Consider the following 41,555-nt stretch of genomic DNA (forward strand, 5'->3'; position numbering starts at 1 on the left):
TAAAGTATTATCGTCTCTGACGAGACACTAATACTTATAATGAAAATCTATTTTTGGAGCCATGTGATAACTCCATATTTTTAGAATTTTCAGGGTTGTTTCACTGTTCAATTATCAAGGTTCATTTGTTGTAATAATGCTCTTGTTTGCTGTGTTTCTCAACGTCAGCTTGACTATCTTATCATGCATCTTACACTTTGTCAACTACTTTTCTAATATTTATTTTTTACCATTTTTCTTGGTATCTAAATTTGAAAAGTAGAACGGAGAAAGAGGGATTTGAACCCTCGCGCCGCTATTAACGACCTACTCCCTTTCCAGGGGAGCCCCTTCAGCCTCTTGGGTATTTCTCCATAAGGATGATCTGTTTTCATGATCTATTCTATAATAGAAGTTATTTCGTTTCAATGAATTAGCTCTTAATTACTACTTCACTTAACCGAAACACTATAACCACCAAATAACAATGGTCTTTATAGAAAACGGAGAGAGTGGGATTCGAACCCACGGTTCCTTTCAGAATCACTGGTTTTCAAGACCAGCCCCTTAAGCCGCTCGGGCATCTCTCCAAACGTCGCTTAGCTAGTATATCATCCTAAATATCCTGTGTCAAGTGGTTTTCTTTTATTCATTCGGGAAATTGTTGGATTTTTTATTACAATTCGAAAGATTCAATCATTTCTTTAAACTTCTTAGCTGAATCTGTATTTTACAATTCGAACCTCCTTCTGTTTCCTATATATTATGAAGCAAAGTCTCTGCAATTATTAAATCTTCCGGGGTGGTAAGTTTTAGATTATGATAACTTCCCATAACCATTTTCACAGGTAGCTTCATATACTTTTCATAAACCATCGCGTCATCGGTGATTGCTTTCTTATTCATCTCTTCATCCGCATAAAACAAATCATATGCTTTTTTAATAGCTTCGTATGAAAATACCTGAGGGGTCTGGGCTGCCCATAATGTGTTTCTATCCGGAGTAGCGGTTATATAATCATCTTCATTAACTTGTTTTATTGTTTCCTTTACAGGAGTACCAAGGATACATGCCTTAAATTCTTTCACTTTTTCAATCAACATTTCTATTAGATTGGTTGCAATAAAAGGCCTAGCTCCATCATGAATTAATACGTAATCTGTCTGCTTAATATCCTTAAGTACATGATAAACGGATTCATATCGTTCCTTTCCGCCCTCAATTACTCGTGATACTTTATTTATTTGATACGGTTTAAGGATATGCTCCATACAATAATCTATCTGTTCTCTTCCTGTTACTAATATAATCTCATCAACGCTGCTTTCTTCAAAAGCCTTGAGCGAATAATAGATTACCGGCTTATTGTCCAGAGTTAAAAACTGTTTTGCAACCGAAGTTTCCATCCGTTTTCCCTGTCCTGCTGCCAGTACAATGGCTGTAACTCTGTTTTGTTTCATAAACTCTCCTATTCCTATCTTTCTCCAATTTTTAGATTCGGAACCGCATTCAAATCATAACCACTTCTTGTTCCTTTTCGATATTCATAATAGGCCGCCGTTCCTATCATAGCGGCGTTATCTGTACAATATACCGGAGAAGGGTAGTAAAATGATATCCCATTATCCCTGCATGCTGCTACCATCGCTTCCCTAAGGTGAGAGTTGGCAGCCACACCGCCGGCAATGGCTACTTGATTCATATGAAAATCCTTCGCTGCCATAATTGTCTTTGTAACAAGAACATCAACAACTGCCTCCTGAAACGAGGCTGCAATATCCGCTTTGTTCATTTGAACTTTTTTCATTTCACAGGAATTAATATAATTAAGTACTGCTGATTTTAGTCCGCTAAAGCTAAAGTCGTACGGTGCTCCCTCAATTTGCGCTCTGGGGAAATTAATTTCATCCTTATTACCTTCCCTAGACAGTTTGTCTATCTTAGGCCCTCCCGGATATCCAAGGCCAATTGCTCTGGCAACTTTATCAAAGGCCTCTCCGGCAGCATCATCCCTGGTTCGTCCAATTATTTCATACTCTCCATATTCTTTTACCAATACCAGATGCGTATGTCCGCCGGATACAATCAGACACAGAAATGGAGGCTCCAATTCTTTATTCTCAATATAGTTTGCTGAAACATGTCCTTCTATATGATGTACACCGACTAATGTTTTTTTTGTTGCAAAGCTTAAGGCTTTGGCATGGGCAACACCCACCAATAGGGCTCCTACTAAGCCGGGACCATAGGTAACACCAATCAGATCAATTTCCTCCAATGTTACCTTGGCGCTAGATAATGCCTCCTCTATTACCTGGTTAATCTTCTCTATGTGTTTTCTGGAGGCGATCTCCGGAACAACACCCCCATATAACTTATGCAGTTCTATTTGTGATGAAATAATGTTCGACAACACTTCTCTTCCATTTTTAACAACTGCTGCGCTCGTTTCATCACAAGATGTTTCTATTGCTAATACCAAAATATCTTTTGTCATCATAACCTCCATGTTGCCGCTTCCGATACAATAGCTGAATTTTCATTCACTTTACGCTTCTTTAGCATCTATTCTTTGCTTATTATTCCTTCTTCCATCCAAGTATTTTCCATTCCCCTTCATCGCTTCTTCTAAGAATAAACTTCCGGGTTTCGGATATCTTTCCTTTTTCCTGTATGGTATAGGAGACAGAAACGGTTGCATATTCCTTGCCGTCTTTAATGGTTTTCGCTTCTTCTTCCTTATTAATAAGATAATAATGCGATATTTTACGGTGAGCTTTCTTTGCTGAAGCTATCTCTGAGTATAAATTGTTTAAATATTCTTCCTTTGGATTTAACGCTAATAGCTCCTTATCATAGAGTTCCCTGATTTTAAGTGCCAGTGCTTCAGTTTCATCATCCTTAATGTCTGAATAAAGTTCCTTAAACATGGCACTGTAAAGCTTAACTACTTCCCTTGGGGTCTCCGGATAAAATAAGGTTAAATCTTTATTCAGTAATTTCTCTACCTCTGTAATTTCTTCAAAAGAGGCCTCTTTTAGCGGATCCGTTCTGTTAGACCAATAAAAATACACAAATACTATGATGCCGGCCACAATCGTCATTGTTATGATGGTGGTGGCAGTCCTTATCTTTGCCTTACCCATCCCGTATCCTCCTTTGCACTATAGCTATTCGTCTTTATCAAATTCCAGGGTTATACTTTTTCTGTCTTTTCCGACTTTTGAATTCGGAAATATTTTTCTTGCTTCATGAATGAAATCTTCCGGTCGGGTTAATGAAGGGCTGTAATGAGTTAACCACATTTCATTTACCTGAGCTGCCTTCGCAATCTTAGCTGCTTCTTGGAAGGTCATATGTTTATATTCCTTGGCCTTTTGGTCCTTGTCTGATTCACCATACATACCCTCACAGATAAAAAGATCCGACTCCAAAGCATGCTTTACAATCAATTTCGTTGGTCTGGTATCGGTACAATAGGTAAGTTTAATGCCTTTTCTCGGAGGACCTAAAACCATGTCAGGAGTAAATGCAACATCACCATCTGTGATAGTCTCTCCTTTTTGTAAACGATTCCAGAATTTTTGAGGTACTTGGTTTTCAAGGGCTCTTTCCGGATAAAATCTTCCGCCTCGTTTTATTAGAATGCTGTATCCATAACACATTACATTATGTTTTACCTGAAATGCATTGATTATATATCCGTTCACCTCTAATGTTTCTTCTGGTTTTGTAAGTTCGATAAAATTCAATTGAAACGGTAATTCAGGAGCAATAACGCGAAGTGCATTCACTACCCTTTCCAATCCTCTGGGGCCTATCAAAGTTACCGGTTGAGTACGGTCTGCATTACCCATTGATAAAAGAAGCCCCGGCAGACCACTGATATGATCTCCATGATAATGGGTAAAACAAATGGTATCAATGGAATGAAAACTCCATCCCTTTTCCTTTATCGTAATCTGAGTTCCTTCACCGCAATCTATTAATAAACTGCTCCCATTAAATCTGGTCATAAGGGCAGTCAGCCATCTTCCGGGCAACGGCATCATTCCACTCGTACCCAATAAACATACATCTAACATTTTTTATCCATGCCTTTCTTAATTGATTCAATATTAGTTTACCACAAATGATTGAATCTTAAAGTTAATTATTTATATTTTAACAGGATTTTCTATCGTTTGTCCAGAAATATGTTTCATACGACTTAGGGTAAAGGTTTAATAAGTTTGCCTTGGTAAACTCTCGCGTCTGGCGAGGTCGGTAAAACCGGCAAATCTCCTTACGTGCGAGCATCCTACCTGGAAGGCTTTTTATGTCATAGGAACTTCGTTGAAATTTCCTATGACATAAAAAAGAGCCGGCATGTGTGAACCAACTCTTTTCATCATAAAACTTTCAATTTTACTTCTTTACTCTATAAAGCTTCTAATTTCTTTCTAACTTCAACCGGAATTATAAAACTGCCAATCATTTTATCATAACATTCCTCACATAAATTAAAATGATGTATTTCCATATCCCTTTTTGAAAAATATCCCCATTCTTTAGTAGCTTCAAATGCATCCTCCTTCAGGATTCCATTTTCAACCTTAAGGCTTTTCCCACAAGAATTGCAACAAATTGGAATATCTCCACCTTTATTTAAATTACCTGCCTTTTTCATGACTTATCCCCTCCTGATAATGATGCACGTACGCTCTCTTAGTTTTATTATAAACGCTGACTATGATTTTTTACAGTGGGAATTACTGTATAGGTCCCAGCCACATAATAACCGCATCCTCTTTTGGCTTAGTATAGAAGTCTTTTCGGATTGCGGTTGCCTGAAAACCCAACCTCTCGTATAAACGTATCGCTGCCTCATTGGAACTACGAACCTCTAGCGTGAAGGAGGATATCCCCCCTTTGACTGCCTCTTTTATTAAATGTTCCAACAAATAAAATCCAATGCATTGCCTACGATATTCTTTTTTGACTGCCATATTATAGATATTACCTTCACCGGCAATCCCCCAGTATCCACAATAGCCAATGATTTCATCTCTAACCTCTGCCACAAGATAACCATTGTTTATATCCCTTAAAGCTTTACAAAAATCGTCTTTACTCCATGGCTCAGAGAAAGTCTCTTGCTCTATGACACATACCTCATCCAAATCTGCCTCCGTCATTTTTCGTATTAACATGTCATGCATCTCCCATAAGATCCGGCTTAATAATTCATTTTAATGTTACAATTTTTAATTATGCTCAACTTTATATTTAACGTTTAACTAAGCCTCTCATTCCGTTCCCGTTCCGCCTGGGACAGACGAAGATAAACAGGCTCATGCTCGGAAGCAGTCTCTAGTTTATTTTCTTTATAATAGATGAGGCCCAAGGCTCCCACAGCTCCCGCCCTTTGCCTATTCATATGGGGAGGTGCAAAAGTGAACTTAACCTTTGTTTTTTCCATTATCATCTCTTTATAAACAGAAACTCCGTCACCCAGAAAAATTACTTCCCTGCCGTAACCGTTTATTTCACGGATTATCTCTTCAACCGATACCGCCTTTTGTTCCGACAGGATATGAAATTGATTATCTCCGGTAAACTCATACAACCCGGTATATACCTGATTTCTTCTGGCATCCATCATGGGACAGATTATTTTATCTGTGCCATAAAGATTATAAGCAAGACTATCCACCGTAGGAACAGGAATAATGGGTTTTGATAGAGCCATTCCCAATCCCTTTACTGTGGCAGATCCGATTCGAAGCCCGGTAAAAGAGCCGGGCCCTGCAACAACAGCAATTCCATCTATCTCAGATAAGTCAAGTTCTATCATAGCAGTAATTTCATTTAACATGGGTAAAAGAGTCTGCGAATGGGTTTTCTTATAATTCACGGTGTATTCTGCCAGTAACGCCTCTTCTGTAATGACAGCTACAGAAGCTACCAGACCCGAGCTATCTACTGCTAATAATTTCATAAGACTTCATCCTCTCAATAATAAATTCTGCAAAAAGAACAATGCTATAACTCTATCTACATTTTTCCTTCCAGCATAGTAATTAATCTATGATAACTTTTCTATAGTCAAATCCCTTATCTAAATCTTTCTTGATTATAATGTTAATCCGTTCCTTAGGAAGTAGCTCTTCAATTAATTTAGCCCATTCAATCAGACATACTCCATCACCGTAAAAGTAATCCTCATATCCGATCTCTTCCATCTCCTCTACATCACTTATTCGATATACATCAAAATGATAAAACGGCAATCTGTTCCCCTGATACTCCTGAACAATTGTAAAGGTAGGACTGTTCACAACATCATCAATCCCCAGTCCTTTCGCAAAACCTTGAGTAAATACCGTCTTACCGACACCCAAATCACCATTTAAGCAATATATTTCACCTTTTTTAGCATTTTTCCCCAGAGTAAAACCCAGTTGAAATGTATCCTCTGCATGAAAGCTTTCTATTATCATTACGTACCTCTTACACTGTTACTATACCTATAAATAAGTTACTATTCGTACATCTTGTAATAATCGGCTTTATTATAGCAGATATTAATAAAAAAAGATAGAGCCTCTTTGAAGCTCTATCTTTTCTAAAATCTTATTCGTTAGTGATATCCTTTAATAATGAAACTAACCCTCTTATAGATTAGTATCGTAATAAGAGAAACTAATATACCCTTTAATAGGTTAAATGGTGTCACTGCATATAATACCATGGTTGTTACACTGGTGATATTAGGATTTATCGCTCTTCCCATATTAATGATGGTTTCCATCGGAATATATACCCTGGCATAAAAAGGAAGCAATAAAAATGCATTTAATAGACTTCCTACGATTACAAGCACTACGGTTCCGATACTTAAGCCAATAATAGCAGACTTTCTATTTTTTCCTTTATAATAAATAGCTGCTGCCGGTACAACCAATGCACAACCCAGTAAAAAGTTTGCCAGCTCGCCAACCAAAGCTGAATCGCTACCCTCTAGAAATAAATTAATAGCAATTTTTAAAAATTCAATAACTACACCCGCTACCGGACCTAAAGCAAATGCACCAATCAGTACTGGTACCTCACTAAAATCAATTTTATAAAAGCTGGGCGCAAACCATAGTGGTACTTCTAAAAACATAAGCAATACCGCAACTGTTGACAATAATGCAATTACCGTCATTCCTCTTACTGATAACAGACTTATTTTCTTGTTGTTTGTTCCATTGTTACTCATTCTTGTTAATGTACTCATTTATATCTCTCCTTTTTTATTCAAAGGAAAAATCCCGGTTGCAGCATCTACTATGATAACATATTATTTTTACGTTTATATGCTAGTGTGCTTAAGTGAAAAAACTTGTTTGATCACTTTGCTTTTTCGCAAAAAATAAAAGCCCTGATCTTAAATAAAATCAGGGCATATCCATTGCGTTCATAATACAGCTGCTCTTCTCTCATCCAGACTTTACTGTCGGTATTGGAATTTCACCAAATCAATCACAGAAATAAAATGTTAATCTATCTTCCATTCCTATGAGTCGCGGACTTTACCGCCGGTCGGGAATTTCACCCTGCCCCGAAGATTTACCTTTATTCTTTTTATATTAATTATATTACATTATCTTTTACATATTGTCAAGATATTCACAACTTCCATTTTATCTAATGCTCTCAAATTATTCATGTTTACCTTAATACTACCATTTTGAGGTACTTAATAACTTATTATAAAACCATCCGTATAGCTGCAAACTACTGTATCTCTCCGGCTTTCTTTAAAGCAATCTTTGTAATCACCGGTCCCGTTAGTTCGTATATTACAGTTGCACATAAAATAATGGTCTTTATCTTATTACCATACTCCGGAACAACATTCGTAGCGACTCCGGCTAAACCTATGGCAACTCCGGCTTGAGGAATCAAAGTAAATCCCAGGTACTTCCTTACAACGGGTTCCGCTTTCGATATCCTGGCTCCTGCAGCTGCTCCAAGTACTTTTCCCGCGATACGAAAAATTACATATAAAATACCAATTACACCTACGGCTGGTAATATGGTTATATCCAGCTCTGCTCCTGAAATAAAGAAAAACAACATAAAAATAGGCGGTGTCAATCGATCCACCTGTTCAAAAACCTTTTCACTGACATTTGAAAGATTAACAAATACAGCACTCATCGCCATACAGGCTAACAGTGGTGAAAATCCAACCATTTCAGATATTCCGACACATAATAGTATCATGGCGGTAGCGACAGATAATCGATTTCCCCGTCCGGTATACCAGGCCGCTGCAAATTTTAATACAATACCTAGCAATGCTCCAAAGATAAGTGCACCAAATATTTCAATTACAGGATCCAACAAGGTGGTAGACAACGAAACTGCCCCCTTGGAAATTATTGATTTTGCGATAGCAACGGATAAACCAAATGCCATTAAAGCAACTGCATCATCTATGGCAACAACCGGAAGCAAAGTATTTGTTACCGGTCCCTTTGATTTATATTGGCGTACCACCATTAATGTAGCTGCAGGCGCTGTGGCTGCTGCGATTGCACCAAGTATCAAAGAGAATGCAGTATCATTACCTGTGATGATCAGAATAAAATCCACAACCAGAACTGCACCAAAAGCTTCGGCAAAAGCAATTATGACAGGGGATTTCCCTACCATCTTTAGATAAGAAAGTTTAAACTCCGCACCTATGGAAAAAGCAATAAATCCCAATGCAATATCAGGTATAATTGAGAACTGTTCAACTACTTCAAAGGACAATAATTTAAAAACATACGGTCCCGCAAGCAAACCAAAAATCAGGTAACCGGTTACGTTCGGTAATTTTATAAGCTTTACCAGTTTTCCGGCTAATAAACTCAAAATAATAGCTATAGCAAGATCAGTATAAATAATATAATGTTCCACCCTTACTCACCAAGCCCTTCCACATAAGTAATGGGAATAGAGAACATAATACCTGTGTTTGGTATACTTAAATCACCAATAACCTTCTTGATGGCGCCTCTTGTTGTCATTACCTGATCGTCCTTTAGAACAAACATCATTAGTTTACAGGTTTCTTTGTCCTCGTCCGCAAGAATACGTCTCAGCATACCAAATACAGGCAAATCTTCCATGTTAATTAGTGCTTTTGCCATACCGGTGCCTTCTAAGATTGTACCACCCTTAACTCCGGACTCTGCCAGCTGTTTAATAATATCCTCCATTAATTCTACCTTTTTAAGAATTAATATTAAAAGCTGCATACTTATCACCCTTTCTTTTTTTGTTATACAAAATCCGTCCGGATCTGTACTCGGTATACAATAATATACCTCATGCAAATAATTGTCAAGTGAGTGATATCGGACAATATAAAAGTAAATTGCGTTTCTCCGTAACCTCCTAGTTTTCTTTAGTATGCCTTTATTACTATAAAATGACTATTGTATAATGGAGAAAGGGGCCTCTGCAAAACGAATCTTCAGGGATACGACTTATCGTACAATCCTAACAAACCCTTTTTACAGCAGCCCCACATCCATACTTCCTAATTCTTATAATTTCATTGTAAGCTGTATTCTCTTTTTCGCTAAATCTACACTTAAAACCTTTACTTCTACTATATCTCCTACACTGACTACATCCAGAGGATGTTTCACGAATTTCTTATCGGATAATTGAGAGATATGAACCAGACCGTCCTGATGCACGCCAATATCCACAAAGGCACCAAAATCGATAACATTACGGACAGTACCCTTTAGTATCATTCCTTCTGTCAGATCCTTCATTTCTAGTACATCCGTACGAAGGATTGGCTTGGGCATCTCATCTCTAGGATCTCTTCCCGGTTTCTCCAGTTCTTTGATGATATCCATGAGTGTGATCTCTCCAATACCCAGTTCCTCTGCCATTTTATTTTTATTGGTTATTTTCTTTCCTATAAAAGATGTGTCCGTAAAGTCTTTATTTGGCACAGTATCTTGTCTACTTTGATCTAATACAGTTTGTTCTGCCTGATCTTTCATCTCTGCTTCTATCCCTTGTCCGACTGCCGCCGCAAGAGCTTTTCCAAAAGTAGTAGTCTGACTTTTAACCGTTATTACCGGTTTTTTCTTTTCCTGTCTTTTTACCGGTTTGGATTCGGTCTTTACTTTTTCAGTTCCATTATTCTTCTGGGCTTTTGCCTGGATTTCTTTAATATCTTCCAGTGTTAAACCAAGACGAGATAAAAGTACTTTCGTTGCTTCATAGGATTCCGGATGAACTCCGGTTGCATCAAGAGGATTATCACCACCCTGAATACGCATAAATCCGGCACATTGTTCATATGCCTTCGGACCCAGCTTTGACACCTTCAGTAATTCCTCTCTACTATGAAAACGGCCGTTTGCTTCCCTATATGCTACGATGTTTTTCGCAATCACCTTGCTTACTCCGGAAACATGCTCCAGTAACGATACGGAAGCTGTATTTAGATCAACACCTACTTTATTCACACAATCCTCTACAACACCGGCAAGAACCTCACTTAACTTTTTCTGATTCATATCATGCTGGTATTGACCGACACCAATGGACTGAGGCTCAATTTTAACCAATTCAGCCAAGGGATCTTGTAACCTTCTGGCAATGGAAGCTGCGCTTCTCTGTCCCACATCAAAATTCGGGAACTCCTCTGTTGCCAGCTTACTAGCGGAATAAACCGATGCTCCTGCCTCATTTACTATGACATAAAAGATAGGTTTCTTAATCTCTTTCAACAAATCAACAATAACCATTTCTGATTCTCTGGAAGCAGTACCGTTACCCACAGATATTAATGTGATATTATACTTATCAATTAAATTTTTTAAAATACGTTTTGCTTCTTCAACCTTGTTCTGAGGAGGTGTTGGATAGATTACAACGGTATCCAGCACCTTGCCCGTACTATCAACGACTGCCAGCTTACATCCGGTACGAAATGCCGGATCCCATCCTAGTACAACTTGTCCGGTAATAGGCGGGGCCATAAGAAGTTGAACAAGATTTTTACCAAATACTTTTATCGCACCGTCTTCTGCCTTCTCTGTCAGTTCATTACGTATTTCACGCTCGATGGCAGGGGCTATAAGTCGTTTATAACTGTCCTCGATTGTTGCTTTCAATATACCATTGGTGTGTGCATTATCTTTTACAATAACCTTCGTTTCAAGATACCGTAAGATACGTTCCTCCGGTGCCAGCACTTTAACCGTAAGTACTTTTTCTTTCTCACCCCGGTTAATCGCTAATACTCTGTGTCCTGCCAATTTATCTATACTTTCTTCAAAGTTATAATACATCTCATAAACAGATTCTTGTTTTTCATCCTTAGCAACGGAAGTAATTTTACCTTCCTTTGTCGTTATATCCCTAATATAGCTTCGATACTGCGCCTCATCGGAGATATCCTCGGCAATGATATCCATGGCTCCGGTAATTGCTTCTTCTACCGTATTCACTTCCTTTTCCTGTGACAGAAATTCCTTTGCATACTCTTCCACTGGCTTATCTGCATCCTGCGTTAAGATGATTGTTGCCAATTCTTCCAATCCCTTTTCCTTAGCAATCGTTGCCCTTGTTCTCCTCTTCGGACGATAAGGACGATATAAATCTTCTACAACAACCAAGGTCGTGGCCGCTAGTATCTGTGCCTTTAACTCCTCTGTCATCTTACCCTGTTCTTTTATACTATTGATAACCTGTGTTTTTTTATCTTCAAGATTTCTTAGATACTGGAGCCTTTCATTCAAATTTCGCAGTTGTTCGTCATCCAGAGATCCGGTCGCTTCCTTTCGGTATCTGGCAATAAAGGGTATTGTATTGCCTTCATCAATTAACTTTACTGCTGCTTCAACCTGTTCCCGCCGTATATTAAGTTCTTCTTTCAGTTGTTTTAAAATATCCATCCGTTTACTCCTTAAATCATTATTTATTCTTAATTGCCTTTTGCTTGCAATCCACAAGAACGTAGATATTCCATAATATTCTTATCATACCACCCGAGGAAACGAAAATCAATGTTCATTTGGTTACTATTCATTCACAACTTATCATCTCCAAATGAAATATTTCTTAAAACTCTTTTCTATTTTATAAACATAGTAAGTGTAATCAAAGTATATAACGAACTGTATTTATTTACTTTTACCAAAAAATACTATATAATATTATTAGGTAAATATTTATCCGATCCAGAATTTTTATCTTATCTGAAAGGAGGCATTGGATGATTAATCCAATCAGTTATAATAATAATCATTCCATATATAATAACCCTGGCGCATATAATCCAAAGCCTTCTCTTGACGCGATAAATAAAATACAGGGTATCTACAAGGTTAGTGATAAAGAGAAAAATTCAATAGAGAAGACCGCAAGCTCAGAATGTCAGACCTGTAAAAGTAGAAAGTATGTGGATGGTTCAAATGAAAGCAATGTTTCATTTAAGTCACCTACTCATATATCTCCGGGAGCTTCTTTTTCCATGGTCCGTGCCCATGAGCAGGAGCATGTATCTAATGCAATAAGGAAAGGAAATCAACCGGGAGCCCAGCTAATATCTGCTAGCGTGAGCCTGAAAATGGATGTATGTCCGGAATGTGGATCCTCGTATATATCCGGAGGCGAAACTCGAACTCAGATAAAGTACGATGTAAATAATCCTTATGGAATGGAAAGAAAGAAGGCAGATGAAAGCCTATTAAAGGGATTATTTGTGAATTTTGTAGCTTAATCCAGTTACAGATCCATTATATAATTTTTCGTTCTAATTCGTTAAAGTATAGGGAGGGTTTTATGAATAACCAGGTTATACCCAAGGTATTAGTGTTGGGTGGCACGGCATTTGTTAGTAGATGCATCGCTATGAAATTAATTGAAAAAGGTTATAAAGTCGATATATTAACTCGAGGAATAAGAGCTATAGATTATAGTGGTTACCACAAGCACATAATCTGCGACAGACATAACACCGAAGCCTTAAGAAAAGCACTACAAAACAGCAGATATGAATATATATTTGATATGAATGCTTATTATGATGACGATATTTATAAGCTGTTAAATATTATTGATACTAATAGTATTGAAAAATATATCTTATGTTCAACCGCCTCAGTATATACCTTTAGAGAAGGTATTACAGATGAAAATGGCCAGCGGCTGTCGTCTGAAGATAATAATACCTATGGCTTAAACAAAAAATATGCCGAAGATATACTTATGTACAGCGGAATTCCTTATGTAATCATCCGCCCAACCTATATTTATGGAGAATATAATGAAATTCCGAGGGAAACCTATATATTTAAAGCAATTGAAGACGGTACCCCCTTGGAAATATGCAGTAATAAAAATACCAGAATTCATATGATTTATATAGAAGATTTAGGCGATTTATTTATTAGTACTATGGAATCCAAAAACCTTTTTGGTTGCTTTAATGCTTGTAATGATGAAATTATAACCTTTGAAAATTATATAAAAATATGTGAAGAGATTATTGGTAAAAAGGCGAATATTTTATATTATCGCTCTGAGGAAGAACCAGACCCTATTGCCTTCCCCTATGTAGAGTTTTCTGTTTTGTTAAACAACAAAAAGTTGATAAAAGATGGATTAATTATACCAAAAACAAGTTTAAGAGATGGACTTCGAAAAACATATCAATGGTATAAGAAAAAGAGTTAAGCATAAAGTAATAGAGTACTGTATTTTGTCGTGAATTACATATTTTTAATGTTACTCGTTATTCAATTATATCTATAAGTATACTTATAATAAGCCCTATTACAGCTTCAATCATTTCACTGTAATAGGGCTTTTACTTTACTTTTTCATAGAAACTTGTCCATCTATAGAATATTAATCTATGATTCATGTTTATCTATTGATTATCAAATAGTTTATTTACCATTTCATAACCTTTATCAACTACATATCCTGTAGCTTTTGCTTCAACTTCATTATACATCCATTGGTTATCCTGTTCTTTTGTACTGTCATAAAGGATATAAGGAACAGGATCACTGGTATGAGTTCTACACCATATGGGTGTTGGATGATCCGGCATGACAAGAAGTCTGAAATCAACACCTGATTTTTTCATTGCTTCATATACCAGCTTAATTACCCTTTGATCCAGGAACTCAATTGCTTTTATTTTATTCGCCACATTCCCCTGATGTCCCATTTCATCCGGCGCCTCCACATGGATATAAACAAAATCATAATCATCTTCTAACAAAACCTTAACTGCTGCCATCGCTTTGCCTTCATAATTCGTATGAAGGGTTCCATCTGCACCAGGTACTTCGATCACTTTCATTTTAGCACCAACTGCTATTCCTTTTAAAAGGTCAACGGCTGATATCATGGCACCACGCTTATGGTTTTTTTCCTCAAAGGAAGTAAGCGCCGGCCTTGTACCTGCTCCCCAGAACCAGATGGAATTCGCTACATTGAGACCTTTTTCTTTACGTTCAATATTAATAGGATGATTATTAAGTATATCATAACTTTTTTTCATTAATTCTTTTAAGGCATTATCCTCGGGTAGATATTCACCAATAACCTTCCCCAATATATCATGGGGCGGTACCAAATCAATCACTTCGCCTTGATCCCAAATGGTCAAATGCCGATAACTGGTTCCTACATAAAATTTATAGAGATCGTTTTCTAGTTCTTTTCTTACCGCATCAATTAATACAGCTGCATCCTTTGTAGATATTTCACCTGAACTATGATCCAGAATCGTTTTTTCTTCATAAGGTTTATCATCATCGGATAATGAAACTATGTTGCATCGTATTGCTATGTCAGTGGGCTTTAAATCCACCCCTATACTTAATGCCTCCAGAGGTGATCGTCCGGAATAATATATTCTTGGGTTATACCCCAGTACTGCCAGATTAGCCGTATCACTACCCGGTTTCATTCCCTCCGGTATTGTGTATGCCAGTCCCAATTCAGATTTTTTAGCTAATAAGTCCATCTGAGGAGTGTCCGCAACCATTAAAGGTGTTTTATTATCCAACTCCTTAATCGGTTCATCCGCCATTCCATCGCCAAGAACTACTATATATTTCATGATATTATTTCCTTTCGTTAGATATATGTTACCGTTATTAGTGTATCTTATACAACAAAAACACTCCGCTATGAAACGTACTCACGTGCACGGAAATTATCACTCAAATGACAATTAGTCGATTTGTGAACACGTTTGGCCCAAAGAATGTACGCAGGTACATTTTTTGTTCATAACAAGACTATAACTTACGGAATATGATCTAAAATCTCACCCGAATCATACTAATCATGCCGGATAGATTGGCTTTTTTCTCCTTCATATCCTGCTCTGTCATAGTGGGGGTTATAAAGGCATATTCATCCTGGACACCTTCTACAATTACCCTCTCTACTTCCCCAAATAAGCTTTTAATCTTATTTTCCATCGAAGAATCGTCTTTCACTCGAACAAAAAATCTGTGCTGCACCTGATTAATATCCGTTAGCTCTAATTTTTTGCTGCTCCAAATTGTCCAGATGTTTGTACCTAAATGCTTAGCAGCATCAACAACATCGGCAACAACCGCACTGGCTGTCGGTAACTTTCCTGCTCCACTGCCGTAAAACATAACATCTCCAATTACATTGCCTCTTACAAAAATCCCATTGAATACATCATTCACACTATATAACGGATGATTAACCTTAATCATCATAGGTGCCACCATCGCATATACACTCTTATCATTTTCCCGAATGCTGGAAGCAAATAATTTAATCCTTGCCCCCAGTGCTTTCGCATATTTAATGTCAGCAGCACTGATCTGAGTGATACCCTCTGTATAAATATCTTCAAAATCCACCTGCATGCCAAAAGCCAGGGAAGATAAAATAGCGATTTTTCTACAGGAATCATGTCCTTCGATATCGGCCTCCGGATTTCTCTCAGCATAGCCCATATTCTGAGCATTCTTTAAAGCAGCCTCAAATTCCATGCCATCGTCACTCATTTTAGACAGTATATAGTTTGTGGTACCATTCAATATACCTGTAATCTCTACGATTTCATCTGCAGTTAATGATTGATTCAAAGGCCTGATAATTGGTATACCACCACCTACGCTGGCTTCAAACAAGAAATTTAAATTTTTTTCCTTGGCTAAATCAAGAAGCTCAGCACCATGCTTGGCTACCAATTCTTTATTCGATGTAATAACACTTTTACCTCGTAAAAGGGATTCTTTAACAAATTTATAGGCAGGGTTTACGCCACCCATTACTTCAACAATGATCTTAACCTCAGGATCCTCTAAAATTATATTAACATCATGAACCAGTTTCTCCATAACCGGATCACCGGGAAATTCTCTTAAATCCAAAACATACTTTATGTTTATTCTATCTCCGGCTCTTTTTTTAATACTTTCACCGTTCGTGTTTAAAACCTCTACAACCCCGGAACCAATTGTGCCATAACCTAAGACTGCAATATTTATCATTATTAATCCTCCATTTCATACGATACAATGTCATGTCATATATAAACTTTTATGTGACTATTCCTTCACTACAAACCCCAAAATTTAGTGACTACTTTATGGGCGATTACACAGCAAAAGTGATTGAATATTCTATATTAATATACTTAGATATGATTTTATTCCCTAGCTACAATTTTGACATAGTGAATTCCGTCCATATCTTCTATTGCCTCTATTAAAACTGAAGTATTATCTGCCTGGGACAGAATCTCTATACTTAAGGTTAATAAAGCAATACCGTTCACCGGAATACTTTGATGAATGGTAAGGATATTTGCTTCACTACACGCTACCTGACTGAGCACTTTAGATAACAAGCCCGGTCTATCATCCATCTGAAGCATAAAGGTCAAGGTTTTACCTCTCGTATTTTCATAAAACGGAAAGATATCATCTCGGTATTTATAGAAGGAACTTCTAGATATGTCCACTGCGTCCGTAGCTTCCTGAACTGTCATCACCCGTTCAGAATCTAATAACCTCTTGGCTTCAACAACCTTTAATAAAACCTCAGGTATCGCTTTCTTTTTTACAATAAAATATTGATCTCCATTCATAGATATACTCCTCCTGAAGCCATACTTCTTTCTTTAAGTGGTATACTTCTAATTTGTATGTATTGCAGATACAATTGTCTTTCTAAGAAAGAAATCTTACCATATATTTATGCATAATGCAATACCCTTTTATCTTGGCTATCATGAAATCCCTACGATTTGTGACAAATGCTTCACCCAAATCTATAATTATAAATTATTTTGTTTAAAAGTTAATATTAATCTGAAACCACTGCTAGGTTTCCTGATTCTATATTTCTTTATTCTATATTAGCGCTAGATGTAGGCTGATTTTCACTCTATACAAAGAAAAGAACGATTGCGAAAAGTAGAGGATATCCATCCTCTAGCAATAGGCATCGTTCTGCTCCTTTTATTAAATAAAACTATTATACTTTTACAGTACTTTCGATAAAAACTCCTTAAGTCTTGGATGAGTCGGATTATCAAAAAACTGATCCGGTGTATTTTGCTCTACTATTTTTCCTTCATCCATGAAAAGAACTCGAGTTCCCACTTTTTTGGCAAATTGCATCTCATGGGTAACTACCACCATTGTCATTCCTTCCTCTGCCAACTGTACCATAAGATCCAATACTTCTCCAACCATTTCCGGATCTAAGGCAGAAGTTGGTTCATCAAATAACATCACATCCGGATTCATGGCCAACGACCGTATAATTGCAATACGTTGCTTTTGTCCACCCGACAGCTGGTTAGGATATGCATCCGCTTTCTCTGTAAGCCCTATTCTTTTCAGTAATTCCATGGCTTTTCTATCAGCTTCTTCCTTCGTCATAATACCCAGCTTTACAGGTGCTAGGGTAATGTTTTGCTTTACTGATAGATGCGGAAAAAGATTAAACTGCTGGAATACCATCCCCATCTTACGGCGAATCAAATTAATATTTTCTTTACTGTCAGTGATATTTATATCTTCAAACCAGATCTCACCTTCCGTTGGTACTTCAAGTAAGTTAAGACAACGAAGAAAAGTAGATTTCCCTGAACCAGAGGGGCCAATCACAACAACTTTTTCCCCTTTTTCAATAGTCTCATCAATTCCTTTTAGGACCATATGGTCACCAAAGGCTTTCTTAAGATTCTTAGTGACGATCACCTTTTGACAACCTCCTTTCAAATACGGATAAAAGTCTGGACAATCCCATAACTATAACCAGATAGCATAGAGCCGCAATGATAAGGGGAGGTAAGATGTCCCATGTTCTGGAACCCACGTATTGTGCGGCTTTTGTAAGGTCTGTAACCGCAATTACCCCTGCAACACTAGTCTCCTTTATCAATACAATAAATTCATTACCCAACGCAGGAAGTATATTTTTTACTGCCTGCGGTAATATAATCAGCCTCATTGTTTTTATATAATTAAAACCCAGCGACCTACCGGCTTCCATCTGACCCTTATCAATAGACTCAATTCCCGCTCTGATAATCTCTGCAACATAGGCACCGGAATTAATACCGAAACATACTGCACCAATCACCAGCTCATTGGTATTTCTTGAATTAAAAATCAAATTATATATAATTAATAGCTGTACCATCAAAGGTGTACCTCTGATGATATTGATATATATGTTACATATTCTCGTTAGCCACTTTATTTTATAATTCGATGAAGCCACTTTTAGAATTGCAACTACAACACCAATGGCAATACCCAGTAAAATTGCCATGAAAGATATTAAAAGCGTTACCTTAAGACCATCCAGATACGCCATATATCTTTGATCCGGTATCAATGCATTATAAAAGGATTCATAAATCCTGATTATCCATGTAATAAATCCTTCAAATATATTTTGGACCCCTTTGATAAATACTTCGTAACCGTTCTGGATCCCCGTGATAAATTTGTCCAATTTTTTTCCTCCAATCCTTGGGAATTCATTCACAATATAATATACTATTTCATTAAAACATTAACCTATACCTATTTGCTCCAAGTGCAGATTTAGTAATTCTAATTTTTGCTACTACTTCCATACAGTAAAATAATATATATAAAATTGATAAAAAGCAATATGTAAGGCTCAGTGAAATATATACCGATATAAATCTCAATCGAACTGAGATTTATATATTTCGAATTTCTGTATAGAATGCATTGTCATTCACATAATTAGGGGCTGTTACATGAAGATAACAGCCCCCTACTTAATTCACGGTTAATCTAATCTACAATTATTTGAACGATTGAACTTAGTTCTTACTGGTATGATTCGCATAAAACTCTTCAATCTTACCATCCTCTTTTAACTGTTCGATTACACTATTAATTTCATCCAATAACTCTTTATTACCCTTTTTAACAGCAATCGCATACTTATCCTCGAATAAGATACCGTCCAGAATAGCTAATTCTTGGTTCGCGGCTACTAACTCCTCTGCCGGGAATTGATCCATAACGATACAATCAATTCTACCATTTTTTAAATCCTCAGCAGCTTGAGCAAATTTTGTATAACGCTTAATCTCTTTCGCGTTCACATTATCTTCTACCCAAAAATCAGCGATATTTCCCTGTTGTACACCGATTACCTTGTCATCTAAATCTTCAACATCGGCAACAGCCGGATTATCTTTGTTTACAACTACTACTTCAACAGAATCTACATAATCAACAGAGAAGTCCATAACCTTCTTACGTTCTTCATTAACAGATACACCGGCAGCAACAAAGTCTACGGTACCATTCTGAACCGCTAACAATGCTCCGTCGAAATCCATGTTCTTAATTTCAAGTTCTTTTCCCATACTTTCTGCAATGGCTTTGGCAATATCCATATCAACACCGACTACTTCATCACCTTCCATATACTCGTATGGCGCAAAGCCTGCTTCCGTACCAACAATGAGTTTTTCATTCTTCTCCTTCGTACCGCATGCAGCTAATACGGATGCAATTAAAATTACAACCAACAATAAACCTAATAATCTTTTTTTCATAATATCCTCCTCTAATAAGGGTCCGAGACACCTTATTTCTTACTTTGAATTACCTTTTTAATTTGATTTTGCTCCTCTTCAGATAATACTTTGTCATGATCCAGTAGTATTACCAGTGTTCCTTTTATATTTGTAACATTTTTCATGTAAGAGGTATCTTTGCTTTTTACAATGGAAGGGACGTCCATTACTTGTTCTGAAGTAATATTAGCTATTTCCTGCATTTTATCAACTTCATAGGCCATAAGAATTCCATTGGAGTTCGTGATAATTAGCCTTGTTTCTTCATCCGGTTCTTTATCAGCTAATCCAAATTTTTTACGCAAGCTGTAAACCGGAATGAAATCTCCTCGTAACTTAATAATCCCTTTTACATTCTCTGGGAGATCCTTTGCCTGTTCCATACTGATAACTTTTTCAACAGTATTTACATCCATAATGTCTAAACCATAATCTTCTTCACCGATTTTAAATACTGCTTGCTTCATACTCTGCATAGTTATCCCTCCTCTTAAGGTGTTTTATGTGGTATTAGTTGTTCTTACTTTGTGCATTCCATTTTAGATATGCGTTGATAAAAGGATCAATACTACCATCAAGTACTCCGGTAACATTACCAACCTCTTCATTCGTTCTATGATCCTTAACCATGGTATAAGGCTGCATGACATAGGATCTGATTTGATTACCCCATCCAATCTCCTTAACCTCACCACGAATGCCTGAGATTTTTTCCTGTGTTTCCTGCTGCTTTAACAGGTAAAGCTTAGCCTTAAGCATCTTCATTGCCTTATCCTTATTTTGCAACTGAGATCGTTCATTTTGACATTGAACCACAATATTCGTTGGTATATGGGTAATACGGATTGCGGAAGATGTTTTATTAACATGCTGTCCTCCCGCCCCGCTGGAACGATAGGTATCAATCCGTAAATCATCTTCGTTTATCTCAATTCCGGTGTCCTCTTCAATATCCGGCATTACATCACAGGAGACAAAGGAGGTTTGTCTTTTTCCTGCCGCATTAAAGGGGGATATTCTGACCAAGCGATGTACACCCCTTTCAGATTTTAAATATCCGTAGGCATTCATACCGTTGATCTGCAATGTAACCGATTTTAAGCCAGCTTCTTCGCCATCAAGAAAGTCCAAAACCTCTGTCGTAAATCCTCTTTTGTCTGCCCATCTTTGATACATGCGAAAGAGCATATTAGCCCAGTCACAGCTTTCCGTTCCTCCGGCACCCGCATGTAAGGTCAAAATAGCATTGTATTTATCATATTCATCTGAAAGTAATGTTTTTAGTTTCATTTCTTCCAAATCCTTAATAAACAGATTCATTGCTTCATCAATCTCATCAATAAGGGATTCATCATTTTCTTCATAACCAATCTGGATTAAGGTCTGAACATCCTCATATCTTACCTTTAGATGTTCAAACTCCTCAATGGCATCCTTCAGGTTTTTAATTTCTTTCATATATCCCTGGGCTTTATTCGTATCATCCCAAAAACCGGGCTCCTCCATAATTTGCTCGATTTCTTGTACTCGCTTTAACTTATTAGCGAGGTCAAAGTGAATCCCCCACTTCTTTTAACGGTTTCTCATAAGTACTCAGTGTATATTTATACTGATCTAATTCTACCACTAAACCACCTCTTCTCAAGTATTATATTATATAGTTTATAAAAATGCAATAATCAATGTATATTAATACATTAAATTCTTTCATATTCTTATGCATTTCGACCACAGCAATGTTTATACTTTCTGCCGCTACCACAAGGACAGGTATCATTGGGTTGAATTTTCTTACTGGATCTTCTGACCGGTGCATTTGCAACACTGTCGTCCCTGTTCGTACCGGTAACCTTAGCTACCTGTTCTCTTTCAACCTTCTGCTCTATCCGTACATGCATTAGAGCTTTTACTGTATCTTCTCGAATCGCTGCTATCATAGCATCAAACATTTCAAAGCCCTGGAATTTATATTCAACGATCGGTTGACGCTGGCCATAAGCCTGCAAGCCAATGCCTTGACGTAATTGATCCATATCATCAATATGATCCATCCATTTACGGTCAATTACTTTCAAAAGTATAACACGTTCAATTTCTCTCAGCTGTTCGATCTCAGGAAACTCTGCTTCCTTCGCTTCATACATCTTAACAGCCTCTTCTTTGAGCTGGTGAATCAAATCGTTTTTCTTCATTCGATTCATCTGATCTTTTGATAATTCAATTCTCTCTAATGGTATGATTGGTAATAGAAGATTATTTAATTCTTCCATATCCCATTCTTCGGGAAGCTGGTCTTCACTAATACAGGAACTAACACAGCCCTCTACGGTATCAGTAATCATCTTATATATAGTATCACGCATACTTTCACCGTCAAGAACTTTACGTCTTTCAGCATAGATCACTTCTCTTTGCTCATTATTTACCTGATCATATTCCAATAGATTCTTTCTGATTCCGTAGTTATTACTTTCGATTCTCTTCTGGGCTTTTTCAATTGCATTGGAAAGCATCTTATGTTCAATCTGCTCTCCATCAGGAATCCCTAAGGAATTGAATATTCCCATCAATCGTTCAGAACCGAATAAACGCATTAGATCATCTTCCAGTGAGATAAAGAATCTGGATTCACCCGGGTCTCCCTGCCTTCCGGCACGTCCGCGAAGCTGATTATCAATACGTCTGGATTCATGACGTTCGGTACCTATGATTTTAAGACCACCGACTTCCTTAACACCTTCACCCAACTTAATATCTGTACCACGACCTGCCATATTTGTTGCAATGGTAACCGCTCCCGGTTGTCCTGCATCCGCCACAATCTCAGCTTCCATCTCATGAAACTTTGCATTCAGCACTTTATGAGGAATATTATACTTCTTAAGCATATTACTGATTTCTTCAGAAGCATCAATGGTTATGGTACCAACCAAAACCGGTTGTCCTTTTTTATGGGCTTCTACTGTTTCTCTAACAATTGCCTGTAACTTCTCATGTCTTGTTTTATATACTGCATCCTGATGATCAATACGTGCCACAGGAAGATTGGTAGGAACTTCGATAACATCCATACCATATATTTCTCTAAATTCCTGTTCTTCTGTTAACGCTGTACCGGTCATACCGCATTTCTTCGTATATTTATTAAAAAAGTTCTGGAAAGTAATGGTCGCAAGGGTTTTGCTTTCTCTTTTAACCTTAACATTTTCTTTCGCCTCAATTGCCTGATGAAGACCGTCACTATAACGTCTACCGGGCATAATACGACCTGTAAACTCGTCCACGATTAGAACTTCATTATCTTTTACAACATAATCCTTATCCCTATGCATCAAATTATGAGCTCTTAAAGCAAGTATGATATTATGTTGGATTTCCAGATTCTCCGGGTCAGCTAAGTTTTCCAGAGCAAAAAATCTTTCTACCTTCTTTACACCTTCTGCAGTAAGATGAACATTCTTTTCCTTTTCATTTACAACAAAATCGCCTTCCTCTGTGATTTCTTCCTTCATGAGGGCTGCCATTTTTGTTAGCTCACCGCTTTCCTTACCCTTAATCAACTGTCTTGCGAGTATATCACATACACGGTAAAGCTCTGTCGATTTACCGCTTTGTCCCGATATGATAAGAGGAGTTCTGGCTTCATCAATTAATACAGAGTCCACCTCATCTATGATGGCATAGTGAAGTCCCCTTTGAACCAGCTGTTCCTTATAGATAACCATATTATCTCTTAGATAATCAAAACCTAATTCGTTATTGGTTGCATAGGTAATATCGCAAGCATAAGCCTCCCTACGCTCTTCCTTTTCCATGCTATTAAGAATTACCCCGACTTTGAGTCCTAAAAACTCATGGATCTGACCCATCCACTCAGAGTCACGTTTTGCCAGATAATCGTTAACTGTAACAACATGAACTCCTTTTCCTTCTAATGCATTAATATATGCAGGCAATGTAGAGGTTAGGGTTTTACCTTCACCGGTACGCATTTCAGTAATTCGCCCCTGATGCAGGATAACACCACCAATGAGCTGAACACGAAAATGCCTTTGCCCGATTGATCTTTTCGCTGCTTCTCTTACAACAGCATATGCTTCTACTAATATATCATCTAAAGTTTCACCATTTTTCAGTCTGTTCTTAAACTCATTTGTTTTACCCCTAAGGGCGTCGTCAGATAACTTCTCAAACTCTGGCTCAAGAGCTTCTATCCGGTCTACGATTGGTAACACACGCTTTATTTCTCTCTCACTATGTGTTCCAAATATCTTATCAACTAATCCCATTTTATATTCACTCCCGTAATTCTTAATCTTTCAGTAATGATTCACCTAATATTGTAACATTATAAACATGGTTATTCAACTTAATTTTATTAGGCGGTAAAATATTACGTTTAAACGGTTTAAGCTACAGTTACATTATTAACGTTTAAGCGGTTTCCTCTTTCGTTACTAGTTATTGGCAGTATGCAGATTAATGCTCGAAACACAGTTTCTCGCTTTCGCTCCTGTTACTAGTTATTAGCTGTAAGCGGATTAATGCTCGAAACGCTGTTTCTCGCTTTCGCTCCTGTTACTTGATATTAGCTGTAAGCGGATTAATGCTCGAAACGCTGTTTCTCGCTTTCGCTCCTGTTACTTGATATTAGCTGTAAGCGGATTAATGCTCGAAACGCTGTTTCTCGCTTTACACTGCGCTTATCCATAAGAAAGGAGACAGTTCTTCATGCGAGCATGAGAACTGTCTCCTTCTTATGGATTAATCCGCTTACTGCTAATATTCCGGCTCAATTAAACCATAGGTGTTACCTTTTCTTTTATATACGACGTTCACTTCGTTTGTTTGTGCATTACGGAATACATAAAAGCTGTGTCCTAATAGCTCCATCTGAACACATGCTTCTTCCGCATCCATTGGTTTAATTGCAAATCTTTTTGTTTTTACGATCTTAATTGTATCATCTTCATAATAATCATCATCCATAAATGTCTGATTAAAGTTAGAAGCTGCTTGTTTATGATCTATTAACTTGTTTTTATATTTCCTTAATTGACGTTCTATGATTTCTTCTACTAAATCAATGGATACGTACATGTCATTACTAACTTGTTCCGCTCTTATTATATTACCTTTTACCGGAATGGTAACTTCAATTTTCTGCCTTTCTTTTTCAACACTAAGTGTTACATGAATTTCTGTATCAGGAGTGAAGTATCGTTCCAATTTACCGATTTTTTCATATACTGCTGTCTTTAATCCTTCTGTTACATCAATGTTCTTACCGCTGATAATATAACGCATAACGCCCAACTCCTTTACTTTCTTGTTAGCATATAATTCCTATGCTGATTTTATTATAACATATGCCTTAATAAGTGACAAGCTACTTTAGCAGTCTTTGGTAGAAGATTGATAGTCAAATAACTTTATAGCGGCAGTTACACAGTATAAAACTGGCCTATAGATGACAAACCGGGTACTGCAGTTTAGTCATTATAAGTGTGAAATCACACCAGACAGGTTTTGATTTTTTCGTCTAAACCTTCACAATAATACATATTATTCCATCAATTTCTACATATTCTATATTATTACGTCATACAGTGTTAAATAATTGCAAATTCCTATTACTGTTTTCTAATTATCCGACAATTAAAAAGTCAAGTAGATTTTATTATTTTATTGATGATATATGTCAATTTATCATAAGTTACAAAACGCATTTTCGTTATTGACACCTGTTGGAGTGTGCGACAATAGTAGTTAATTATTGTGGATAATGTGGATAAATCGGTGTATAACTTTTTTTTATCCAAAAATAAGGGTTCTTTTATGTGGATAACTTTTTGATTAAAAATACTTATACAAACTCTAATTTACATATTATGGATTCTGATTATTTACCTTTGTGCAATTTATACATATTTCATATTGTCAATAGGTCTTTTAGATATTTTTTTCGTTATTTATCTTTCATAAAAATTACTCTAATTTAATCAATTTTCAAATATTTATGAATGAAATAATATCTTTTTAATTTACAATTTATTATTCCAATTATTAACCTCCATCTATTTTTTATATTAAAAGATGTACAAAAAAGACTATCTCAAATGTATTATCAAATCATAGATGATATACTCGAAATAGTCCGATTTATGAATTTTAATTTTATTCTTAGTCTTTATTTATCTTTTTCTCATATTTGTCCACTTTGTCCGCTAAAAAAGGAGCCAGACCCACAAATTCAGCCCCGTAAACTCTCTGATTATCCTCTATGGTATGCGTTCTGATAATTTGAATCACTACACGGAAGAAGTCACCATCACCCAGATTTATCATGCCACGAAAATAATATCCGACAGGTAGGTCAGCCTCGCTTACAAAACCTATGCCACTTCTTGATATATCAAACACTGCAATGGATGCTCCAATATTATTTATTATAACATTGTCCTGCTTAAATATTTCATCCACTTCTAAGAAAAGTTCAATAGGTAGCCTTTTATATCTTCTTCGCTCTTTCATATCTTTCTCTTCCATAAAAAGCACTCCTTCTTTAGGGTACATATAATGAAAAATTATCTCTTTTTGTCTTTCCTATATTCTAGCATACTTTCAGGCAATTTCCAATAGTATTTACTAATTATCAGATTACCGGTCATTATGGGTTTTTCTTGTTCATAAAGACCGCTTACTTTAACATTCATTATCCTTTATTTATAGCTATAAATAAGGCTGTTGTATACATTTCATGTATTACAACAGCCGAACTTATTAAATAATTAATGAATAACTCTTCTTATTCTATATATCTTTCTATAATCGTACTTTGATATTATAATACCCTGTCTTGAATTAGCAGCATGTACAATCTTATCATTTCCAATATACATTGCTACATGGTTTACAACGCCGCTACTATTCGTATAGAATATTAAATCTCCTGGTTTACGATCACCAATATTAACCTTAATACCAGCAGACACTGCTTGATCTCTTGATACCCTTGGGATAGAGTATCCAAACTGTCTATAAATTGTTTGAACAAATCCGGAACAGTCTGCTCCTCTTGTCAAACTGGTTCCTCCCCATACATACGGGTTACCAACAAATTTCTGAGCATATGTAGCAACTTCACTTCTGATATCAGATAAACTACCGCTATCCGATGTACTAGGTTTTGTTTGTTCTTGTTTTTGTTCGTTTCTTTTCGCCGCTTCCGCTGCTTTTTTCGCTGCCTCTGCAGCTCTTCTTTCTTCTTCTTTTCTTCTCGCTTCTTCCTCAGCCAGTTTACGAAGTCTTTCGGCCTCAGCTCTCTCTGCTGCTTCCTGCTCAGCTTTTATTCGTAACTCTTCTTCTATTGAAATTGCATATTTAAACTCAACGTCAATATCTATGTAATCTTTTGATACATAACCGGTAAAATCTCTACCTTCATTATCAGCACCAAGAAGGATTTCTGCCCAATCATCATATTCTTTAATAACGATATAGGTCTCTCCACCTGGTATCATTTCAAGAATTTTAGAATCTGTACTTTGCTCCTCTCTTACAAATAAGGTCTGAGTCGTTACAGTTGCATATTTTGTCGCGTATTCATCAAACATAGCTTCGGCATCCCTGCCGGTTGCCAAGTAATTAGATGCAATATATCCTTCCACATCACCAGATTGGATCTTAACCCAATCTCCCTCTAACCACTCTAAAATATCTGCTGCACATCCTCGGTACAATTTACCGACGATCTCACTCTCTGTTGAAGGTTCTTTTCTTATATTCACATAATTGTCAGCCTTTGAAACACCTAAATTCGCATAAGGTGAAATAATATCTGATCTTAAAATCTTAATTAAGGATTTATCTTCTGCCTGTTCTTTATTATTTATTTCCCAAGCATGATATGTTTCAAGGGTTCTTGCCATGCCGGCAACACCCTGCTCTATAGGATCGGTATGATCTGCCAATGCAGGTACCGCAGGAATTGACAAAAATAGTACAGCTGATGAGATAAAAACCGCTGTTCTTATAGCCTTATTCTTCCTCATGTGCTTTTCCTCCCAAGTATCGCAAGTAATCTTAACAAAAACGTCTTATTACTTTTGTCCTCTGTTGTTAAAGGCTTTATTAACTCTTTCTCATAAATGTTACAAATTTATTACATGTTCTGAGGTAATTATAACAAAACCGACACATGGTGTCAATGAAAAAACAACGCTAAAATGTATGTTTTTATTAAAAATTGTCATTCTTTACACATATTATTGGATATAAGGCCAAATATATCCACCTATAGATTATTTAAATACTTTTCTACTGCTGTAATGGCATTTGCACCATCCGAAGCTGCAGTAATAATCTGTCTTAGCTCTTTCGTTCTTACATCACCAGCAGCAAAAACTCCCGGAACATTGGTCTCACAATTTTCACCGGCAATAATATATCCTCCTTCATCTGTTTCAACAACGTTTTTATATACTTCTGAATTTGGATGATATCCGACTGCAATGAATACACCTGATAATTCTATATTAGTTTTTTCATTCGTTTTCTTATTTAAAACATCAATGGATTCTACCGCATCCTCTCCATTAATTCTTTCTACAACACTATCCCAAAGAATTGTCACATTATCTAATGCCATTAATCTGGTACTTATACTTTTTGATGCACGGAACTGATCCCTTCGGTGAATAACATAGACTTGTTTACATATTCTCGCTAAGAAGATCGCATCTTCAACCGCTACATCTCCTCCGCCTACTACAGCAGTGACTTTGTTCTTAAAAAATGCTCCATCACAGGTTGCACAGTAAGATACTCCCATTCCAGATAATTTCTTTTCACCTTCCACATCCAGATGACGCGGTACACCACCGGTTGAAATCACAACAGTCTTCGTACGGTATTCCGTATTATCATCTAATACAATTACCTTAATATCTCCCTCTAAACGAAAATCTTTCACCTCACCGGTAATGAATGTTGTTTCTAATTTATCACAATGTTCTCTAAATTTCATACTTAAATCAAAACCACTGATACCCGGTGTACCAGGATAGTTATCAACCTCATAAGTATTTATAACCTGCCCGCCGCTAAGACCAGCTTTTTCAATCACAACAAGGTTAAGCTCAGCTCTTTTTGCATATATGGCAGCAGATAAACCGGCTGGGCCGGAACCGATAATAATTACATCATATATCATATTAATCTCCTCCTAATCCTCCTTGAATATTCCTAATTATTTCACTATATTCAATCATTTATTTTTTGATTCACTATTCCTTTTATATCAATATGTGTTATAATTAGGACAGATAATAACATTATTACATATTCGTATTTTAATATACATAATGAAAACAATATTCCAATATAACTAAAAGTCGTACAATAAAGAAAGGAATTTATTATGAAAATTCAGTCATTGCCTACACCTATACTTACTAATAAGCCGGCCGATATTATCGATGTAAGTATTGCTGTACTTGGTAAAAGTTTAGATACTATAGAACAAGCCGGACAAAACATGATTAAAATGATGGAGGAATCTGTTCAACCAAACCTAGGAAAAAATATAGACTATAAAATATAACTCATGTAAACTATATTTACTCCTAATCTATCTTCCGTATTAGCGCACTAATCCAGAGTATATCTCTGTCCTCTCTTACATCTTCACTTTTCTTTATCTCAATAAGTTCCAGTTGATCGAATTTTGAAATCAATTCTTTGATTGCTTTAGATCTGTAATATGTAAAATATCGATTTTCTAAAATCCCTTCAAAATCACCATATCGAAAGGACATATATATTATTCCATTCGGTTTTAGGCTTTTCGTGACTTTTCCTAATATATCTTCCATATCACTACTTGGAACATGAAGCAGTGATGCACAGGCCCATACTCCATCAAAAACTTCTTCAAAATCCATCTCAGAGAAAGTAAGTTGTAATACGTCCTGACCTATATGTATACTAGCCAGGCTGCACATTTCCTCAGATGCATCCATCGCGGTTACATCGAACCCCTGAGAAATAAAATACGCGCTATCTCTTCCTGATCCGCAACCCAAATCTAGAATACTGCCTCCCTCCGGTAATAGTCCACAAAATCTATCCCAGCTCTCCTGCATATCCAAATTTACGGTTCCTTCATAGAAGTCGCCGGCATTTTTATTATAATACTCTATTGAGTCCAATTATTTATTCCTCCCTTCGAACAAGCTTATTATATCAAAACAATATGATTATTTCCAGTATTTTTACCTCAAATCAAGAATATACACTAAAACAAGTTTATTCTTCATGTAGAAATATAATCAGGATTAGAAAAATTACAATATCCCCTACCAAAAAATACATAATAATGTTATAATGTGCACGATAAGCAGATTAGTCTAAAGTAAGGAGGGCATTAATTGTGCTTGTACGAATTAATGTCATCCTTACTTTAGATAAGTGCAACGTGAACGAGAAAACTCCGTTTTCGAGTTCCTAATCTGCTTAACAGTACAGCAAGTCATGCTTGTATGAATTAGGGCTCTGTTTTATACAGATAAGCGCAGCTGTGATTAACGTATCCTTCAGATCCGTAGATGATCCGCCGTAATAGCGGATTGCTAGAAAACTCCGTTTTCGAGTTCCTAATCTGCTTAACAGTACAGCAAGTCATGCTTGTATGAATTAGGGCTCTGTTTTATACAGATAAGCGCAGCTGTGATTAACGTATCCTTCAGATCCGTAACGTATCCTTCAGATCCTAGAAATAAAGAAAGGCAAATTATTATGTACCTATTTAACAGCAGAGTTCGTTATAGCGAAATGAATCATCAAAAAAATACTATGGATCCTTCATCCATCATAAATTATTTTCAGGATTGCAGCACCTTTCAGTCAGAGGACTTAAATCTTGGTTTATCTTATTTACAAAAGAAAAACCGAATTTGGCTTTTAACCGGATGGCAGTTACAGATTAAATCACCTATTCACCTTGGTGACCAAATAACTATTGGTACATGGCCCTATGATTTTAAAGGGTTTTATGGGTATCGTAATTTCATCATGAAAAATGATCGCGAGGAGGTATTGGCCGTAGCCAATTCCATCTGGGTTTACATTGATACAACAACAAATAGACCTACGAAGGTACCGGATGATCATGCAGGCTATACGTTAGAGCCTCCCTATCCCATGGAGTATGCTGATCGTAAAATTAATCTACCCGACAACTTAGTGTCACAACCGAAATTTAAAGTAATAAAATCAAATATAGATTCGTATAACCATGTAAATAATGGGCAATACATAAAAATGGCCGAAGAATATCTTCCTGATACATTCATCACAAGAGAGATGAGGGTTGAATACCGAAAACAGGCTGTTTTGGATGATACTATTGTCCCCATGATATGCTGTCAAAAGAACAATTGTGTCGTTGTTCTTTCTGATCAGGAAAATAAACCATATGCTATTATTGAGTTTATACAATAGCCAATAAAGAAAGGATATTAAATGATAGAATTAGGAAAATATCAAACCTTGGAAGTTGTAAAAAAAACAGATTTTGGTTTCTACTTAAGCGAAACCGGCTCAGATGGAAAACACCGTATTTTACTACCAATGAAAGAAGCCCCCGAAGGAACAAAACAAGGAGACCGATTACAAGTTTTTATTTATAAGGATTCTGAGGACAGAGAGATTGCAACCACCGTCAATGTGCCTTTAACTGTTGGGGAATTAGCTGTTTTGAAAGTAAAAGAAGTGAGTAAGATTGGAGCTTTTTTAGATTGGGGATTAATGAAGGACTTGCTTCTTCCATACAAGGAGCAGACAATAAAAGTAGAAGAAGGCGATCAAGTCTTAGTCGCTCTTTACATTGATAAAAGCAGCCGTCTTTGTGCTACCATGAAAGTTTATGATTCGTTATCTACAAATTCAGACTATAAAAAAGATGACATGGTTACAGGCATTGTATATGAACAAATAGATAATTTCGGTTCTTTTGTTGCAGTGGACTATAAATATTCTGCTTTAATACCAAAAAACGAAATATTTCATCCAATAAAAATTGGTGAAATCGTGACTGCCAGAGTTATTAATGTCCGTGAAGACGGTAAATTAACCTTAAGCCTCCGTGCCAAATCCTATGTGCAGATGGATTCAGATTCTTCAATGATTTTAGAAAAATTAAAGACAGCCGGAGGATTTCTTCCCTATCATGATCGATCTGATTCTGATGAAATCAAAGAAGTATTTCACATCAGTAAAAACGCATTTAAGCGAGCTGTAGGTAGATTATATAAAGCAGGCACTATTACAATTACCGATGATGGTATCCGGTTATCAGAATAATTCCTACCAATTATTATAAAGGGCTGTTACAAAATGGTTATACGTGATAAAGCATATTCCGTACAATTCATTTTGCACAACCCTTATTCTTTTCGTATTATTTATCTGTGTTCTGATCTAAGAAACGCATTTTAGGATTTTCTCTAGGGTCTTTCGGTTTTTGTACAGGAGCTTCTTTGGGATACAGGTCACCGAAACCTTTCGCTAATTTATCCTTACAGTCTTTGCAAAAACGTCCGGTTTTTATAGTTACTCCACATCCTTCACATTCAATTCCAATCATCGAATCATCTGCAAATGACAATCTTTCCTCCCGAATCCATTGTTTTATCTGAGAAATTGAAACCTCACATACTTCTGAAACTTCCTGCATATCAACCCGAGGATGGTCATACACATATTCTTTTACTTCCTCAAATTTTAAATCTAGTGCTTTTGCACAAGATGGACATAATGGTGGTCCAGATAAATAATTAAACAATTTTCCGCAACCTTTGCAATTCCTTACTTCCATTCCCATTCCTCCTGTCGTATTTTATCCGGAGGAACTATCCTCCAATCATATATATTGTATATTACCTTTTATAATTTTATATATCTTGACATACCTTATGCTAGTTTTTATATTTTTTAGTAATCTTAGCTTTTAATCAATTCCACTGTAAATATAGAAAAGACTTTCATTGTAGGTTTACCAATTTTATTAATAGCCTTTACCTATACATAAGGTGATAAAATATACTTTAGAGACTCCATATTTTAAAAGTACATTCGTACATGCCTCCACTGTACTCCCTGTAGTATATATATCGTCAACAAGCAACACCTTTTTAATATTAAGATTAAGATTATTATTAATTTTAGGATTCAATTCAAACGCCTCTTTTAAATTATGCAATCTTTCCTTATCATCAAGCTGCTTTTGCGGTAATGTTTTCTTATTACGAAGCAGTAGCTTGGATAGCACAGGAATCTCCAACTCATTACCGATACCAAGAGCAAGAATATCCGCTTGATTATAACCTCTTTCTTTATGTTTGCTTCTATGGATAGGAACCGGAACAATTACATCGGGAGCCCATTTTTTTATTATGGCACCATAACCTCGCAGTAATTCCTGAATATAAAAAACAGCATTCTCTTTTTTATAATGATACTTATAATCTGCTATCGATTTCTTAATTGCCCCCTCATAAACCCATAAGGAATATCCTTGTATATAATGGTGCTTTTTTTGTTCACAATCATTACAGAATTCTTTTTCTTCTTGGTCAATCGGCTTACTGCATTTTTTACATCGAGGTTCTTTTATTAATATCAACTTATCAGAACAGTTGTTGCAGATTAATTGATCCTTTGAGACAGCAATATCCCCACAGATTGGACATCTTACAGGGTATAACATATCAAGAATTGTACGTAACAATCGTATCACCTTTTTCTTATGTAAAAAGTTTTACCGGATAAACACCTTCATTAACCAGAGAACGGATTGAATTCACTACTGTTTCCTTATCCTCTTTATATGTCACACCAAACCATCGATCCGATGTCTTAAGTACATGAACAACCGCCTTATTCGTGTGTGTGAGTTCACCTACCACCTCCGGTAGTAAATATTCCTTCTTCAGTTCATTTTTACCAATATTAGATAAGAACTTCACAAAACCTTTTTCTAATTCAATAAATAATCCGGGTTTAAAACCCCACATATTCATCGAAACAATACTGTCAAGACTTAATATAATATCCATTCCCTGTTTATCTTTGGCAAGTGCATGATCTCCATCCTTCATAATTCCCGAGGTTTCGACAATATCACTAAGCACTGAATCAGCATCCGCTCTGCAGACCCCTCTAGTTACCGTACCGTTTTCGCTAAGGGTATTTCCCAGAATAAAACCCGCCATACAATATTCATTGCTCGAAAAGGATGATGTGTTCAAAAACTTATATATAATCTGAAATGCTTCTTTCCCGTAATAGTCATCTGCATTAATAACAGCGAACGGCTCCTTCACAATATCCTTACAGCATAACACTGCCTGACCGGTTCCCCAAGGTTTTGTTCTTTCCTCAGGTTTTGTAAATCCTCTTGGCAATTGATTAAGCTCTTGATATACATATTCAACCTTAGCATGCTTCTCAATTCGATTACCTATTACTTCTTTAAAATCTTTCTCCAAGTCTTTACGAATGATAAATACAATTTTATTAAAGCCTGCTTCCAACGCATCATATATTGAATAATCCATAATTATTTCGCCACTGGGACCTACCGGTTCCAATTGTTTTATTCCGCCAAACCTGCTGCCCATACCTGCTGCCATAATTACTAAAGATGTATCAGTCAAAAAATCCCCTCCGCTTCTTTCAACCTATTTATTATAAAATTATTATAGCTTAATTACCAATAAAATGCACTACCTTTTTTTGGGTAATTCATTATCTTAATTCCCTAATCCTTTCACAAAGTCCTGAGTAACGGCTTTGTTCGCTTTTGTTATCAATCATAAACTTAATCATAGAATCGGATCCTACAATGGTAACACAACATTTTGCTCTTGTAACAGCTGTATAAAGTAAGTTACGGTTAAATAACAATCTTGGTCCGTCCAATATAGGTAATATTACTGCCGGATACTCGCTTCCCTGTGATTTATGAATGGTTACAGCGTACGCCAGTTCCAATTCATCCAATTGACTGAAGCTATAATTCACCAAACGGTTGTCATCAAACTCAACTACCAGATGCTCCGAAAAAAGATTAATTTCCTTCACGATACCTGCATCCCCGTTAAATACTCCTGTTCCGGATTGTGTCGTTATACCGTACTTACTCTTTATTTCCCAAGTGAGCTGGTAATTATTTTTGACCTGCATTACCTTGTCTCCCTCTCGGTAAATAGTTTGATGGTATTCTTTTTCTTTTTTGTCCTGATAGGGCGGATTTAAAGCCTGTTGTAACACCTGATTGAGTCTTTCGACCCCCAGCTCCCCTTTCCTCATCGGGGTAAGAACCTGTATATCATAGGGTGTAGCATTTACATAACTAGGTAGTTTATTCTTTATCAAGTTAATCATAACAGCTGTTATTACATTATAATCTTCCCTTTTTAGAAAAAAGAAATCTTTACTTTTATTATCTAGGCTGATTTGCTCACCGGCATTAATTTTATGAGCATTAACGATAATATCGCTGTCAGCAGCCTGCCTAAAAATTTTAGTCAGTTTTACAACATTGAAATTATGAGAATTAATAATATCCTTTAGAACATTTCCCGGACCGACACTCGGTAGCTGATTTACATCCCCTACCAAGATTAGCCTGGTTCCCACAGAAACCGCCTTAAGTAATGCATTCATTAAACTTATGTCTACCATAGACATTTCATCAATGATTAAAACATCTGTCTCTAGCGGATTGTTTTCATTGCGCTCAAAAGAGAATTTATTCTCCTGATCCTGTGCCAGCCTGGAAAGTTCTAAAAGTCTATGAATTGTTTTAGCTTCATATCCGGTAGTTTCTGTCATTCGTTTTGCAGCTCTGCCGGTAGGTGCAGCTAACAAAATATCCATCCCTTCTGACTCAAAGAATTTTATGATGGCATTAATCGTAGTCGTCTTACCTGTTCCGGGTCCACCAGTAATAATTAAAAGTCCGTTTCCTGCCGCTTCCATAACAGCAGTTCTTTGATGATCATCTAACTCAATCAAGAACTGTTTTTCTATAAAGGAAAGACGGTTACGAATATATTCCCCGTCCATATCAAGGCGGATATTCAAATCACAAAGCATTCTGGCAACGTTTAATTCCATATAGTAAAATACAGAAGAATAAACCGGTTTATTGTTATCACCTTCCCTAATAATAATTTTCTTCTCTATCGTTAATGAAGTGATCTGACGATTAATATTCTCTGTGTCTGTGAGCAGAAGGCTTTTACATTTTTGTATTAATTCCTGTTCAGGAAGATATACATGCCCATCACTACCGGCTTGTAGCAGAACATACAATATACCTGCCTTAACACGATAGTCTGAATCATTCCCTATCCCTACTTTTTGTGCGATCTCATCTGCTGTCTTAAATCCAACTCCGACTATATCCTCAGCCAGGCGATAAGGGTTTTCTTTAATAATGTCATACATTCTTTGCCCGTATTCTTGAAATATCTTAACTGCTAGATTACCGCTTACATTATACTTTTGCAAAAACATCATGGCACTTCGCATATCTCTTTTCTCTTCGAATTGACGATATATTTCCATAGCCATACGACCACTGATGCCCTTAACTTCTGCCAGACGTCCGGGATCCTCTACAATAATACGAAAGGTTCCTTCTCCAAACTTTTTCACTATCCTTGCTGCAAGAGCAGCCCCGACTCCTTTAATTGCACCGGAACTTAAGTACCTCTCAATAGAATATACATCCTCCGGTTCCTTAAGCTCATAACTTTCCATTAAGAATTGTTCTCCGTATACGGGATGCTCCGTATAATTACCACTAGCCTGTATGAACTCCCCTTCACTAATCAGGGTAAAACTGCCTACACAGGTAATTTCATCTTCATCCTTAATAAGGCTTAATACCGTATAACCATTATCATCATTTCTAAATACTATTTTATCAACATATCCTTCAATTACCTCGGCCAAATCATACACCCCCCTGATTCAATTATTTAATGATATTAGATTACTTTTTCAAAACCGGAAGAAACCTATCTCTTTACGTAAATATAAAATGTCATTGCCATGAAAGAATATCATAGCAATGACAATAAATTATTTCTTATGAATGTCTATAACTTCAAATGTATGATACTTTTACTTTGTTGCATAATCAGACAGGCCTCCGATTTTCTTAAGCATTCCTTTTCATTGCTTCATATAGAACCTTAGCGATACCGATCCCTTCATTCAGAGTCGCATTCTTCGCATATTCCTGATATAACATATCACCAAACTGTTCCAGATAGGGATTCTTATCCTCTTCCTTGGGAATCGTCTTATCCATCTCTTTAAATACCTGCTCCAACATATAGGATTCAAAGCTTTTACATACCTCCATAAGCTCTTCATCCGAAGCCGGTTTATTCTTTAGTTTTTCCTGCAGCTCTTTGACATTAACTTTATCTTTTGTCATTCCAGCTGTAGTAGCAAAATATTGTGCGTCAGAACCGATTGCTATACCCATCTCTCTTTACCCCTTTCCGGAGCTCTTTATCTTAAATTATTCGCCTGTTGTAACATCTCATCCGTTGCAGTAATAATCTTTGAGTTCATCTCATAGGCTCTTTGTGCAACAATCAAATTAACGACTTCATCCACTGCCTGAACGTTGGATCCTTCCAAATATCCTTGACGTAATTTACTCTTTTGAAGTCCTGTATCATTTGCTTCAATTCTTGCTTCACCAGAAGCTTCGGTTTCCTTAAGTAAACTGTTCGACATCTTTTGTAAACCGCTTGGATTATTAAACTGTACAATACTAATTTGTTTATTAATCGGAACAGCTACACCTTTTTTATTCGGATACATTAATGCACCTGTTTCACTGATTGTGATTTTAGAAGGATTAAAAACAGGTTCATTCGCACCTTCAGTGCCTTCCTCACCTTCTACATCTTCAACATCCTGATCTTCATCCACTCCATCTACAGGCTCCTCGGTATCAGCAGGAATATCTGCCGCAGTTACAACGATTGGCATACCGTTAACATCTAATACCGAATTACCGTCTGAGTCTGCCAGGGTAGCGCCGTTCACACCAATTGCCATTCGAAAAGAACCATTTCTGGTATAGGCAATCTCACCATTCTGAGTCTGAACCCGAAAGAAACCTTTCCCTTCAATCGCCAGATCAAAATCATTGCCTGTTTCCTGTAAAGTTCCTTGTGTAAATCGGGAAGTGATTGCGGAATTACGAACCCCTAAACCAACCTGTATCCCTACCGGCTTAGGAACTCCATTATTGTCATAGGATTTTTCCTGAATTGTCTGATATAATAATGATTTGAATTCTGCACTTTCTTTCTTATAACCAGTCGTATTAATGTTAGCCAGGTTATTGGAAATCGTATCTACATTGGTTTGCTGTGTAATCATTCCGGACGCTGCCGTCCATAAGGATCTCATCATATCATCTTCCTCCTCTTAAGTACGGACCACATTCTGGTATCCCATAGGATAGAACTAACCTTTTATACCTTGCCTACCGTATTGGCAGCAAGCTCTAAGGTCCTATCTACGGATTGAATAACCTTCTGGTTTGCTTCATAAGCCCTGGTTACGGATATCATCTCAACCATTTCTGATACTACATTCACATTGGATTGTTCCGTAAATCCTTGCCTTACCAAAGCATTTCCAGGTATTTGTGTCGCACCTTCTACTGTCTGATACATTGTGTCGCCTGATTTGATGAGATAATCATAATTCTCAAAATCGGTAATTATTATCGTATCCAGATAATTACCATCCGTATAAATGGCTCCACCCTCATCAACTGTAACATTAACTGCATCTAAGGGTATCATAATCTCTCCGGCTTCACCCATCAGGCGGTTTCCATCCACGTCCACGATATGACCATCCTTTGTCATGGTAAAAGAACCATTTCGTGTGTATTTTATACTTTCATTTCCGGCTCTGTCTGTTACCGACATTTGAAAGAAGCCCTTACCCTCCAAAGCCAAATTATAAGGATTTGCAGTCTGTCTTAGGGAACCCTGTGAAAAACTGGTATAAACCTCTCCCAGCTTCACTCCTAAACTCATCTTACCGATTGGTCTGTCATTATAAGCTTCTGATGCATCCCTAATTTTAATGGTTAGTACATCATCAAAAGCTTGATTCGTTACATTCTCTTCCTTGTAACCAACGGTTGCTGAATTTGCCAGATTGTTAGCGATGATATCCAGCCTTTTTTGTTCATTTGCCATTCCTGTATAGGCCGTATATAATCCTCTTACCATATTATCTGCCTCATTTCCTTAGGGGAGTGTGAATTATATTAACTCACACGGTTAAACCTTCGCATAAAAATATACGGGTGTCTAGATTGTGTTCGTGTATCAAATCATATTTACTATAATTTATTAATCCCTTTTACCACTTAAAAATTCAACGAACTTACCGGTTCCGATTGCCACAGCTGTCATAGGATCCTCGGCAGTCATTGTTGTGATACCGGTTTTCTCCTCAATTAGTTCTTCAAGACCATATAATAAGCAACCGCCACCAGTCAGTACGATACCGCGGTCTGCAATATCAGCTGCCAATTCCGGCGGAGTCTTTTCAAGTACACTGTGAACCGCTTCTACGATTTGGGAGGTGGTTTCTTTCAAAGCTTCCTCTGTTTCCTCAGATGTAACGGCAATTGTCTTAGGAAGGCCGGTTACAAGGTTTCTACCTCTGACCTCCATCGATACGGATTCCGGTCTCTTAAAGGCGGACCCTATCTTTATTTTAATATCCTCTGCGGTTCTCTCACCGATTAAAAGGTTATGTTTCTTTCTCATATACCTCACAATTGCGTCATCAAAATCATCACCGGCAATTTTTACTGAGGTACTAACTACGGTACCTCCCAGAGATATAACAGCAATATCCGTGGTACCACCACCAATATCTACAATCATATTCCCACAAGGTCTGGAGATATCAATTCCCGCTCCGATTGCCGCCGCTATAGGCTCTTCAATAATAGCAACTTCTCTTGCACCTGCCTGATAGGTAGCATCTTCAACCGCTTTCTTTTCAACCTCAGTTACGCCACTGGGTACACAGACACTGATTCTGGGTTTACGAAATCTCTGTTTGCCAACAGCCTTTTGAATAAAATACTTTAACATCTTTTCGGTTACAGTATAATCAGAAATAACACCCTGTCTGAGAGGTCTAACCGCTACTATATTACCCGGTGTTCTACCTAACATTAATCTGGCTTCTTCTCCAATCGCTTTTATCTTATTGGTATCCCTGTCAAAGGCAACTACCGATGGTTCCTTTAAAACAACTCCCTTTCCCTTTATATAAACCAAAACACTTGCTGTTCCCAAATCAATTCCGATATCACTGCCCAACATAATGTATCTCCTTTCCATTCCGTTATCGTACGGATTAACCTCTTTATTAATTCTAATCAGAATAAGTCTTGAAGCTCTCCAGTTCTTTTATCTCTTCCAGAACAAAACTTGACCTTCCCCCGGAGATCAAATACAATTCCAAGCCAATTATCCTTTTATATTCCAATCCTTTAAAGTCTACGTCTATAATTATGTCTACGGTTTGTCTAGTCTTTTCTATATTTTCATCCAATACACTATAACTTAAACATACTCGATTATATTATATATTCTTTTTCCGAAATTTTCAAAGGAAATTTTAAAAAGTTTTAATTCTCGTCATAATTTTTACACAGCTTTCATAAACGATTGCCTTTATTAAAACAGTTCTTATTGAGACTTCATAAATCTTGTACTATAATAATATCAGGTTTTTATACAACAGAACAGTACATATGTACCTATACCATAAATTTTCTATATGAATCGGATTTTTGACGAAACATTAAATAGGAGGCTTTAATGAACGAATTAAAGAAGGTAAAAATGAAACAGGAACGAAAAGTTGTCTCCGGTTACCGCTCACTTATGATGAGTAAACATTACATTTCCTTATGTCTTATTGTTTCTTTTTTTCTGGTTAGTTACTATGGATACGCTCCTTCCCCTATTTATATACTGCTTATATTTTATTTATTACCTCCTATTATTGAAAACAGTCTTAAAGAATATATCGGCAAGAGAAAGGATAACTTTATATCAAAGTTGATTGCAGAATCGCCCTTTTACCTAACTACTTTACAAAAAAAATATCGCTTTAACAAACTTAATTATGTTTCTAATTCTATGGTTTATATCATAATACTATTATGGTTCTATAATAAATATTGGGGTGGTACTTCACCCCGATATTTATTTGTAATAAAATACACTTATAAATCGCCTACCACTACTTTCGTACTGCCTCGCTAACACTATGAAAGAAGGTGATTTA

The 41,555-nt window shown here is 36.6% G+C and carries 40 protein-coding genes, 2 tRNA genes and 1 riboswitch; of the genes, 6 read left to right on the top strand and 36 right to left on the bottom strand.

The genetic code is table 11. From position 1 onward, the window contains the following. Positions 1-264 precede the first annotated feature (264 nt). The 14 genes from I5677_RS16035 to I5677_RS16100 all read right to left on the bottom strand — a co-directional run bounded on the left by I5677_RS16035 (position 265) and on the right by I5677_RS16100 (position 11,928). Positions 265-353, bottom strand: a tRNA-Ser gene (locus tag I5677_RS16035). A 130-nt stretch (positions 354-483) separates the two neighbouring features. Further along, a tRNA-Ser gene (locus I5677_RS16040) sits at positions 484-569 on the bottom strand. A gap of 166 nt (positions 570-735) precedes the next feature. After that, entirely contained in the window at positions 736-1,440 is a 705-nt protein-coding gene (gene ispD / locus I5677_RS16045; protein ID WP_197662670.1) for a 2-C-methyl-D-erythritol 4-phosphate cytidylyltransferase, read from the bottom strand. Positions 1,441-1,454: 14 nt separating this feature from the next. Beyond that, positions 1,455-2,480, bottom strand: a complete 1,026-nt coding sequence (tsaD, locus tag I5677_RS16050; protein WP_197662705.1) for a tRNA (adenosine(37)-N6)-threonylcarbamoyltransferase complex transferase subunit TsaD — start codon at positions 2,478-2,480, stop codon at positions 1,455-1,457. A gap of 79 nt (positions 2,481-2,559) precedes the next feature. Continuing rightward, positions 2,560-3,126, bottom strand: coding sequence for a DUF6715 family protein (locus I5677_RS16055; RefSeq protein ID WP_197662671.1), 567 nt, complete (start codon positions 3,124-3,126; stop codon positions 2,560-2,562). 24 nt (positions 3,127-3,150) lie between these two features. Next, positions 3,151-4,065, bottom strand: coding sequence for a ribonuclease Z (locus I5677_RS16060; RefSeq protein ID WP_197662672.1), 915 nt, complete (start codon positions 4,063-4,065; stop codon positions 3,151-3,153). Positions 4,066-4,400: 335 nt separating this feature from the next. Next, entirely contained in the window at positions 4,401-4,649 is a 249-nt protein-coding gene (locus I5677_RS16065) for a hypothetical protein (RefSeq protein ID WP_197662673.1), read from the bottom strand. A gap of 82 nt (positions 4,650-4,731) precedes the next feature. After that, complete coding sequence (gene rimI, locus I5677_RS16070) at positions 4,732-5,172, bottom strand: ribosomal protein S18-alanine N-acetyltransferase (RefSeq protein WP_243456629.1); 441 nt, start codon at positions 5,170-5,172, stop codon at positions 4,732-4,734. 83 nt (positions 5,173-5,255) lie between these two features. Next, positions 5,256-5,960 carry a tRNA (adenosine(37)-N6)-threonylcarbamoyltransferase complex dimerization subunit type 1 TsaB gene (gene tsaB, locus I5677_RS16075; protein ID WP_197662675.1) on the bottom strand — a complete coding sequence of 235 codons (705 nt, stop codon included), beginning with the start codon at positions 5,958-5,960 and terminating at the stop codon, positions 5,256-5,258. 82 nt (positions 5,961-6,042) lie between these two features. Next, positions 6,043-6,462: a tRNA (adenosine(37)-N6)-threonylcarbamoyltransferase complex ATPase subunit type 1 TsaE gene (tsaE, locus tag I5677_RS16080; RefSeq protein ID WP_197662676.1), complete on the bottom strand. Its 420-nt coding sequence runs from the start codon at positions 6,460-6,462 to the stop codon at positions 6,043-6,045. A 140-nt stretch (positions 6,463-6,602) separates the two neighbouring features. Next, complete coding sequence (locus I5677_RS16085) at positions 6,603-7,244, bottom strand: ECF transporter S component (protein WP_243456630.1); 642 nt, start codon at positions 7,242-7,244, stop codon at positions 6,603-6,605. A gap of 190 nt (positions 7,245-7,434) precedes the next feature. Continuing rightward, a riboswitch (FMN riboswitch) is annotated at positions 7,435-7,580 on the bottom strand. A gap of 164 nt (positions 7,581-7,744) precedes the next feature. After that, positions 7,745-8,872 carry a cation:proton antiporter gene (locus I5677_RS16090; protein ID WP_206762721.1) on the bottom strand — a complete coding sequence of 376 codons (1,128 nt, stop codon included), beginning with the start codon at positions 8,870-8,872 and terminating at the stop codon, positions 7,745-7,747. Positions 8,873-8,919: 47 nt separating this feature from the next. Continuing rightward, positions 8,920-9,258, bottom strand: coding sequence for a hypothetical protein (locus tag I5677_RS16095; protein WP_197662678.1), 339 nt, complete (start codon positions 9,256-9,258; stop codon positions 8,920-8,922). A gap of 291 nt (positions 9,259-9,549) precedes the next feature. Further along, entirely contained in the window at positions 9,550-11,928 is a 2,379-nt protein-coding gene (locus I5677_RS16100) for a Tex family protein (protein WP_197662679.1), read from the bottom strand. 320 nt (positions 11,929-12,248) lie between these two features. Between I5677_RS16100 and I5677_RS16105 the strand changes: the two genes are divergently transcribed. Together I5677_RS16105 and I5677_RS16110 are read left to right on the top strand one after the other, a co-directional pair. Beyond that, positions 12,249-12,755, top strand: a complete 507-nt coding sequence (locus I5677_RS16105; RefSeq protein ID WP_197662680.1) for a hypothetical protein — start codon at positions 12,249-12,251, stop codon at positions 12,753-12,755. 62 nt (positions 12,756-12,817) lie between these two features. Next, positions 12,818-13,711, top strand: a complete 894-nt coding sequence (locus tag I5677_RS16110) for an NAD-dependent epimerase/dehydratase family protein (RefSeq protein ID WP_197662681.1) — start codon at positions 12,818-12,820, stop codon at positions 13,709-13,711. Positions 13,712-13,907: 196 nt separating this feature from the next. Here the strand turns inward: I5677_RS16110 and I5677_RS16115 are convergent, their stop codons facing one another. The 13 genes from I5677_RS16115 to trxB all read right to left on the bottom strand — a co-directional run bounded on the left by I5677_RS16115 (position 13,908) and on the right by trxB (position 29,343). Then, positions 13,908-15,113 carry a cofactor-independent phosphoglycerate mutase gene (locus tag I5677_RS16115; protein ID WP_197662682.1) on the bottom strand — a complete coding sequence of 402 codons (1,206 nt, stop codon included), beginning with the start codon at positions 15,111-15,113 and terminating at the stop codon, positions 13,908-13,910. Positions 15,114-15,315: 202 nt separating this feature from the next. Then, complete coding sequence (locus tag I5677_RS16120) at positions 15,316-16,533, bottom strand: homoserine dehydrogenase (RefSeq protein WP_197662683.1); 1,218 nt, start codon at positions 16,531-16,533, stop codon at positions 15,316-15,318. Positions 16,534-16,691: 158 nt separating this feature from the next. Continuing rightward, a complete protein-coding gene (locus I5677_RS16125; RefSeq protein WP_197662684.1) occupies positions 16,692-17,132 on the bottom strand; it encodes an ACT domain-containing protein in 441 nt (146 codons plus the stop codon). A 397-nt stretch (positions 17,133-17,529) separates the two neighbouring features. Continuing rightward, positions 17,530-18,252 carry an amino acid ABC transporter ATP-binding protein gene (locus I5677_RS16130; RefSeq protein WP_197662685.1) on the bottom strand — a complete coding sequence of 241 codons (723 nt, stop codon included), beginning with the start codon at positions 18,250-18,252 and terminating at the stop codon, positions 17,530-17,532. After that, on the bottom strand, positions 18,239-18,874 hold the full coding sequence (locus I5677_RS16135) for an amino acid ABC transporter permease (RefSeq protein WP_197662707.1): 636 nt from the start codon (positions 18,872-18,874) through the stop codon (positions 18,239-18,241). Before I5677_RS16135 ends, I5677_RS16130 begins: the two co-directional genes overlap by 14 nt. A 481-nt stretch (positions 18,875-19,355) precedes the next feature. After that, positions 19,356-20,102, bottom strand: a complete 747-nt coding sequence (locus I5677_RS16140; protein WP_197662686.1) for an ABC transporter substrate-binding protein — start codon at positions 20,100-20,102, stop codon at positions 19,356-19,358. A gap of 32 nt (positions 20,103-20,134) precedes the next feature. Further along, positions 20,135-20,599: a chemotaxis protein CheW gene (locus I5677_RS16145; RefSeq protein WP_197662687.1), complete on the bottom strand. Its 465-nt coding sequence runs from the start codon at positions 20,597-20,599 to the stop codon at positions 20,135-20,137. A 34-nt stretch (positions 20,600-20,633) separates the two neighbouring features. After that, positions 20,634-21,750 (bottom strand): peptide chain release factor 2 gene (prfB, locus tag I5677_RS16150; protein WP_197662688.1). Its coding sequence is split into 2 segments (ribosomal slippage): positions 20,634-21,674 and positions 21,676-21,750, totalling 1,116 coding nucleotides; the frame shifts between segments, so codons are not numbered across the junction. Positions 21,751-21,838: 88 nt separating this feature from the next. Beyond that, positions 21,839-24,412, bottom strand: coding sequence for a preprotein translocase subunit SecA (gene secA, locus I5677_RS16155; RefSeq protein WP_197662689.1), 2,574 nt, complete (start codon positions 24,410-24,412; stop codon positions 21,839-21,841). A 490-nt stretch (positions 24,413-24,902) separates the two neighbouring features. Then, positions 24,903-25,430, bottom strand: coding sequence for a ribosome hibernation-promoting factor, HPF/YfiA family (gene hpf / locus I5677_RS16160; RefSeq protein WP_197662690.1), 528 nt, complete (start codon positions 25,428-25,430; stop codon positions 24,903-24,905). Between the two features lie 876 nt (positions 25,431-26,306). Beyond that, a complete protein-coding gene (locus I5677_RS16165) occupies positions 26,307-26,672 on the bottom strand; it encodes a PilZ domain-containing protein (RefSeq protein ID WP_243456631.1) in 366 nt (121 codons plus the stop codon). A gap of 242 nt (positions 26,673-26,914) precedes the next feature. Then, positions 26,915-28,177, bottom strand: coding sequence for a C40 family peptidase (locus tag I5677_RS16170; RefSeq protein ID WP_197662691.1), 1,263 nt, complete (start codon positions 28,175-28,177; stop codon positions 26,915-26,917). 242 nt (positions 28,178-28,419) lie between these two features. Further along, positions 28,420-29,343, bottom strand: a complete 924-nt coding sequence (gene trxB / locus I5677_RS16175; RefSeq protein ID WP_197662709.1) for a thioredoxin-disulfide reductase — start codon at positions 29,341-29,343, stop codon at positions 28,420-28,422. Between the two features lie 201 nt (positions 29,344-29,544). Here trxB and I5677_RS16180 point away from each other — a divergent pair, with 201 nt between their 5' ends. Then, positions 29,545-29,727, top strand: coding sequence for a YjfB family protein (locus tag I5677_RS16180; RefSeq protein ID WP_197662692.1), 183 nt, complete (start codon positions 29,545-29,547; stop codon positions 29,725-29,727). 22 nt (positions 29,728-29,749) lie between these two features. Here I5677_RS16180 and I5677_RS16185 read toward each other — a convergent pair whose 3' ends face one another. Beyond that, on the bottom strand, positions 29,750-30,334 hold the full coding sequence (locus tag I5677_RS16185) for a class I SAM-dependent methyltransferase (RefSeq protein ID WP_197662693.1): 585 nt from the start codon (positions 30,332-30,334) through the stop codon (positions 29,750-29,752). 586 nt (positions 30,335-30,920) lie between these two features. Here I5677_RS16185 and I5677_RS16190 point away from each other — a divergent pair. Beyond that, entirely contained in the window at positions 30,921-31,625 is a 705-nt protein-coding gene (locus I5677_RS16190) for an acyl-[acyl-carrier-protein] thioesterase (RefSeq protein ID WP_197662694.1), read from the top strand. Positions 31,626-31,646: 21 nt separating this feature from the next. Then, positions 31,647-32,486: a CvfB family protein gene (locus I5677_RS16195; protein ID WP_197662695.1), complete on the top strand. Its 840-nt coding sequence runs from the start codon at positions 31,647-31,649 to the stop codon at positions 32,484-32,486. A 97-nt stretch (positions 32,487-32,583) separates the two neighbouring features. Here I5677_RS16195 and I5677_RS16200 read toward each other — a convergent pair whose 3' ends face one another. The 8 genes from I5677_RS16200 to mreB all read right to left on the bottom strand — a co-directional run bounded on the left by I5677_RS16200 (position 32,584) and on the right by mreB (position 40,582). Further along, the gene (locus I5677_RS16200; RefSeq protein ID WP_197662696.1) at positions 32,584-33,000 is read right to left on the bottom strand and encodes a flagellar protein; all 417 of its coding nucleotides are present in this window, start codon (positions 32,998-33,000) and stop codon (positions 32,584-32,586) included. A 189-nt stretch (positions 33,001-33,189) separates the two neighbouring features. Beyond that, a complete protein-coding gene (locus tag I5677_RS16205; RefSeq protein ID WP_197662697.1) occupies positions 33,190-33,891 on the bottom strand; it encodes a ComF family protein in 702 nt (233 codons plus the stop codon). Positions 33,892-33,928: 37 nt separating this feature from the next. Beyond that, on the bottom strand, positions 33,929-34,840 hold the full coding sequence (locus I5677_RS16210) for a nucleotidyltransferase family protein (RefSeq protein WP_197662698.1): 912 nt from the start codon (positions 34,838-34,840) through the stop codon (positions 33,929-33,931). A 91-nt stretch (positions 34,841-34,931) separates the two neighbouring features. Continuing rightward, positions 34,932-37,148 (bottom strand): SF1B family DNA helicase RecD2, encoded by a 2,217-nt coding sequence (gene recD2, locus I5677_RS16215; protein WP_197662699.1) that lies wholly within the window; start codon positions 37,146-37,148, stop codon positions 34,932-34,934. A gap of 208 nt (positions 37,149-37,356) precedes the next feature. Next, positions 37,357-37,689 (bottom strand): rod-binding protein, encoded by a 333-nt coding sequence (locus I5677_RS16220; RefSeq protein WP_197662700.1) that lies wholly within the window; start codon positions 37,687-37,689, stop codon positions 37,357-37,359. 26 nt (positions 37,690-37,715) lie between these two features. Next, the gene (locus I5677_RS16225) at positions 37,716-38,633 is read right to left on the bottom strand and encodes a flagellar hook-basal body protein (protein ID WP_197662701.1); all 918 of its coding nucleotides are present in this window, start codon (positions 38,631-38,633) and stop codon (positions 37,716-37,718) included. A gap of 62 nt (positions 38,634-38,695) precedes the next feature. Next, positions 38,696-39,469, bottom strand: coding sequence for a flagellar hook-basal body protein (locus I5677_RS16230; protein WP_197662702.1), 774 nt, complete (start codon positions 39,467-39,469; stop codon positions 38,696-38,698). 123 nt (positions 39,470-39,592) lie between these two features. Next, positions 39,593-40,582, bottom strand: coding sequence for a rod shape-determining protein (gene mreB, locus I5677_RS16235; protein ID WP_279380773.1), 990 nt, complete (start codon positions 40,580-40,582; stop codon positions 39,593-39,595). Positions 40,583-41,083: 501 nt separating this feature from the next. Here mreB and I5677_RS16240 point away from each other — a divergent pair. Then, positions 41,084-41,533: a hypothetical protein gene (locus tag I5677_RS16240; protein WP_197662704.1), complete on the top strand. Its 450-nt coding sequence runs from the start codon at positions 41,084-41,086 to the stop codon at positions 41,531-41,533. Positions 41,534-41,555 lie beyond the last annotated feature (22 nt).

The organism is Mobilitalea sibirica, assembly GCF_015999265.1.
Taxonomy (GTDB): domain Bacteria; phylum Bacillota; class Clostridia; order Lachnospirales; family Lachnospiraceae; genus Mobilitalea; species Mobilitalea sibirica.

What these genes read in the sequence shown, in the direction of transcription:
- ispD (WP_197662670.1), bottom strand. Translation starts at nt 1,440, where the DNA reads ATGAAACAAAACAGAGTTACAGCCATTGTACTGGCAGCAGGACAGGGA.
- tsaD (WP_197662705.1), bottom strand. Translation starts at nt 2,480, where the DNA reads ATGATGACAAAAGATATTTTGGTATTAGCAATAGAAACATCTTGTGAT.
- I5677_RS16055 (WP_197662671.1), bottom strand. Translation starts at nt 3,126, where the DNA reads ATGGGTAAGGCAAAGATAAGGACTGCCACCACCATCATAACAATGACG.
- I5677_RS16060 (WP_197662672.1), bottom strand. Translation starts at nt 4,065, where the DNA reads ATGTTAGATGTATGTTTATTGGGTACGAGTGGAATGATGCCGTTGCCC.
- I5677_RS16065 (WP_197662673.1), bottom strand. Translation starts at nt 4,649, where the DNA reads ATGAAAAAGGCAGGTAATTTAAATAAAGGTGGAGATATTCCAATTTGT.
- rimI (WP_243456629.1), bottom strand. Translation starts at nt 5,172, where the DNA reads ATGTTAATACGAAAAATGACGGAGGCAGATTTGGATGAGGTATGTGTC.
- tsaB (WP_197662675.1), bottom strand. Translation starts at nt 5,960, where the DNA reads ATGAAATTATTAGCAGTAGATAGCTCGGGTCTGGTAGCTTCTGTAGCT.
- tsaE (WP_197662676.1), bottom strand. Translation starts at nt 6,462, where the DNA reads ATGATAATAGAAAGCTTTCATGCAGAGGATACATTTCAACTGGGTTTT.
- I5677_RS16085 (WP_243456630.1), bottom strand. Translation starts at nt 7,244, where the DNA reads ATGAGTACATTAACAAGAATGAGTAACAATGGAACAAACAACAAGAAA.
- I5677_RS16095 (WP_197662678.1), bottom strand. Translation starts at nt 9,258, where the DNA reads ATGCAGCTTTTAATATTAATTCTTAAAAAGGTAGAATTAATGGAGGAT.
- I5677_RS16100 (WP_197662679.1), bottom strand. Translation starts at nt 11,928, where the DNA reads ATGGATATTTTAAAACAACTGAAAGAAGAACTTAATATACGGCGGGAA.
- I5677_RS16105 (WP_197662680.1), top strand. Translation starts at nt 12,249, where the DNA reads ATGATTAATCCAATCAGTTATAATAATAATCATTCCATATATAATAAC.
- I5677_RS16110 (WP_197662681.1), top strand. Translation starts at nt 12,818, where the DNA reads ATGAATAACCAGGTTATACCCAAGGTATTAGTGTTGGGTGGCACGGCA.
- I5677_RS16115 (WP_197662682.1), bottom strand. Translation starts at nt 15,113, where the DNA reads ATGAAATATATAGTAGTTCTTGGCGATGGAATGGCGGATGAACCGATT.
- I5677_RS16120 (WP_197662683.1), bottom strand. Translation starts at nt 16,533, where the DNA reads ATGATAAATATTGCAGTCTTAGGTTATGGCACAATTGGTTCCGGGGTT.
- I5677_RS16125 (WP_197662684.1), bottom strand. Translation starts at nt 17,132, where the DNA reads ATGAATGGAGATCAATATTTTATTGTAAAAAAGAAAGCGATACCTGAG.
- I5677_RS16135 (WP_197662707.1), bottom strand. Translation starts at nt 18,874, where the DNA reads ATGGCGTATCTGGATGGTCTTAAGGTAACGCTTTTAATATCTTTCATG.
- I5677_RS16140 (WP_197662686.1), bottom strand. Translation starts at nt 20,102, where the DNA reads ATGAAAAAAAGATTATTAGGTTTATTGTTGGTTGTAATTTTAATTGCA.
- I5677_RS16145 (WP_197662687.1), bottom strand. Translation starts at nt 20,599, where the DNA reads ATGCAGAGTATGAAGCAAGCAGTATTTAAAATCGGTGAAGAAGATTAT.
- secA (WP_197662689.1), bottom strand. Translation starts at nt 24,412, where the DNA reads ATGGGATTAGTTGATAAGATATTTGGAACACATAGTGAGAGAGAAATA.
- hpf (WP_197662690.1), bottom strand. Translation starts at nt 25,430, where the DNA reads ATGCGTTATATTATCAGCGGTAAGAACATTGATGTAACAGAAGGATTA.
- I5677_RS16165 (WP_243456631.1), bottom strand. Translation starts at nt 26,672, where the DNA reads ATGGAAGAGAAAGATATGAAAGAGCGAAGAAGATATAAAAGGCTACCT.
- I5677_RS16170 (WP_197662691.1), bottom strand. Translation starts at nt 28,177, where the DNA reads ATGAGGAAGAATAAGGCTATAAGAACAGCGGTTTTTATCTCATCAGCT.
- I5677_RS16180 (WP_197662692.1), top strand. Translation starts at nt 29,545, where the DNA reads ATGAAAATTCAGTCATTGCCTACACCTATACTTACTAATAAGCCGGCC.
- I5677_RS16190 (WP_197662694.1), top strand. Translation starts at nt 30,921, where the DNA reads ATGTACCTATTTAACAGCAGAGTTCGTTATAGCGAAATGAATCATCAA.
- I5677_RS16195 (WP_197662695.1), top strand. Translation starts at nt 31,647, where the DNA reads ATGATAGAATTAGGAAAATATCAAACCTTGGAAGTTGTAAAAAAAACA.
- I5677_RS16200 (WP_197662696.1), bottom strand. Translation starts at nt 33,000, where the DNA reads ATGGAAGTAAGGAATTGCAAAGGTTGCGGAAAATTGTTTAATTATTTA.
- I5677_RS16205 (WP_197662697.1), bottom strand. Translation starts at nt 33,891, where the DNA reads ATGTTATACCCTGTAAGATGTCCAATCTGTGGGGATATTGCTGTCTCA.
- I5677_RS16220 (WP_197662700.1), bottom strand. Translation starts at nt 37,689, where the DNA reads ATGGGTATAGCAATCGGTTCTGACGCACAATATTTTGCTACTACAGCT.
- I5677_RS16225 (WP_197662701.1), bottom strand. Translation starts at nt 38,633, where the DNA reads ATGATGAGATCCTTATGGACGGCAGCGTCCGGAATGATTACACAGCAA.
- I5677_RS16230 (WP_197662702.1), bottom strand. Translation starts at nt 39,469, where the DNA reads ATGGTAAGAGGATTATATACGGCCTATACAGGAATGGCAAATGAACAA.
- mreB (WP_279380773.1), bottom strand. Translation starts at nt 40,582, where the DNA reads ATGTTGGGCAGTGATATCGGAATTGATTTGGGAACAGCAAGTGTTTTG.
- I5677_RS16240 (WP_197662704.1), top strand. Translation starts at nt 41,084, where the DNA reads ATGAACGAATTAAAGAAGGTAAAAATGAAACAGGAACGAAAAGTTGTC.